The 54,112-nt window shown below is 64.8% G+C and carries 60 protein-coding genes (1 of these 60 cut by a window edge); 38 read left to right on the top strand and 22 right to left on the bottom strand.

The window, feature by feature from the left end:
- From atpA to AC2FNY_RS17895, 5 genes are all read left to right on the top strand, one after another.
- Positions 1-77 carry the end of a F0F1 ATP synthase subunit alpha gene (gene atpA / locus AC2FNY_RS17915; RefSeq protein ID WP_234139805.1) on the top strand. It extends 1,462 nt beyond the left edge of the window, so only the last 77 of its 1,539 coding nucleotides appear in the window; the start codon falls outside the window, past its left edge; the stop codon is at positions 75-77.
- A gap of 15 nt (positions 78-92) precedes the next feature.
- Positions 93-968 carry a F0F1 ATP synthase subunit gamma gene (locus tag AC2FNY_RS17910; RefSeq protein WP_496803284.1) on the top strand — a complete coding sequence of 292 codons (876 nt, stop codon included), beginning with the start codon at positions 93-95 and terminating at the stop codon, positions 966-968.
- Between the two features lie 19 nt (positions 969-987).
- On the top strand, positions 988-2,412 hold the full coding sequence (gene atpD, locus AC2FNY_RS17905) for a F0F1 ATP synthase subunit beta (RefSeq protein ID WP_234139803.1): 1,425 nt from the start codon (positions 988-990) through the stop codon (positions 2,410-2,412).
- A gap of 12 nt (positions 2,413-2,424) precedes the next feature.
- Positions 2,425-2,835, top strand: a complete 411-nt coding sequence (locus AC2FNY_RS17900; protein ID WP_496803283.1) for a F0F1 ATP synthase subunit epsilon — start codon at positions 2,425-2,427, stop codon at positions 2,833-2,835.
- A gap of 126 nt (positions 2,836-2,961) precedes the next feature.
- Complete coding sequence (locus AC2FNY_RS17895) at positions 2,962-3,312, top strand: H-type lectin domain-containing protein (protein WP_234139801.1); 351 nt, start codon at positions 2,962-2,964, stop codon at positions 3,310-3,312.
- Positions 3,313-3,394: 82 nt separating this feature from the next.
- Here AC2FNY_RS17895 and AC2FNY_RS17890 read toward each other — a convergent pair whose 3' ends face one another.
- Positions 3,395-4,414 (bottom strand): ribose-phosphate pyrophosphokinase, encoded by a 1,020-nt coding sequence (locus AC2FNY_RS17890; RefSeq protein WP_496803282.1) that lies wholly within the window; start codon positions 4,412-4,414, stop codon positions 3,395-3,397.
- Positions 4,415-4,521: 107 nt separating this feature from the next.
- Between AC2FNY_RS17890 and AC2FNY_RS17885 the strand changes: the two genes are divergently transcribed.
- Both AC2FNY_RS17885 and AC2FNY_RS17880 read left to right on the top strand, forming a co-directional pair.
- Entirely contained in the window at positions 4,522-5,124 is a 603-nt protein-coding gene (locus AC2FNY_RS17885) for a 2-hydroxychromene-2-carboxylate isomerase (protein ID WP_496803281.1), read from the top strand.
- Positions 5,121-5,939 carry an alpha/beta fold hydrolase gene (locus AC2FNY_RS17880; RefSeq protein WP_496803280.1) on the top strand — a complete coding sequence of 273 codons (819 nt, stop codon included), beginning with the start codon at positions 5,121-5,123 and terminating at the stop codon, positions 5,937-5,939. Before AC2FNY_RS17885 ends, AC2FNY_RS17880 begins: the two co-directional genes overlap by 4 nt.
- Positions 5,940-6,028: 89 nt before the next feature.
- Here AC2FNY_RS17880 and AC2FNY_RS17875 read toward each other — a convergent pair whose 3' ends face one another.
- Genes AC2FNY_RS17875 through AC2FNY_RS17865 form a run of 3 tightly spaced genes read right to left on the bottom strand, consistent with a single transcriptional unit; the run spans position 6,029 to position 8,465 of the window.
- The gene (locus tag AC2FNY_RS17875) at positions 6,029-7,066 is read right to left on the bottom strand and encodes a threonine aldolase family protein (RefSeq protein WP_496803279.1); all 1,038 of its coding nucleotides are present in this window, start codon (positions 7,064-7,066) and stop codon (positions 6,029-6,031) included.
- The gene (locus AC2FNY_RS17870; RefSeq protein WP_234139796.1) at positions 7,066-7,536 is read right to left on the bottom strand and encodes a YcgN family cysteine cluster protein; all 471 of its coding nucleotides are present in this window, start codon (positions 7,534-7,536) and stop codon (positions 7,066-7,068) included. The genes AC2FNY_RS17875 and AC2FNY_RS17870 overlap by 1 nt, the downstream gene beginning before the upstream one ends.
- On the bottom strand, positions 7,533-8,465 hold the full coding sequence (locus AC2FNY_RS17865; RefSeq protein WP_496803278.1) for a bifunctional riboflavin kinase/FAD synthetase: 933 nt from the start codon (positions 8,463-8,465) through the stop codon (positions 7,533-7,535). The genes AC2FNY_RS17870 and AC2FNY_RS17865 overlap by 4 nt, the downstream gene beginning before the upstream one ends.
- A gap of 122 nt (positions 8,466-8,587) precedes the next feature.
- Between AC2FNY_RS17865 and AC2FNY_RS17860 the strand changes: the two genes are divergently transcribed.
- Positions 8,588-9,370 (top strand): bestrophin-like domain, encoded by a 783-nt coding sequence (locus AC2FNY_RS17860; protein WP_496803277.1) that lies wholly within the window; start codon positions 8,588-8,590, stop codon positions 9,368-9,370.
- A gap of 70 nt (positions 9,371-9,440) precedes the next feature.
- On the opposite strand, the gene AC2FNY_RS17855 is transcribed toward AC2FNY_RS17860, so the two are convergent.
- From AC2FNY_RS17855 to AC2FNY_RS17845, 3 genes are all read right to left on the bottom strand, one after another.
- Positions 9,441-9,884: a MaoC family dehydratase gene (locus AC2FNY_RS17855; RefSeq protein ID WP_044028673.1), complete on the bottom strand. Its 444-nt coding sequence runs from the start codon at positions 9,882-9,884 to the stop codon at positions 9,441-9,443.
- 102 nt (positions 9,885-9,986) lie between these two features.
- Entirely contained in the window at positions 9,987-10,862 is an 876-nt protein-coding gene (locus AC2FNY_RS17850; RefSeq protein WP_496803276.1) for a TIGR01459 family HAD-type hydrolase, read from the bottom strand.
- Positions 10,863-10,941: 79 nt separating this feature from the next.
- A complete protein-coding gene (locus tag AC2FNY_RS17845; RefSeq protein ID WP_496803275.1) occupies positions 10,942-11,859 on the bottom strand; it encodes a GlxA family transcriptional regulator in 918 nt (305 codons plus the stop codon).
- Between the two features lie 102 nt (positions 11,860-11,961).
- On the opposite strand from AC2FNY_RS17845, the gene AC2FNY_RS17840 reads away from it, so the two are divergent.
- Both AC2FNY_RS17840 and AC2FNY_RS17835 read left to right on the top strand, forming a co-directional pair.
- On the top strand, positions 11,962-12,369 hold the full coding sequence (locus AC2FNY_RS17840) for a GFA family protein (RefSeq protein WP_496803274.1): 408 nt from the start codon (positions 11,962-11,964) through the stop codon (positions 12,367-12,369).
- A gap of 119 nt (positions 12,370-12,488) precedes the next feature.
- Positions 12,489-13,184 carry a hypothetical protein gene (locus AC2FNY_RS17835; RefSeq protein WP_496803273.1) on the top strand — a complete coding sequence of 232 codons (696 nt, stop codon included), beginning with the start codon at positions 12,489-12,491 and terminating at the stop codon, positions 13,182-13,184.
- A 55-nt stretch (positions 13,185-13,239) separates the two neighbouring features.
- Here the strand turns inward: AC2FNY_RS17835 and AC2FNY_RS17830 are convergent, their stop codons facing one another.
- The 3 genes from AC2FNY_RS17830 to AC2FNY_RS17820 form a co-directional block, all read right to left on the bottom strand.
- A complete protein-coding gene (locus AC2FNY_RS17830; protein WP_234139789.1) occupies positions 13,240-14,160 on the bottom strand; it encodes a manganese-dependent inorganic pyrophosphatase in 921 nt (306 codons plus the stop codon).
- Positions 14,161-14,262: 102 nt separating this feature from the next.
- A complete protein-coding gene (locus AC2FNY_RS17825; protein ID WP_234176623.1) occupies positions 14,263-15,243 on the bottom strand; it encodes a TraB/GumN family protein in 981 nt (326 codons plus the stop codon).
- Positions 15,244-15,261: 18 nt separating this feature from the next.
- Positions 15,262-16,245, bottom strand: a complete 984-nt coding sequence (locus tag AC2FNY_RS17820) for a TraB/GumN family protein (protein WP_496803272.1) — start codon at positions 16,243-16,245, stop codon at positions 15,262-15,264.
- 115 nt (positions 16,246-16,360) lie between these two features.
- On the opposite strand from AC2FNY_RS17820, the gene AC2FNY_RS17815 reads away from it, so the two are divergent.
- Entirely contained in the window at positions 16,361-17,071 is a 711-nt protein-coding gene (locus AC2FNY_RS17815) for a DUF2161 domain-containing phosphodiesterase (protein WP_496803271.1), read from the top strand.
- Here AC2FNY_RS17815 and truA read toward each other — a convergent pair.
- On the bottom strand, positions 17,023-17,814 hold the full coding sequence (truA, locus tag AC2FNY_RS17810) for a tRNA pseudouridine(38-40) synthase TruA (protein ID WP_496803270.1): 792 nt from the start codon (positions 17,812-17,814) through the stop codon (positions 17,023-17,025). The two genes, AC2FNY_RS17815 and truA, sit on opposite strands and share 49 nt — an antisense overlap.
- A 497-nt stretch (positions 17,815-18,311) precedes the next feature.
- Between truA and AC2FNY_RS17805 the strand changes: the two genes are divergently transcribed.
- The 3 genes from AC2FNY_RS17805 to AC2FNY_RS17795 are packed head-to-tail and all read left to right on the top strand — an operon-like array spanning position 18,312 to position 21,159.
- Positions 18,312-19,727, top strand: coding sequence for a YcjX family GTP-binding protein (locus AC2FNY_RS17805; protein WP_496803269.1), 1,416 nt, complete (start codon positions 18,312-18,314; stop codon positions 19,725-19,727).
- On the top strand, positions 19,724-20,164 hold the full coding sequence (locus tag AC2FNY_RS17800) for a GNAT family N-acetyltransferase (RefSeq protein WP_234139783.1): 441 nt from the start codon (positions 19,724-19,726) through the stop codon (positions 20,162-20,164). Before AC2FNY_RS17805 ends, AC2FNY_RS17800 begins: the two co-directional genes overlap by 4 nt.
- Entirely contained in the window at positions 20,161-21,159 is a 999-nt protein-coding gene (locus AC2FNY_RS17795) for a YcjF family protein (RefSeq protein ID WP_496803268.1), read from the top strand. Before AC2FNY_RS17800 ends, AC2FNY_RS17795 begins: the two co-directional genes overlap by 4 nt.
- A 92-nt stretch (positions 21,160-21,251) precedes the next feature.
- Here the strand turns inward: AC2FNY_RS17795 and AC2FNY_RS17790 are convergent, their stop codons facing one another.
- Positions 21,252-21,659, bottom strand: coding sequence for a group III truncated hemoglobin (locus AC2FNY_RS17790; RefSeq protein WP_496803267.1), 408 nt, complete (start codon positions 21,657-21,659; stop codon positions 21,252-21,254).
- Between the two features lie 125 nt (positions 21,660-21,784).
- Here AC2FNY_RS17790 and AC2FNY_RS17785 point away from each other — a divergent pair, with 125 nt between their 5' ends.
- Positions 21,785-22,495 carry a VIT1/CCC1 transporter family protein gene (locus tag AC2FNY_RS17785; RefSeq protein WP_234165875.1) on the top strand — a complete coding sequence of 237 codons (711 nt, stop codon included), beginning with the start codon at positions 21,785-21,787 and terminating at the stop codon, positions 22,493-22,495.
- 17 nt (positions 22,496-22,512) lie between these two features.
- Here the strand turns inward: AC2FNY_RS17785 and AC2FNY_RS17780 are convergent, their stop codons facing one another.
- Positions 22,513-23,037 carry a hypothetical protein gene (locus AC2FNY_RS17780; protein WP_234165876.1) on the bottom strand — a complete coding sequence of 175 codons (525 nt, stop codon included), beginning with the start codon at positions 23,035-23,037 and terminating at the stop codon, positions 22,513-22,515.
- Between the two features lie 288 nt (positions 23,038-23,325).
- Between AC2FNY_RS17780 and ileS the strand changes: the two genes are divergently transcribed.
- From ileS to AC2FNY_RS17760, 4 genes are all read left to right on the top strand, one after another.
- The gene (gene ileS / locus AC2FNY_RS17775; protein WP_496803266.1) at positions 23,326-26,238 is read left to right on the top strand and encodes an isoleucine--tRNA ligase; all 2,913 of its coding nucleotides are present in this window, start codon (positions 23,326-23,328) and stop codon (positions 26,236-26,238) included.
- Between the two features lie 135 nt (positions 26,239-26,373).
- Positions 26,374-26,826: a methylated-DNA--[protein]-cysteine S-methyltransferase gene (locus AC2FNY_RS17770; RefSeq protein WP_234142988.1), complete on the top strand. Its 453-nt coding sequence runs from the start codon at positions 26,374-26,376 to the stop codon at positions 26,824-26,826.
- 67 nt (positions 26,827-26,893) lie between these two features.
- On the top strand, positions 26,894-27,352 hold the full coding sequence (locus AC2FNY_RS17765) for a hypothetical protein (RefSeq protein ID WP_496803265.1): 459 nt from the start codon (positions 26,894-26,896) through the stop codon (positions 27,350-27,352).
- Positions 27,349-27,972: a class I SAM-dependent methyltransferase gene (locus AC2FNY_RS17760; RefSeq protein WP_496803264.1), complete on the top strand. Its 624-nt coding sequence runs from the start codon at positions 27,349-27,351 to the stop codon at positions 27,970-27,972. The genes AC2FNY_RS17765 and AC2FNY_RS17760 overlap by 4 nt, the downstream gene beginning before the upstream one ends.
- On the opposite strand, the gene AC2FNY_RS17755 is transcribed toward AC2FNY_RS17760, so the two are convergent.
- The 4 genes from AC2FNY_RS17755 to fsa form a co-directional block, all read right to left on the bottom strand.
- Positions 27,938-28,645 (bottom strand): CDP-alcohol phosphatidyltransferase family protein, encoded by a 708-nt coding sequence (locus AC2FNY_RS17755; RefSeq protein WP_234139774.1) that lies wholly within the window; start codon positions 28,643-28,645, stop codon positions 27,938-27,940. The two genes, AC2FNY_RS17760 and AC2FNY_RS17755, sit on opposite strands and share 35 nt — an antisense overlap.
- A gap of 69 nt (positions 28,646-28,714) precedes the next feature.
- Positions 28,715-29,635, bottom strand: coding sequence for a tyrosine recombinase XerC (locus tag AC2FNY_RS17750; RefSeq protein WP_496803263.1), 921 nt, complete (start codon positions 29,633-29,635; stop codon positions 28,715-28,717).
- A complete protein-coding gene (locus tag AC2FNY_RS17745) occupies positions 29,632-30,339 on the bottom strand; it encodes a DUF484 family protein (protein ID WP_234139772.1) in 708 nt (235 codons plus the stop codon). The genes AC2FNY_RS17750 and AC2FNY_RS17745 overlap by 4 nt, the downstream gene beginning before the upstream one ends.
- Before the next feature lie 215 nt (positions 30,340-30,554).
- Positions 30,555-31,208, bottom strand: coding sequence for a fructose-6-phosphate aldolase (fsa, locus tag AC2FNY_RS17740; protein WP_234139771.1), 654 nt, complete (start codon positions 31,206-31,208; stop codon positions 30,555-30,557).
- A gap of 118 nt (positions 31,209-31,326) precedes the next feature.
- Here fsa and AC2FNY_RS17735 point away from each other — a divergent pair, with 118 nt between their 5' ends.
- Positions 31,327-33,537, top strand: coding sequence for a primosomal protein N' (locus AC2FNY_RS17735; protein ID WP_496803262.1), 2,211 nt, complete (start codon positions 31,327-31,329; stop codon positions 33,535-33,537).
- Between the two features lie 147 nt (positions 33,538-33,684).
- On the opposite strand, the gene AC2FNY_RS17730 is transcribed toward AC2FNY_RS17735, so the two are convergent.
- From AC2FNY_RS17730 to AC2FNY_RS17715, 4 genes are all read right to left on the bottom strand, one after another.
- Positions 33,685-34,440 carry an anti-sigma factor family protein gene (locus AC2FNY_RS17730; RefSeq protein WP_496803261.1) on the bottom strand — a complete coding sequence of 252 codons (756 nt, stop codon included), beginning with the start codon at positions 34,438-34,440 and terminating at the stop codon, positions 33,685-33,687.
- A complete protein-coding gene (locus tag AC2FNY_RS17725; RefSeq protein WP_496803260.1) occupies positions 34,437-34,955 on the bottom strand; it encodes a sigma-70 family RNA polymerase sigma factor in 519 nt (172 codons plus the stop codon). The genes AC2FNY_RS17730 and AC2FNY_RS17725 overlap by 4 nt, the downstream gene beginning before the upstream one ends.
- 15 nt (positions 34,956-34,970) lie before the next feature.
- The gene (locus AC2FNY_RS17720; RefSeq protein ID WP_496803259.1) at positions 34,971-35,351 is read right to left on the bottom strand and encodes a COG4315 family predicted lipoprotein; all 381 of its coding nucleotides are present in this window, start codon (positions 35,349-35,351) and stop codon (positions 34,971-34,973) included.
- A gap of 102 nt (positions 35,352-35,453) precedes the next feature.
- A complete protein-coding gene (locus AC2FNY_RS17715) occupies positions 35,454-36,518 on the bottom strand; it encodes a YeeE/YedE family protein (protein WP_234220548.1) in 1,065 nt (354 codons plus the stop codon).
- 169 nt (positions 36,519-36,687) lie between these two features.
- Between AC2FNY_RS17715 and AC2FNY_RS17710 the strand changes: the two genes are divergently transcribed.
- From AC2FNY_RS17710 to AC2FNY_RS17695, 4 genes are all read left to right on the top strand, one after another.
- Positions 36,688-37,923, top strand: coding sequence for an MFS transporter (locus AC2FNY_RS17710; RefSeq protein WP_234165882.1), 1,236 nt, complete (start codon positions 36,688-36,690; stop codon positions 37,921-37,923).
- A 4-nt stretch (positions 37,924-37,927) separates the two neighbouring features.
- The gene (locus tag AC2FNY_RS17705; protein WP_496803258.1) at positions 37,928-39,322 is read left to right on the top strand and encodes an MATE family efflux transporter; all 1,395 of its coding nucleotides are present in this window, start codon (positions 37,928-37,930) and stop codon (positions 39,320-39,322) included.
- Positions 39,322-40,200, top strand: a complete 879-nt coding sequence (locus AC2FNY_RS17700) for a 50S ribosomal protein L11 methyltransferase (protein WP_234139764.1) — start codon at positions 39,322-39,324, stop codon at positions 40,198-40,200. The genes AC2FNY_RS17705 and AC2FNY_RS17700 overlap by 1 nt, the downstream gene beginning before the upstream one ends.
- A 99-nt stretch (positions 40,201-40,299) precedes the next feature.
- Positions 40,300-40,644 carry a hypothetical protein gene (locus AC2FNY_RS17695; RefSeq protein WP_234162670.1) on the top strand — a complete coding sequence of 115 codons (345 nt, stop codon included), beginning with the start codon at positions 40,300-40,302 and terminating at the stop codon, positions 40,642-40,644.
- A gap of 81 nt (positions 40,645-40,725) precedes the next feature.
- Here the strand turns inward: AC2FNY_RS17695 and AC2FNY_RS17690 are convergent, their stop codons facing one another.
- Positions 40,726-40,944, bottom strand: a complete 219-nt coding sequence (locus AC2FNY_RS17690; protein ID WP_234139762.1) for a DUF1127 domain-containing protein — start codon at positions 40,942-40,944, stop codon at positions 40,726-40,728.
- A 331-nt stretch (positions 40,945-41,275) separates the two neighbouring features.
- On the opposite strand from AC2FNY_RS17690, the gene ruvC reads away from it, so the two are divergent.
- The 14 genes from ruvC to AC2FNY_RS17620 all read left to right on the top strand — a co-directional run bounded on the left by ruvC (position 41,276) and on the right by AC2FNY_RS17620 (position 53,837).
- Positions 41,276-41,773, top strand: a complete 498-nt coding sequence (gene ruvC / locus AC2FNY_RS17685) for a crossover junction endodeoxyribonuclease RuvC (RefSeq protein WP_496803257.1) — start codon at positions 41,276-41,278, stop codon at positions 41,771-41,773.
- Positions 41,770-42,444, top strand: a complete 675-nt coding sequence (gene ruvA, locus AC2FNY_RS17680; protein ID WP_234165884.1) for a Holliday junction branch migration protein RuvA — start codon at positions 41,770-41,772, stop codon at positions 42,442-42,444. Before ruvC ends, ruvA begins: the two co-directional genes overlap by 4 nt.
- A 46-nt stretch (positions 42,445-42,490) precedes the next feature.
- Entirely contained in the window at positions 42,491-43,516 is a 1,026-nt protein-coding gene (gene ruvB, locus AC2FNY_RS17675) for a Holliday junction branch migration DNA helicase RuvB (RefSeq protein ID WP_234139759.1), read from the top strand.
- 180 nt (positions 43,517-43,696) lie between these two features.
- A complete protein-coding gene (locus tag AC2FNY_RS17670) occupies positions 43,697-44,323 on the top strand; it encodes a hypothetical protein (RefSeq protein WP_496803256.1) in 627 nt (208 codons plus the stop codon).
- Positions 44,320-44,703: a tol-pal system-associated acyl-CoA thioesterase gene (gene ybgC / locus AC2FNY_RS17665; protein WP_234139757.1), complete on the top strand. Its 384-nt coding sequence runs from the start codon at positions 44,320-44,322 to the stop codon at positions 44,701-44,703. Before AC2FNY_RS17670 ends, ybgC begins: the two co-directional genes overlap by 4 nt.
- 107 nt (positions 44,704-44,810) lie before the next feature.
- The gene (tolQ, locus tag AC2FNY_RS17660) at positions 44,811-45,506 is read left to right on the top strand and encodes a protein TolQ (protein ID WP_234139756.1); all 696 of its coding nucleotides are present in this window, start codon (positions 44,811-44,813) and stop codon (positions 45,504-45,506) included.
- Between the two features lie 3 nt (positions 45,507-45,509).
- Positions 45,510-45,989, top strand: a complete 480-nt coding sequence (gene tolR / locus AC2FNY_RS17655) for a protein TolR (protein WP_234139755.1) — start codon at positions 45,510-45,512, stop codon at positions 45,987-45,989.
- A 9-nt stretch (positions 45,990-45,998) separates the two neighbouring features.
- Entirely contained in the window at positions 45,999-47,165 is a 1,167-nt protein-coding gene (gene tolA, locus AC2FNY_RS17650) for a cell envelope integrity protein TolA (protein ID WP_496803255.1), read from the top strand.
- Positions 47,162-48,481, top strand: coding sequence for a Tol-Pal system beta propeller repeat protein TolB (gene tolB / locus AC2FNY_RS17645; protein WP_234165887.1), 1,320 nt, complete (start codon positions 47,162-47,164; stop codon positions 48,479-48,481). Before tolA ends, tolB begins: the two co-directional genes overlap by 4 nt.
- 90 nt (positions 48,482-48,571) lie before the next feature.
- Complete coding sequence (gene pal, locus AC2FNY_RS17640; RefSeq protein ID WP_234139752.1) at positions 48,572-49,084, top strand: peptidoglycan-associated lipoprotein Pal; 513 nt, start codon at positions 48,572-48,574, stop codon at positions 49,082-49,084.
- Positions 49,085-49,088: 4 nt separating this feature from the next.
- Positions 49,089-49,904 carry a tol-pal system protein YbgF gene (ybgF, locus tag AC2FNY_RS17635; protein ID WP_234139751.1) on the top strand — a complete coding sequence of 272 codons (816 nt, stop codon included), beginning with the start codon at positions 49,089-49,091 and terminating at the stop codon, positions 49,902-49,904.
- The gene (gene tilS / locus AC2FNY_RS17630; protein WP_496803254.1) at positions 49,895-51,154 is read left to right on the top strand and encodes a tRNA lysidine(34) synthetase TilS; all 1,260 of its coding nucleotides are present in this window, start codon (positions 49,895-49,897) and stop codon (positions 51,152-51,154) included. The genes ybgF and tilS overlap by 10 nt, the downstream gene beginning before the upstream one ends.
- Positions 51,155-51,232: 78 nt before the next feature.
- Positions 51,233-53,146, top strand: coding sequence for an ATP-dependent zinc metalloprotease FtsH (ftsH, locus tag AC2FNY_RS17625; RefSeq protein ID WP_234139749.1), 1,914 nt, complete (start codon positions 51,233-51,235; stop codon positions 53,144-53,146).
- A gap of 115 nt (positions 53,147-53,261) precedes the next feature.
- On the top strand, positions 53,262-53,837 hold the full coding sequence (locus AC2FNY_RS17620; RefSeq protein WP_234143007.1) for an MOSC domain-containing protein: 576 nt from the start codon (positions 53,262-53,264) through the stop codon (positions 53,835-53,837).
- Positions 53,838-54,112 lie beyond the last annotated feature (275 nt).

Genomic DNA, 54,112 nt, shown 5'->3' with positions numbered 1-54,112 from the left:
AAGATCCCAAGATCAAGGGCGACGCCGAGGACAAACTCAAGGCAGCGATCGACGAATACGCCGCCACGTTCGCATAAGGAGAGAGTTGGGACATGCCTTCTCTCAAGGACCTTAAAAACAGGATCGAGTCGGTCAAATCGACCCGCAAGATCACCAAAGCCATGCAAATGGTCGCGGCGGCAAAGCTCCGCCGCGCCCAGGAATCCGCTGAAGCGGCCCGCCCCTATGCCGAACGGTTCAATGCCGTGATGGCGGGGCTGGCGGCCTCGGTCGGCGGCAGTGACAGTGCGCCGCTGCTGCTCCGTGGTACGGGCAGCGATCAGGTGCATCTGCTGGTCGTCATGACGGCCGAACGCGGTCTGTGCGGCGGGTTCAACTCGAACATCGCGAAACTGGCCCGCACCCGCGCAAACGAGCTGTTGGCCAAGGGCAAGACGGTCAAGATCCTGACCGTCGGCAAGAAGGGCCGCGACGCGCTCAAGCGTGACTTCGCCAAGCATTCGGTGGGTCATGTCGATCTCAGCGGTATCAAGAGCATCGGCTATGCCAATGCTCAGGATATCGCGCGTGATGTTCTGGCTCGGTTCGATGCCGGTGAATTCGACGTTGCCACGATCTTCTACGCGAAGTTCGAGAATGTCGTGACCCAGGTGCCGACCGCGCAACAGATCATCCCGGCGGCCTTCGAGACCGACGGCGAGGGCGACGAGGTTGCGCTGTTTGACTACGAGCCCAGCGAAGAGGCGATCCTGGCCGACCTGCTGCCGCGTGGTGTGGCGACGCAGATCTTCTCGGCGCTGCTTGAAAACGGGGCCTCGGAACAGGGTGCCCGGATGTCGGCGATGGACAACGCGACCCGCAACGCGGGCGAGATGATCGACAAGCTGACCATCGAATTCAACCGCTCGCGTCAGGCCGTCATCACCAACGAGCTGATCGAAATCATTTCCGGCGCCGAGGCGCTGTAAGAAAATCCGGAGACGAAACATGGCGAATGCAAAAGGCAAAGTCACGCAGATCATCGGGGCCGTCGTCGACGTCCAGTTCGATGACGCACTGCCTGAAATTCTGAACGCGCTGGAAACCGAGAACAACGGCAAGCGCCTCGTTCTCGAAGTGGCTCAGCACCTGGGCGAGAACACCGTCCGCACCATCGCGATGGACGCGACCGAAGGTCTGGTCCGTGGCGCTGTGGTGACCGACACCGGCGGCCCGATCTCGGTGCCGGTTGGCTCGGCCACCCTGGGCCGCATCCTGAACGTGATCGGCGAGCCGGTGGACGAAAAGGGCCCGGTCAACGCGACCGAGACCCGCGCCATCCACCAGCCTGCACCCGAGTTCGAAGAACAGTCGACCGCGACCGACATCCTGGTCACCGGCATCAAGGTCATCGACCTGCTGGCCCCTTACTCCAAGGGCGGCAAGATCGGCCTGTTCGGCGGCGCCGGCGTGGGCAAGACCGTTCTCATCATGGAACTGATCAACAACATCGCAAAAGTGCACTCGGGTTTCTCGGTGTTCGCGGGTGTGGGTGAACGGACCCGTGAGGGCAACGACCTCTACCACGAGATGATCGAATCCAACGTTATCAAACCGGATAACCTGGAAGAGTCGCAGGTGGCGCTGGTCTACGGCCAGATGAACGAGCCTCCGGGAGCCCGTGCGCGCGTCGCCCTGACCGGCCTGACCCTGGCCGAGCAGTTCCGCGACCAGTCCGGCACCGACGTTCTGTTCTTCGTCGACAACATCTTCCGCTTTACCCAGGCCGGTTCCGAAGTGTCCGCTCTGCTCGGCCGTATCCCCTCGGCCGTGGGTTACCAGCCGACGCTGGCCACCGACATGGGTGCGATGCAGGAACGCATCACCTCGACCAAGGCAGGCTCGATCACCTCGATCCAGGCCGTCTATGTTCCCGCGGACGACCTTACCGACCCGGCACCGGCAACCACCTTTGCGCACCTCGACGCAACCACCGTTCTGTCGCGTGCGATCTCGGAACTGGGTATCTACCCGGCCGTGGACCCGCTCGACTCGTCGTCGCGTATCCTCGACCCGCAGGTTGTCGGTGAAGAGCACTATCAGGTTGCCCGTGACGTTCAGGGTATCCTCCAGCGCTACAAGTCGCTTCAGGACATCATCGCCATTCTCGGCATGGACGAACTGAGCGAAGAGGACAAGCTGACCGTGGCCCGCGCCCGGAAAATCCAGCGTTTCCTCAGCCAGCCCTTCGACGTGGCAAAAGTGTTCACCGGTTCGGACGGTGTGCAGGTTCCGCTGGAAGACACCATCTCGTCGTTCAAGGCGGTTGTGGCCGGTGAATACGACCACCTGCCCGAGGGCGCCTTCTACATGGTTGGCGGCATCGACGAAGTGATCGCCAAAGCCGAGCGGATGGCCGCAGAAGCCGCCTAAGGAGTATCCCTGATGGCAAACACGATGCAATTCGACCTCGTCAGCCCGGAGCGCCGCCTCGCGTCGCTTCAGGTCAGCGCGGTCCAGATTCCCGGCGCGGACGGGGACATGACGGCGATGCCCGATCATGCCCCCACCATCACCACGCTGCGCCCCGGGGTGCTGAAGGTCGAAGGACCCGAAGGCACCAGCGAATACCTGGTCACGGGCGGCTTTGCCCAGATCGGCGCCGACACGCTGTCGGTGCTGGCCGAGAAAGCCATTCCGGTGACCGAGGTGACGCGGGCGCATCTGGACGAACTGATCGCCGAGGCGCGCAGCTCGCACGAGGCTGTCAAGGGGCAAGAGCATACCAGCGTCGTTGACGACGCAGCCAAGCTCTTGGCCGATATGGAGGCCTTGGGCACGCATATGGGGCTCTGAGCCTCGCGAGCGCAGTCCAGAACAGGGGCCAGCCGGGCAACGGGCTGGCCCTTTTTGCGTCATGTTTTGGCCGGACTGGTCTGATAGAGACGCAAGAAAAGTAGGAATTTGTGTGGGTTTTGAGCCATGAAGCTGTTTACTTCCCATCCAGTCGCCATTCAGCAGGGCGACGAGGCGATGTTCTCGGATTTCGAGAATGACGGCGACATGTGGACCGGTTCGGGCAGTCGTGAGAGGCGAAAGCCCGTCCTGTTTGAACAGCCGTTCCGCTCTACCCCGGTGGTGATGGTCACGATTTCGCTATGGGATGTGGATACCGGCGCAGCGGTGCGGGCCGAGGTCAAGGCCGAGAATGCAACGCCCGAAGGCTTCGATCTGGTGTTTCGCACTTGGGCGGATACCCGCGTCGCCCGCCTGCGGCTCGGCTGGACCGCGATCGGCGACATGCGCAACGAAGATGATTGGGACGTGATCTGATCACTTGCGGTGGCCCCAGTAAATTCGTCGAATGTTTTGGGGCGCTCGCCGCTTGCCGGTTCAGTTGAACCGGCAAGCGGCATTAGTCCATGTGATAGAGAGATTCGTAGATAGGCCGCAGGGTCTTGTCCTCGAACAGGGACGAGACCGACGTTCCGTTCCAGATATTTAGGATCGCCTGGGTAAAGATCGGTGCGGTCGGTACCACGCGGATATTCGGGGTGGCCAGGATCTCGGGTGTCGGCTGTATGGAATCAGTGATCACCAGCGACTTCATCACCGAATTGCTGACCCGTTCGACAGCCGGCCCGCTCATCACCCCGTGCGAGATATAGGAGTGGACCTCGCGCGCGCCATTGTCGAGCAGCACCTGCGCTGCCTTGCACAGGGTTCCGGCTGTGTCACAAATGTCGTCGACGATCAGGCAGATCTTGTCGGTCACATCTCCGATCACCGTCATCTCGGCCACTTCGCCCGGCTTTTCCCGGCGCTTGTCCACGATCGACAGCGGCGCGTTGATCCGCTTGGCCAGCTCCCGCGCCCGGGCAACCCCGCCCACATCGGGCGAAACCACCATCAGGTCTGTCATCTGCTGTTTGAACTGGGTCTGTACATCCAGTGCAAAGATCGGCGAGGCATAGAGGTTATCGACCGGAATGTCGAAAAAGCCCTGAATCTGGGCCGCATGCAGATCCATGGTCAGGATCCGCTCGATCCCGGCGCCGGTCAGCATATTGGCGACCAGCTTGGCACTGATCGGGGTGCGCGCCTTGGTGCGACGATCCTGGCGAGCATAGCCGAAATAGGGGATCACAGCGGTAATCCGGCTGGCCGAGGACCGGCGCAGCGCATCGGCGATGATCAGCAGTTCCATCAAGTTGTCATTGGCCGGGTTCGAGGTCGGCTGGATGATGAACATGTCCTCGCCGCGGACATTCTCGAACACTTCGACGAATATCTCGCCGTCGTTGAACCGCTCGACCCGGGCATCGACCAGCCCTTGGTCGACCCCGCGATAGAGGCTCATCCGGCGGGCAATGGAGCGGGCAAGCGGAAGATTGGCGTTCCCAGCGATCAGCTTGGGCTCGGTGAGTGACGGCATGACGATTATCCCCAGGCAGCACTGTCTGTTGTGACAGATTCGTGATGTTGACACCGCTTAGCATGGGCGTACGGTCCCGCAAAGCGCAGGCAGCGGAGAAAACGAATATGGCTGATATCGACTACTTTTTTGCGACACTTTCCCCCTTCTCCTATCTCGCCGGGCAGCGTCTGGAGGAAATCGCCGCCCGTCACGGGGCGAAAATCGCCTACAAGCCAATCGACATCATGGCGCTGTTCGCCCGCACCGGTGGCGTGCCGCCCAAGGATCGGCATCCCTCGCGCATCGAATACCGGGCACAGGAGTTGCAGCGCCAGATGCGCAAGACCGGATTGCCCCTGAACATGAAGCCGGCTTTCTGGCCAACCAATGCTGCCCCGTCTTCCTATGCGATCATCGCGGCTGGCAGGGCAGGTGGTGGCGATCTGGGGGCGCTCTGCCATGGCATCCTGCGCGCCTGCTGGGCAGAGGAGCGCGATATCGCTCAGGATGAAGTGATCCGTGACTGCCTGTCCAGCGCCGGGTTCGATCCGGGACTGGCCGACAGCGGCCTGCTGGCGGGCGCTGAAACCTATGCCGCCAATCTGGAGGAGGCGGTCGAGCGTGGTGTCTTTGGTGCGCCTTTCTACATCACCGCCGACGGGCAGCGGTTCTGGGGACAGGACAGGCTTGACGATCTCGACGCCCATCTGGCGGAGATCAAGGGGTGAGGGCGGCGCAGACCCTGCCGCAAGCCGCCCATGTCAGTCATTTCGGCCATGGTCCACGCCCGGTGCTGGCTCTGCATTGTACCATCGCCCATTCCGGCGCCTGGAAGGGGCTGACACGCCTGCTGGGGGAAGAGGCGTGCTTTACTGCCCCCGACATGCTCAGCCACGGGCGCAGCCCGGACTGGGACGGGCAGGGCTGTTTCCAGGACCGTATCCTGGGCATTGCCGAGACCTGCCTGACCGAGGCACCGATGGATGTGATCGGCCACTCCTTTGGCGCCACGGTGGCGCTGCGCCTGGCGGTGGAACACCCCGAGCGGGTGCGCAGCCTGACCCTGATTGAACCGGTCTTCTTTGCCGTGGCCGGCCAGGACGCGCCCGAGTTGATCGACAGCCACGCGAGCGACGCGCAGCCCTATCTCGATGCGCTATCGGCCGGAGACCGTGCGCTTGCCGCGCGGCTTTTCAACCGGATGTGGAGCACCGCCTCAAGCCCGCGCTGGCCCGATCTGCCCGAAGCGACCCGCGCTGCCATGATCCGGGGCATCCATGTGGTGCCGACGATGGATGCCGCGCTGTTCGACGATACCGCCGGGTTACTGGCGCCGGGGCGGCTCGACCGCGCGGCCATGCCGGTTCTGCTGCTGCGGGGCGCCTTGACACATCCGGTGATGGAAGCGATCTCGAAGGGCCTCCAGCGCCGTTTGCCCGATGCTCGCGAAGAGAGGATCGAGGGCGCCGGTCACATGCTGCCGATCACCCATCCAGAAGAGACGGCGACCCATATCCGCGCGCTGTGGTCGCGGGCAGGCTGAGCACGCCTCTTCATTTCGCCAATAATACTCCGGGGGAGGTGACAAAATTCTCCGAATTTTGCACCGGGGGCAGCGCCCCCTGCACCCCTTCAGAGCAAGGAAAGGAACTGGTCGATCTGATCCGTTCCGATAGACCAGTCGCAGACCATGCGACAGGCCAGCATCTCGCTCTCGTCCGCGCCCTCCAGTTCCGCACCCCACAGGTGATAGGACGCGCCCGCACCCATCAGGCGCCGATGGGTCGCGCGTGGGAAACTGGCAAAGACGATATTGGCCTGCGGCTCGTGCAGGAACGTTGCCCCCGACGCCCGCAGCCCCTCGACCAGGCGGGCGCAATTGTCATTGGCCCGCCGCGCCGAGCGCAGCCAGAGATCGTTGGTCAGATAGGCCTCCATCTGTGCCGACAGATAGCGGTGTTTCGAAAAGAGATGCGCGCCGCGCTTGCGGCGCAGCTCGAATTCCCAGGCATGTTTCGGGTCGAAGAAGATCACCGCCTCGACCCCCATGCAGCCATTCTTGGTGCCGCCAAAGCTGACCGCGTCCACGCCTGCTTTCCAGGTCATCTCGGCGGGCGAGGCGTTGAGGGCGACCAGCGCATTGGCAAAGCGGGCACCATCCAGATGCACCGGCAGGCCGTACTCCTTGGCGACCGCGCAAAGCGCCTGCAACTCGGCGATGGAATAGACGCCGCCGCGCTCGGTCACCTGGGTGATCGAGACCGGGCCGCGCTGCGGCCCGTGCACGCCACGGGTCTCCTCGCCCGTGATAGAGGCGCGCAGCGCTTCGGGCGTCATCCGGTCGCCGCCGGGCACCAGGGTCAGCTTGGCGCCGCCCGAATAGAATTCAGGCGCGTTGCACTCGTCCTCGTGGATATGGGCCACGGGCGAGCAGAAGATCGTCTGCCAGGGCTGTGACAGGGTGGCGAGTGCCAGCGAGTTGGCCGCCGTCCCGGTTGCCACCAGATAGACCGCCGCGTCTGGGGCCTCGAAAATTCGACGAATTTTCTCCTGCACCGCCTGCATCTGCGCATCTGCTCCATAGGCCATGGCATAGCCCTGGTTGGCCTCGGTCAGGGCCGCCAGGATCTCGGGGTGGACAGGGCCGGAATTGTCAGAGGCAAAGAACATCAGATCGGCTCCTCGATGATATGGTCTTCCCAGTCTTCTTCTGGTGTTTCAAACTCGGATACGGTGATGCCGCGCACCGATACGCCCGCGCGATGCACGCTCTCGGGATCGCCCGAGATCAGCGGGTGCCAGTCGTAAAGCGGCTTGCCCTCCCACAGCAACCGATAGGCGCAGGTGCGGGGCATCCAATAGGCGTGGCTGTCCAGATTGTCGGGAGTCAGCACGATGCAATCGGGTACGAACTGGTGACGGATCGGGTATTGCGTGCAATGGCAGCTCTCGTCATCCAGCAGCCGGCAGGCGACCCGGGTCAGCTCGACCTCGCCGGTATCCTCGTCCTCAAGCTTGTTGAGGCAGCATTTGCCGCAACCGTCGCACAGCGCCTCCCATTCGGTTTTGTTCAGCCGCGCCAGCGGCTTGCGCTCCCAGAAACGCGGGCGCAGCCCGTTGCGGTCGATCGGATCCTTCATAGGGCGGCCAGGATGTCGCGGGCGCGGCCGCAATCGGCGTCCATCTGCGCGATAAGGGCGTCGAGCCCGTCAAAGGTCATTTCGGGGCGCAGGTAGTCGACCAGCCCAACGCTCAGGGTGGCGCCATAAAGATCGCCGGAGAAGTCGAACAGGAAAGTTTCGATATTGGGGCGCTCGCCGTTGAACATCGGCCGTACCCCGACCGAAGCAGCACCGCGATAGCTGCCCTTGTGCGGTCCGTCCAGCACGTCGACCAGCACCGCATAGACGCCGAACCGGGGCGGATGCAGGCCGTCGATGGACATGTTTGCGGTGGGAAAGCCCAACTCGCGACCGCGCTGCTCGCCACCGATCACTTCGCCCTCGATCCGGTGCCAATGGCCCAGCATGGCAGCGGCGTCGCGCGGGCGGCCCTCGCTCAGGGCGGTGCGGATCGCGGTCGACGAAATCACGCGCTCGGTCTGTTCCAGGAGCGGCGCGACGGTGACGCCGAAGCCCATTTCCTGACCAAACCGGACCATGTCGGCGGCGTTGCCGCTGCGGGCCTTGCCGAAACAGAAATCGGCACCGATCACGACATGAGCCAGGCCCAGCCCGTCGCAGATGACGCTGCGCGCGAACTCTTCGGGTGTCAGCCCGGCCAGCGCGGCGTTGAAAGGCAACTCGTACAACCGTTCGACACCCAGTTTTTGCAGCCGATGCGCGCGTGCCGGGCCACGCATCAGGCGAAAGGGCGGACTGTCGGGGGCGAAATACTCGCGCGGATGTGGCTCGAAGGTCATCACGCCAAGCGGTACGTCGGGCGCGGCCTGCCGCGCCAGCTCGATCACCGAGCGATGCCCGATATGCACACCATCGAAATTGCCGATGGCGACACTGGCGCCCCGGTCGGCAGGTTCGACGAATTTGTAATCCCGAATGATCCGCATGGCAGCAGGCCTAGCGTCCCGCGACGGCGGGATCAAGCGCTGCTTGCCGGAACCGGTTCGGCAACGCATACTCCGGGACCGGCGGGGGTGTTTTCGACCCTCCCGACAGGAGTTACAATCGGATGCAAACACTGTTCCAACTGCCAGTTCTGGTTGCGGCGTTCGTGTTCGTTGCGGCAACGCTGGTGCTGGCATTCTCGGCCTATGGGCTGACCCGGGCGATACTGTGCCGCTCGGGTGAGGCAAAGTCCGACCTGGCCGGCCCGATCTTTACCCGTGTCGGGGCGTTGCATGCACTGATCCTGGCGCTGGTTTTCGCACAGGAACTGATCAATGTGCGCGACATCAGCACCGCCAGCGCGCGTGAGGCGGTTCTGGTGGGGGACGCGTTCTATGATCTCAAGCGCTATGATCCGGAGGAAACGCTGCCGATCCGCAAGGATCTGGCGGGTTATGTGCGTCTTGTCCTCGAGCAGGAATGGGACAGCCTTGCAGAGGCGGATATCCTCTCTCCCGAGGCCTGGGCGGCCTGGGAAAGGGCCTATGTCGGGGCCTTGGAACTGGAACCCGCGACGGATCGGCAGAACGTGCTGAAGGGTATCGTCGTCGACCACCTGCGCGAGGTGTCCGGTTTGCGGCGATTACGCGAGAACGCGGCGATCGCCAATGTACAGGACCTGTTCATGATGGCTGCGGTTGCCGGGCTGGTCCTGACATCTGCGGGCCTGTTCACCCATGCGCCGAACACGCACAACATCTTTCTGTTGTCGATCTTCGCGGCCTATACCGGCTTGATCGTGTTCTTTGTGGTCGCCTTTGCCAATCCCTATCACGCGCCGGGCATGGTGATGCCAACGGGATTTGAAAATCTGTTCATGGGAGAGCTGGCCGAGCTTGGCCGATGACGTGGCCGAGACGGACAAGTAAACACCGCAGCACCAGAGGTGCTGCGGTGTTGATCGACAGCAGTCGGGTTCAGTCGAACTTGCGCGAGGGGGCCAGCACCATCGCCTCGCCCACCAGCACCTTTTTGCCATCGACGGCGCAATGGCAGTCCAGCTTGACCCGGCGCTTGGCAAAGTCGATGTCGATCACCTTGACCTCGGCATAGACGGTGTCGCCGGGGCGCACGGGCGCGAGGAACTTCAGCGACTGGCCCATGTAGACCGTGCCATGTCCCGGCAATTGCTCACCGATCACCGCCGAGATCAGCCCGGCGGTCAGCATGCCATGGGCGATGCGCCCCTCAAAGATGGTGTCGCGGGCGTATTCGTCGTCCAGATGCACCGGATTGCGGTCGGTCGAGACCTGGGCGAACATCTCGATATCCTCGTCGGTGACCTGCTTGCGCAGGTACCGGGTCATGCCCATCTCGATATCTTCGATACAGATCGTTCCGCGCGGCAGATTGTCCAACATGTCACCCTCTCTATCCAGGTGGCGGAGCAACTTTGAACAAGCCTCCACCTGAGTTTGGCAACTTTATTACTTTGCAGGTGCAGAAAATCAAGTCCTTTCTGCTCAGCGCAGTTGTCCAATAGTATAGGTTGGGGTCCGGTTTTCCCTGTCCAGATAGGCTGTTAGCGCTTCGGGGTCGGGGCTGTGGCCAGTTTTGGTTTCCGATGCGGCCAGGCCGCCCGAGATGAAGAGGGAATCAATCCCTTCGCCCATCGCCCCGGCGACATCGGTCTGGATGCCATCACCGATGGCCAGGATCTCGCCATCGCCCACATCCTGGCCCAGCGCGGTCAGCCGACGGCGGGCCAGATCATAGATCGGCGGGTGCGGTTTGCCGAAATAGAGGCTCTCGCCCCCCATCTCGGTGTAAAGCCGCGCCAGCGCCCCGGCGCACCATTCGCGGATTTCGCCGCGGTCGACCACGATATCGGGATTGGCGCAAAGCAGCTTCATCCCCTTGGTCTTGGCATAGAGGAAATCGGGTCGGTTCACCTCGGGGTCGGCCATCGGATCGAAGGGGCCGCAACAGACGATGCCCTCGGCCTCTTGCAGGGGCACGCGGGTGATCTCGACCGGGTTGTCGAGCAGCTTGAGCGGCTCAAAGAACCCTGCATCGCGGTCCCATTCGCCCATGAAATAGACCTTTTGCCCAACCGCGCCCCGGAACATGGCGGACCGGGCACTGTCGCCGCTGGTGGCGATGGTGTCATAGGCGTCCTGAGGCACGCCAAACTGGGTCAGCTGCGTCGCCACGCCCGCGCGGGGTTTGGGCGAGTTGGTGACCAGCACCACGATGCCGCCCGCCGCGCGATAGGTCTGCAACGCGGCGACCGCCTCGGGATAGGCAGTCACCCCGTTATGGACACAGCCCCACAGATCGACGAACAGCGCGCGATATCGGTCGGAGATGTCGGAGAGGGCGTTGATGATCTGGGTCATGTCGAGGTCCGGCTTTGTAACTGTCGCAGGCCGTGTATGCCGCATGTGCCGGACGATGACCATGGGCAAGCGCTGAGCATCAGGTGCGAAAGCTTTCCAGCCGCCGCCCGGTGCGGCGCGTCATCACACGGCGGAGCGCGGTGGCATCGCCATACCCGACCCGATGCGCGACCTGTTCCAGGCTCAGCCCGCCCGCACGATATAGGCGGATCGCTTCGGTCACCCGCAGGGTCTGGGCAAACTCGCTCGGGGTCATGCCCGCGACTCGCGACAGGCGGCGGGCAAAGGTGCGCGCGCCCAGCCCGGCGGCCTCGGCCAGTTCGGCCAGCGGCACCTGCCGGGCGATATGGCGGCGCAGGTACAACTCGACCCGTTGCAGCGCCGGATCACCCGCCACCAGCGTCGCCACCGACAGATAGGGCATTTGGCTGGGGCGGCTGTCGGCCAGCAGAAAGCGGCGGCAATCCTCGGCCAGGGCATAGCCCGCCTGGGTCTCGATCAGATGCAGCATCAGGTCGATCTGGGCAAAGGAGGCCCCGGCCGTCACCAGCGTCCCATCGCTGCACAGCACCTCGCCCATCTCGACCCGGGTCTTGGGGAACCAGGCGTGCAACAGCGGCGCCAGCCACCAGGTGGTGGTGGCGCGGCGCCCGTCAAGCAGCCCCGCCGCCGCCAGGGCAAACACGCCGGAACAGGCGCTGGCGATGCGGGTGCCGGGCTGGGCGAGGGCGCGCAGCGCCGCGTTCAGCGCCGCAAAGGCAGGGCTGTCCATCGCAGCCCGCAACTCGTGAGCCGAGGCAAGCCCCAGCCCCGGCAGGACCACCAGATCCGGCGCCGGTGTATCCGGGCCGACCGCCTCGGGGCGCAGGGTGCGCCAGCGAAACGGCGCCGCCTCGCCGCGCAGCGCGGCCACGCGGTTGGCGCTGTCCAGCATGTCCTCGGCGATAGCCAGGCTCGACCGCTGGCAAGGGGTTGGATGCAGCAGAAGGACGTCCATGGCGAGTTGTCCATTTTGGCCTGAATAATGTCATTTGTGACACTAGCGACCCGTGAGCCCCGCGTCCATCCTGTGCCGTGACACCGAAACAAGGAGACCAGAATGACACTTACAGGCGGATGTTACTGCGGCGCGCTGCGCTACGAGGCCGAGGGCGAGCCGATGCTCAAGGCGCAATGCCACTGCCGGACCTGCCAGACCTATTCAGGCGGCGCGCCGAACCTGTTCATGGTGATGCCCGCCGCTGGCTTTCGCTATGTCAAGGGCACACCCAAGAGTTTTCGGCTGGAGGATCGCCCAGACCGCGTGACCCGCGATTTCTGTGCCACCTGCGGCACCGGGGTCGCCTCGCACCGGCCCGGACTGCCGGCGGTGATCCTGAAGATCGGCACATTGGATGATCCGGCCCTGTTCAAGGGGCCCAAAGCGGCGGTGTTTGCCGCCGAGAAACAGGCCTTTCACATCATCCCCGAGGGCGTACACGCCTTTGACGGGCTGCCACCGACCTGAACCGGGATGCTGCCCGGTGGTCGTGAAGCTGCCGGGCAACTCTGCCCAAGGGACTCGATTGCAGCATACCGGTTCATACGTCATGTTCGGGACATAAAACCCGACAGGCCCGGCCATTCATGCAGATACTCGAAAGTTCCATCATTGGCCTGAGATCGGCGCGCTATGTTCTCTCTTCTCCGGATCATCACCACACCATCACCTTGTTCCCGATGGTTCATGTGGGCGATGAGAGCTTTTACGAGACCGTCTATCACGATGCGCTCGCGCATGATTTCCTGTTGGCTGAGGGCGTCGATTCTCCTGTCGTCAAGCAGCTGACCAGAAGCTATCGCTGGATAGCGTTCGACCGGCTGGGCCTTGTTCTGCAACCCAGCATAAAGAGGAGATCGGGCCGGGCGCAGATCATCCATGCAGACCTGTCCGCGCGGGAATTCGAGGAAGCCTGGGCCAGGCTTCCGCTATGGCTGAGGCTTGTAGCGCCTGCCCTTTCGACCGGCATCGGACTACATCGCTTCCTGACATTGTCCCGCGACAGGCTTGTTGAAGACAGTGGGATGGACGAGCTGTCCAGCCGCGACGATCTGCTGGGCTGGTCCCCGGACCAAGAGGCGCTGATGCGGGTCATTCTGGATATTCGTGACGAAAGGCTCTGCTCTGTTCTGCTTGGGCTTCTCGAGGCGAAGCGGGATCAGGCCGGAACAATCGCGATCGTCTATGGCGCCCGACATATGCGCGCTGTGCTGCGTCTGTTGGTGCAACAAGGCTCTTTCCGTGTTCGCGAGGCCGATTGGATACCGGTCGTCTCGCTTTAGGCCGCAACGCAAAAGGCGCCCGCAAGGGGCGCCTTTTTAATCAGTCGGGACCGGATCAGACCTTGAGGTTCGGGATGATCTGCTTCTTGCGGCTCATGATGCCGGGCAGGACAACCGTGTCGCCCGAGACCGAGGCGCCAAAGCTCTTTTCGGCAACCGTCTTGACTAGATCGTTGGGCACCAGCAGCGTGGCTTCCTCGTTCAGGATGTCGATCACGAACAGCAGCACCTGGTCGGCGCCGTCTTCCTTGGCCACGTCGATCATCGAGGCCATCAGGCTGTCCTTGCGGTCCAGCAGAACCTTGGGCGCGGTGGTCTCCAGAACCGAGACCCGGAATTCCTTGCCGTCGACGTTGTATTCTTTCGAGTCCATCCGCAGCAGCTCGGCATCCGAGAAGGACGACACGTCCGACTTGGCCGCGAACATCTCGGCGGCATATGAGGGGATGTCGATACCCAGATCGGCGGCCAGCTTCTCGGCCACGGCGCGGTCGTGCTCGGTGGTGGTGGGCGAGCGGAACTCCAGCGTGTCGCTGAGGATACAGGTCAGCGCCGCGCCCTTGATTGCCTCGGGCATGCGGGCGGCATCGTCGCCCATCAGGTCGACCATGATGGTGGCGGTGCAGGCCAGCGGGCGCAGCGTGATGTCGATCGGGCCCTTGGTCTTCAGCCCGCCGATCAGCGCGTGATGGTCGATGATCTGGCGGATATCGGCGTCGTTGACGCTGGCCGGCAGTTCGGCGGGGTTGTTGGTGTCAACGATCACCACCGGGGCACCTGCGTCCACGTCCGAGATGATCTCGGGCTTGTCGAAGCCCCAGCGGCTCAGCATGAAGGCCGCTTCGGTGTTGGGTTCGCCCAGCAGCACCGGTTTGGCGGCCTGGCCCTTCACCTCGGTCAGATACCAGGCCCAGACGATGGGCGAGCCGGTGGAATCGGTGTCGGGGGATTTGTGGCCGAATACCTGAATGGTCATGTCTCTATCCTGCGCATGGTCGAATTTGCGCGCCTTATAGGGGCGCGGGCCGGGCTTGTCACGGGGCGCTGTGCGGCCTGCGACCCTTGGTCTATCCCCGTATCAGAACGCCACCCGGTTCAGGCTGTAACCCGCCTCGGCCAACAGGTTCAGCAGACCCTGTTGTCCATGCAGATGCGCGGCCCCCACCGCGATCACGGCGGTCTGGTCGCGGATGTCCAGAACATGACGCATCCAGTTGCGGTTGCGCCCCTCGACCAGTTCCAGCATGAAACTGTCCCAGAGCGGGGCGAATTCCTCGGGCGTCAAACCGCTGCGCGCCATCGCATCGCGTCGCGAGAACTCCATGAACTCGGCATGGCGCTCTTCGAAATAGATCGCGCTCAGTGTTGCCAGTTGGTCGGCATCGGCGCCCAGCATGGCCGAGAACATGTCCAGTTCGCGGGCCTGCTGTTCGATCGGGGTGGCGGTGAACAGCGCCAATAGCTCGGCACCGGTCTCCAGCGAGTGCTGCGGCAGGCCATGGCTGTCGGCCAGGGCCGCAAGCCGGCGATCCATGCCTTGCCGCGCTTCGGGGTCGCGCAGCAGGCAGGGCGGCAGCGAAAGAATCGAGCCCAGCACCCAGGGTTGCATCTTGGCCCCCATCCAGCCGGGCACATTCCGTTCGGCGAGGGCGCGGGAGATCCGGTTCCATCCCTCCTCGCTCATCAACTCGATCAGGGTGGGGCCTTCGGTGATCAGCGCCACCTTGGGGTTGCCCATCACCTCGCGCTCGAACGCGGCCAGATCGGAGCTGTTCAGTTCGAACCAGGCCGCATCGGCGCCTGCAATCACCGGTTTCAGCCTTTCGATGGCAGGCCCCATGCGCGGGTCGTTGACATGCAGGGTGCCGATCAGGTGCAGCACGGTATCGCCCCGGGTCGCGACCCAATGATTGCCCTCGGGATAGGGGATCGCGGCTGCGGCCTGCTCCATCTCGGCGCGGATCTCGCCCGGCAGATCGTCACGCAGATCGTGGCCATCGCAAGCGGCCTGCGCTGCCAATGGCATCAGGAGAAGCAGCAGCACAGAGAGAAAACGCATCCCAAGCCCCCGCAAAGGTCAGAAATCGGCCCGGCTAAGGCTGTAGCCCTGTCGTTTCAACAGGTTCAGAATACCGGTCTTGCCCGGCAGATGGGCAGCCCCCACCGCGACCACCAGAACCGGAACGTCCGCGCGCAGGATCACGGGCATCCAGGCCCGGTTGCGTCGGTCCAGGATATGGGCGTCGAACTGGCGCAGCAGACGCGCGACCTCGCTGCGCGACACCTTGAGGTCGCGGTAGAGTGTCCAGCTTTCGATCAGCATAGCCTCGGCCAGGCGCTGTTCGAAATAGGCATTGGCCATGGTGACGACCTGGTCGTCGTAGTTCAACTCGCTCTTGAGATCGAGCAGCAGCAGCTGGATCTGGTCGCGGATCGGGATCGCCGACAGTGCCCGCATTCCGTCGCCCACATTCTCGAGAGGACCGATCGGCACCTTGGCCCGGATCGCGGTCTTTTCGATGCGGTCATCCAGGCCCTGATATGCGAACAACCCGCGCCCGCCGCAGCCCGAAGTAGACAGGCTCATCGAGATGAACCAGGGCTGCATCCGCGCCAGCACCCGCTCGTCGACCCCATGCATGGCCATCTTGACGCTGAGCAGGCGCCAGTCCTCGGCGCGCATCATCTCGTTCAGGCCGGGACCCTTGGGAATGGTGAGAAGACCCGGCGTGCTGCGCAACACGCTGTCAAGCGTGGCCAGCTTTTGCTGTGTCACCTCAAGCAACACAGCATCAGCCGACCGGATTACTGGTGTCAGGCTGCGCATCGCCGCCCGCATCCGGCTGTCCCCTGTGTGCTGAGTGCCGATGACATGGATGCGGCGGTTGCCTTTGGTTGCGACCCAATGATTGCCGTAGGCAAAGGGAACCTGCTTGATCTCGCGCGCCAGCCGTGCCTCTGCCTCGGGCGTCAGCCTGTCGCGCATGTCAGTGCCGGTGCAGCGGGCTGCTGCCCCACCTGCGGCCAACAGGCAGAGGCAGATCAAAAACACGCGAAACATGACAATGCTCCTGCAATTTCCGGCTGTCTCCACAGCTAGGCCGCCCGGGTCGGGGGGACAACCCCGGGGCAGGGGGGCGATTGTATTGCCGCTGCGATGTGCCTAGCGTGCAACCATGCAACGCGAACAAGATCTCTATCCTCCGCTCAAGGCGGTGTTCGAGCGGCAGGGATATGTCGTCAAGGGCGAGGTGGGCGCGGCCGACCTGGTCGCGCGCCGGGGGGACGAACCGCCGGTTATTGTCGAGATGAAGCTGCGGTTCTCGCTGTCGCTGTTTCATCAGGCTGTCTCACGGCTCGCGCTCAGCGACAGTGTCTATGTCGCCGTGCCGCGCCCGACCGGGCGCACGGCCCGGCGGGCATTGCGGGACAATCTGGCGCTGTGCCGGCGGCTGGGTCTTGGCCTGATCACCCTGCGTGCAGATGGCCGGGTCGAGGTGCATTGCGATCCCGGTCCCTATCGCCCGCGCAAGTCGAAGGCGCGCGAGGGACGGCTGCTGCGCGAGTTCGAAAGGCTGGAGGGAGACCCGAACGCGGGCGGCGCCACCCGCCACGGCATTGTCACCGCCTATCGCCAGGACGCGCTGCGTTGCGCGGCATGGCTGGCGGAACAGGGCGCGTCACGCGGCGCCGATGTGGCGCGCGCAACCGGTGTTTCCGCCGCGACGCGGCTGATGCGGGACAATCACTATGGCTGGTTCGCGCGGCTCGAAAAGGGGGTCTATGCCCTGACCGAGGCCGGCCGCGCCGGGCTGGTCCACTGGGCCTATAGCTGGGATCAGGAGAACGCGGCGGGCATGTCCGAGGCAAAGACCGGCTCGGGATAACCCACCCGCGCCAGATAAAGGCCCTGCGGCGGGCAGACCGGCCCACAGGCGGCGCGATCGCGCGCCTCCAGCGCGCGGCGCACATCCTCGGGCGCCCAGGCCCCGGCGCCCACGCGCTCCAGCGTGCCCACGAAACTGCGCACCTGGTTGTGCAGGAACGAGCGCGCGCGCACGTGGAACCGGATCTCGGGGCCGGAGAAACTCTCCACCTCCTCGACACGCAATTCGTCCAGCGTCTTGACCGGGCTGGCGGCCTGGCAGATCGACGAGCGGAAGGTGGTGAAATCGTGCCGCCCCAGCAACAGGTCGGCGGCGGCCTGCATGGCGCGCGCGTCCAGCCGGTGCCCGATCTGCCAGACCAGCCCGGCATCATGGGTCGCCGGCGCCCGCCGCATCAGCAGGCGGAACAGATATTGCCGCTCGGTGGCCGAGAAACGGGCATGCCAGTCTTCGGCGACCCGCGCGGCGGCGGTGATCGCCACCGGCTGGGGTTTCAGGTGCCAGTTCAGCGCCTCGGACAGGCGAAAGGGATCCCAGTCGCGGGTCAGGTCACAATGGGCCACCTGGCCCAACCCGTGCACGCCGGCATCGGTGCGCCCGGCGGCAGCGATGGTATGGGGGCCGGGTTCGAGCCGCGCCAGTGCCGCCTCGATGGCGCCCTGCACCGAGGGCAGGTCCTTTTGCCGCTGCCAGCCGGCAAACGGGGTGCCCAGATATTCGACTTTCAATGCATAGCGTGGCATGGCCGCGCTGGTACCCCGCGCCCGCCGTCCTGTCCAGTGGGGGCGCTGCCCCTGTCGCCGCAAGCGGCGACTCTCCCGGAGTATTTCGGGCGGAATGAAGCAAGGGGTATTTGGGCTTCTTTCTGGTCGGAAATACTCCGGAGCGCGAGGCGGAGCCTCGCAAAAAACATCGCGACCCTAGGCTCAGGACCCATCAATCCTGCACCACTGGTTTGACAGATTTGCTGTCTGACGACGTACAATGCTGCAGGAATAGTGGTTCTATTTCAAGGCATTGAAAGGAGGTCAGGCGGCAAATCCGCCAAATCCGAAGGACGCCAAATCCACTTCATCTCAGCGGCTTGGCGCGCTTGGGAATAGTGCCACTATGCCCGACGCGCGCCAAACCCCTGATATTTCGCGGATTTGGCGCCAGTGGCGCAGGATTAATGGTTTCTGAGCCTAGCAACCGGGCGGCGCGCTCTTTATCTTGGCGGGGAAACAGGCAGGGGCAGAACTTGGTCATCACCTCCTTCGCAGACCGCGTGATGCGCGGCGTCGAGACCGTTTCGGATACGCTGAGCGAGGCGCTGTTCGAGCCGGTGATCCGGCTGGGCGTGACCGGACTTGCGCGCTCGGGCAAGACCGTGTTCATCACCTCGCTGGTCGCCAATCTGCTCGACCGGGGCCGCATGCCGGGCCTTGTCGCGGCGCAGGAGGGACGGATCGAGGCCGCGTTCCTGCAACCTCAGCCCGACGATACCGTGCCGCGTTTCGACTACGAGGCGCATCTGGCGGCCTTGACCGGCCCCGCGCCGCACTGGCCCGACAGCACCCGCGCGGTGAGCGAGCTGCGCTTGTCGCTCAGGGTGCGGCCCGGAGGTTTGCTGGGCGGCTTGCAGGGGCCGCGAACCGTGCATCTGGATATCGTCGACTATCCCGGCGAATGGCTGCTCGACCTGGGTCTGATGGACAAGAGCTATGAAGACTGGTCGACCGACGTGCTGGCGCGGATCGGGAGCCGGTCCCAGGCAAAGGCCTATCTGGCGGCGCTGGGTCCCGTGGACCCGACCGCGCGCCATGACGAGCCCCTGGCGCAGGAGCTCGCACGGAGCTTTACTGCCTATCTGGAGGCGGCACGCGGCGCGGGGTTTTCCGACTGCACGCCGGGGCGCTTCCTGTTGCCGGGCGATCTGGCCGGCTCGCCGGTGCTGACCTTTGCGCCGTTGCCGGTGACGGGCGCCGCGCCGCGCCGGTCGCTGCACCGGGAAATGGCGCGCCGGTTCGAGGCCTACAAGGCGCAGGTGGTGCGCCCGTTCTTTCGCGATCATTTCGCTCGTATCGACCGGCAGGTGGTGCTGGTCGATGCGCTGGGCGCCATTCACAAGGGTCCGCAGGCGGTCGAGGACATGCGCCTTGCGATGGCCGATATCCTGGGTGCCTTCCGGCCTGGCCGCAATGCCTGGCTGAACCGGCTGCTGCTGGGGCGCCGGGTCGACCGGATCCTGTTTGCCGCCACCAAGGCGGATCACCTGCACCACAGGCAGCACCCGCAGCTGACCGCGATCATCGAGGCGCTGACCCGCGAGGCGCGCGATCGGGCGCAGTTCGCCGGAGCCGAGACCGCCGCACTGGCGCTTGCTTCTTTGCGCGTCACCACCGAGGAGATGCGCGCGCATGACGGGCGCGACTTGCCTTGCGTGCGGGGCACCCTGCTGGAGGATGGAAGGCAGGCCGCTTTCTATCCCGGTGCCTTGCCCGAGGATCCGGGCCAGTTGCTGACCCCGGCCCGTACCGGGGCCGAGGCTTGGTTGGGCGCGGGGTTTCAGGCAATGAGCTTTGCCCCCGCGCCGCTGCAACTGAAACCGGGCGACGGGCCGCCGCATATCCGGCTGGACCGGGCGGCGCAGTTCCTGTTCGGGGACCGGCTATGAACGCGGTGCTGCGCCCGGCCCGGCCCGGCGATGCTGAGGCTGCGGGCGAGATCCTCTATCGGTTCGCGCAGGACACGCCCTGGATGCCCAAGCTCTATGAGAGGGCCGAGACGGTGGGTTTCTGCGGTATCATGATCGCGCGCGGCTGGGTTACGGTTGTGGTTCTCGGCGGGCAGGTCGCCGGGTTCATCGCCCGTGACGGGCAGGAGATCTGTTCGCTCTACCTTGCAAAAGCGGCGCAGGGACAGGGGCTGGGCGCGGCCCTGTTGGGTGATGCTATGGGGCAAAGCGACCGGCTGGAACTCTGGACCTTTCAGCACAACACCGGGGCGCAGCGTTTCTATGCGCGGCACGGCTTTGTCGAGGCCGCCCGTACCGATGGCGCGGGCAACGAAGAGCGCCTGCCCGATATCCGTTATGAATGGAGGCGGTCATGACCCAGGGTCCGGTCCTGTTCGACCTGAAGGACGAGAAAACGCCGCCGCCCCCGGTGGCCGAGGCGCTGCCGGTGCCCGACACGGATCGCCCGCAGGGCGCGGCCATGTTGGCCGCCGCGCGCGTGGCGGCGCGGCGTCCTTCGCGGCTGGCGCGTTGGTTCTGGGGTCTGGCCGCTGCGCTTCTGGGGGCGGTGATCTCGGTCGCGGCCTGGGATTTCGTTACCGGGCTGATGGACCGTGTCCCGGTTCTGGGTTGGGCGATGACCGCGCTGCTGGCGGGTTTTGTGCTGGTGGCGTTGCTGATCGCGCTGCGGGAGCTGGCGGCGATCGGACGGCTGGGCCGGGTCGACGGGCTGCGCCGCGCCGCCGATGCGGCGCTGGCCGAGAACGATCTGGCGCAGGCGCGCGCGGTCTGTCAGCGGCTGGATCGGTTCTATCGCGGGCGTGAAGAGACCCGTTGGGGCCGCGAACGGTTGGCCGAACGCGCGGAGGAGCAGTTCGAGGCGCGTGACCTGCTGGCGCTGGCCGAGGACAGCCTGCTGGCCCCGCTGGACGCCGAGGCGCAACGCGAGGTCGAGGTGGCGGCGCGCCGGGTGGCCACCGTCACCGCACTGGTGCCGCTGGCGCTGGCCGATGTGGTTGCCGCGCTGGCCTCTTCGCTCAGGATGATCCGGCGGGTGGCCGAGATTTATGGAGGTCGGTCCGGCGTGCTGGGCAGCTGGCGACTGACCCGCGCTGTGATGGCGCATCTGGTGGCAACCGGTGCGGTTGCGGTTGGCGATGACCTGTTGGAACCGGTGCTGGGCGGTTCGGTCCTGAGTAAACTGTCGCGCCGGTTCGGCGAGGGTCTGGTGAACGGAGCGCTCACCGCGCGGGTGGGCGTCGCGGCGATGGAGGTTTGCCGACCCCTGCCGTTTTCGGCGCGGCGCCGGCCTTCGGTCCGGGGCGTGGTGCGCCGCGCCCTGACGGGAATTGTCAGCAAGGCCAATGGCTGACTTCAGGTGGTAAGGGGGCGCTGCCCCCGCCTACAAAATTCGTCGAATTTTGTAGGCCCCCCCGGAGTATTTGGTGCGAAATGAAAAGATGCTCAGAGGAGCGAGGGCACGTCGTCCGGTTTCTGGCGCATCGAGGTCAGGCCCATTTTCAGCCCGTGGCCGATCCGGTCGGCCAGCGCCCCCCAGCGGGTGGCGGTGTCGGCGGCAAGCTCTTGGGTCAGAACCTCGTGAAAGAGTGAAAGCCAGAGCGGGAAATGATCGGGCCGGATATCGGGGCGCGCGACATGCACCCGCATCGGGTTGCCGTCATAGCAGCGCTCTTTCAGGATGGCATTGCGCCAGAAGGCGGCGATGCGCGTCTCGTGCGCGGGCCAGTCGCGCACATGGGCGGCGAAGACCGGGCCCAGTTCGCCATGAGCGCGGATACGGGCATAGAAGACCCTCACGACGCGGTCGATCTGGGGGGCGGTGATCTGGAACAGGGGCAGGGGGCTGGGCATTGGCGTCTCTTTTCTGACTGTTAACGTCGGATATAGAGTTCCAATCCGCAAACGCCATACTGTAACAGGCGGGGGCTTGATCTGGGACAAGGACAGCCCACCGGGCAACCGGGAAGGCTGCCGGAATGAAAGAACATGGACATAGCCCCAACGAAGTCTCGCAGCGGATTGGAGCGCCACCCGGGCGCGGCGTGTTGCGCGACGTTGTGTATGGCGGCATCGACGGGTCGGTGACCACCTTCGCCATCGTGGCGGGCGTGGCGGGGGCGGGCCTTTCGCCCTTTGTCATCGTGGCGCTGGGGCTGGCCAATGTTCTGGCCGACGGGTTTTCCATGGCGGCGGGCAACTACTCGGGCACAAAGGCCGATCTGGACAACGTCCGGCGCCTGCGCGTGGTCGAGGAGCGCCATATCGCCCGCTACCCCGAGGGCGAACGGCTGGAGGTGCGCGAGATCCTGGCGCAGAAGGGGCTGTCGGGCGAGGTTCTGGAACAGGCCACAGATGCCATCACCGCCGATCGTGACAACTGGGTCGCGCTGATGATCGACGGTGAATACGGCCTTGGCAGTGTCGATCCCCACCCGATGCGGGCGGCGCTGGCAACATTCGCGGCCTTTCTGCTGGCGGGCATGATCCCGCTTTTGCCGTTCCTGTTCGGGGTGGACGGCGCGTTCACCGTTTCAGCCTGGATGACTGCTGCGGTATTCTTTGCCATCGGCGCGTTGAAAAGCCGCTGGTCGCTGGCACCCTGGTGGCGGTCGGGGCTCGAGACGCTGGCCATAGGCGGGGCCGCGGCGGCCATCGCCTATGGGGTGGGAACGCTGTTTCACGCCTGAAACTCGGGTCAGGCGCGTTATTGCAGTTCGATCTTCAGCGGATAGCCATAGACATCCTGCGACTTGTCACGCTGGCTGGACTGGCTGGCGGTGACAGCGGCGCCGATCAGACCTGCGCCAAAAAGGACATGTGCTGCGGCCGCTGCCGAATAGGCCTGCTGCGTCAGGTTCACGGGCTTGACCGTATCGTCGAATTCAAACTGCTCCGAGGTGCAGCGCACCCGCATCGGCGGTGTCTTGGTGCCATAAGAGGGCAGATTGACCTCGCCCGGAATTTTCACCTCGGCGGTGAAATGGCTGCTGGAAAGCTGGCAGGTCTTGGGCTGAAAGGCTGGCGGAACAGCAGAATAAGACCGGCTGTCGGGAAAGGTGATCCGCACCGGGGTGATCTTTTCCGGGGCGATCGCCTTGCCGGCAGCGCTCAGTTGCACGCTGTTGGACAGTGCCAGTGCGGCTTGCGCACCGGGAGAGGCCGGTTCGGTACAGCCTGCAAGCGTGCTTGTCAGTGCAAGGGCGAAAAGGGGCAGGAGGGGTTTGTTCATTTTGGTCTTTGTCGTGGATTGCTGTTCGCCCTTGGAATGCGCAACCGGGCACACGTTTGCAAACCCATTTGACGCCAATGCGCGTAAGGCAACCCGGCTGTGTCATAACGGCGCTTTCCCCCCGCGCGCGAATTGCCTATAAGGCGCCCATGACCCACCGTGCGGCCATCATTATTCGAATTACCTCCCCGGCGCTCTGACCAGATCGAGACGCCGGGCAAAGGTGCTTGAGCCATCGCACCGAACCGAATATCCCCCAACCGACATGATTGCCAGAGGACGCCCGAGATGTGCGCCGACACGACCGCTGAAACGCCCGAATACAAAGACACGCTGAACCTGCCGAAAACCGATTTCCCGATGCGCGCCGGACTGCCCGCGCGCGAGCCGCAATGGCTGGAGCGCTGGGAGAAGATCGGCGTCTATGACCGCCTGCGCGAAAAAACGGGCCGCGCGCCCTTCACCCTGCATGACGGCCCCCCTTACGCCAACGGCCACCTGCATATCGGCCACGCGCTGAACAAGACGATCAAGGACATGATCGTGCGCAGCCACCAGATGATGGGGTTCGACGCGCGCTATGTGCCCGGCTGGGACTGTCACGGCCTGCCGATCGAATGGAAGATCGAGGAACAGTACCGCAAGAAGGGCAAGAGCAAGGATGACGTCAACGTTGTCGAGTTCCGCCAGGAATGCCGCCGCTTTGCCGAGGGCTGGATCGACATCCAGCGCGAGGAGTTCAAGCGCCTGGGCATCACCGGCAACTGGGCCGATCCTTATGTCACCATGGACTATCACGCCGAGGCGGTGATCGCCGACGAGTTCATGAAGTTCCTGATGAACGGCACTTTGTATCAGGGCTCCAAACCCGTGATGTGGTCGCCCATCGAACAGACGGCGCTGGCCGAGGCCGAGGTCGAGTATCACGACAAGGAAAGCTTCACCATCTGGGTGAAATTCCGGGTGGTGAACAGTGGCGATCTGGACGGCGCGCAGGTGGTGATCTGGACCACCACGCCCTGGACCATCCCGTCGAACAAGGCGGTGGTGTTTGGCAAGGATATTGCCTACGGCCTCTACGAGGTCACCGGCACCCCGGACGAGTGCTGGGCGTCGGTGGGTGACAGGTACATCCTTGCCGACAAGCTGGCCGATGACGTGATGCGCCGCGCCCGTCTGGACCCGGACATGTATCGCCGCGTGGGCGACGTGGACCCGTCGCAGATTTGCGGCCTGACACACCCGCTGCACGGCGCCGAGGGCTCGGGTGGCGAATGGGACGACATCCGCGATTTCCGCGCCGCCGAGTTCGTGACCGATACCGAGGGCACCGGCTTTGTCCATTGTGCCCCCTCCCACGGGATGGAGGAATTCGAACTTTACCGCGATCTGGGGATGCTCGAGCAGGTCATCACCTATAACGTGATGGACGATGGCTCGTTCCGGGCCGACCTGCCGTTTTTCGGCGGCAAGTACATCCTGTCCCGCAAGGGCGGCGAGGGTGATGCCAACAAGACGGTGATCGACAAGCTGGTCGAGGTCGGCGGGCTGCTCGCACGTGGCAAGATCAAGCACAGCTATCCGCATAGCTGGCGGTCCAAGGCGCCGATCATCTATCGTAACACGCCGCAATGGTTCGCCAGCGTCGACCGGCCCGTCAATGACGGGCAGGATACCTATGGCAAGACCATCCGCGAACGCGCGCTGACCTCGATCGACCAGCTGGTGAAGTTCACCCCGCAAACCGGGCGCAACCGGCTCTATTCGATGATCGAGGCGCGGCCCGACTGGGTGCTGTCGCGCCAGCGTGCCTGGGGCGTGCCGCTGACCTGTTTCACCCGCAAGGGCGCGCTGCCGACCGACCCGGACTTCCTGCTGCGCGATCCGGCCGTCAACGCCCGCATCTTTGCCGCGTTCGAGGCCGAGGGCGCTGATTGCTGGTATGCGGAAGGGGCCAAGGAGCGCTTCCTCGGCAATGACTACAAGGCCGACGAATGGGATCAGGTGTTCGACGTGCTCGACGTCTGGTTCGACAGCGGCTCGACCCATGCCTTTGTGCTGCGCGACCGCGAAGACGGCACCGCGGACGGCATCGCCGATGTCTATATGGAGGGCACCGACCAGCATCGCGGCTGGTTCCACTCCTCGCTGTTGCAGGCCTGCGGCACGCTGGGCCGCGCGCCATATCGCAACGTGGTCACCCATGGCTTCACCCTCGACGAGAAGGGCATGAAGATGTCCAAGTCGCTGGGCAACACCATCGTGCCCGACGAGGTGGTCAAGCAATACGGCGCCGATATCCTGCGGCTCTGGGTGGCGCAGACCGACTATACTGCCGACCAGCGCATCGGGCCCGAGATCCTGAAAGGCGTGGCCGACAGCTATCGCCGGCTGCGCAACACGATGCGTTTCATGCTGGGCTCGCTCTCGGATTTCACCGAGGCCGACCGGATCGAGGATGCCGCCGAGATGCCGCCGCTGGAACGCTGGGTGCTGAGCCGCATGGCGGAACTGGATGAGCAGGTGCGCAAGGGCTATGCCGCCTTCGACTTCCAGGGCGTCTATAGCGCGGTGTTCAACTTTGCCACCGTGGACCTTTCGGCCTTCTACTTCGATATCCGCAAGGACGTGCTTTATTGCGACGGCGACACGACGCGGCGCCGGGCGGCGCGCACCGTGCTCGACCTGCTGTTCCACCGCCTGACCACGTGGCTGGCACCGGTGCTGGTGTTCACCATGGAAGAGGTCTGGCTGGAGCGTTATCCGGGCGAGGACAGCTCGGTCCACCTGGTCGATTTCCCTGATACACCCGCCAGCTGGCGCGACGCCGAGTTGGAGGCGCGCGTTGCCCGCATCCGCCGGGTGCGCCGGGTGGTGACCTCGGCGCTGGAAATCCAGCGTCGCGACAAGGTGATCGGGTCGAGCCTTGAGGCGGCGCCGGTGGTGCATGTCGAAGACGCGGGCCTGCGCGAATTGCTTGCCGGCATCGACATGGACGATCTCTGCATCACCTCGGGCCTGACGGTGACCGGTGATCCGGCACCCTCTGAGGCCTTCCGCCTGCCCGAGGTCGAAGGAGTCGGCGTGGTGTTCGAAACCGCCGAGGGCGAGAAATGCCAGCGCTGCTGGAAGATCCTGCCCGATGTCGGTCGCCATGCCCATGCGGGCGTCTGCGGCCGCTGCGACGCGGCGCTGGGCTGAGGGGATCGCTGCCGGGCGGCAGCGACCGGGCGAGGGGCGCTGCCCCTCGCGCTCCCCGGAGTATTTGTAGCGAAATGAAGTTGGAACAGGGCGCGACATCTTGTGCATGATCCGCTGCGGCGCCATGGTCGGGGCATGCCGAGCCTGACCGTTGATACGCCGACCGGCACCTTTGTCCTGACCGAGGAGGATGGTGCGATCATCCGCGCCACCTGGGGACTTGGCGGATCGGACCACACGCCTCTGCTGGAACGGGCGGCGGCGCAGGTCAGGGCCTATTTCAGGGGCGAGCTGGAACAGTTCGAACTGCCCTTGAAGGTGCGCGGGTCGGCCTTGCAACGCGCCGTCTGCGATGCGATCGCCGCGATCCCTTATGGCTATACCCGCACCTATGGCGAGATCGCGCGCGATCTCGGCTCCTCGGCCCAGGCAGTGGGCCAGTGCTGTGGCGGCAATCCGATCCCGGTGATCATCCCCTGTCACCGGGTGATGGGCGCCCGTGGCCTGACCGGGTTTTCCGGAGAGGGTGGCGTGGAGACCAAGGTGGCTCTTTTGCGACTGGAAGGGGCTGCGGGCTTGCTCATCTGACCCAGATCAAGGCAAGCTGGGCGTCAACCCATTCAGATATCGTCTGGAACATGGACAGGAGACGCAGATGACCGACCGTGCCGCTCAGAAACAGGCCGTGCATGACAAGCTGATGTCGCTGGAGGCGGCCGAACTGGCCGCGGCCAAGGCGCATTACGAAGCCTTCCTGAAGGAGGCGCAACTGGGCGACCGTGAGGTGCATGACAAGGACGATCTGGTCGCCGCGCGCGAGAACCGCGATCTGGCCGCCGCCTTTGATGCCCCGGTTCAGGCGCATCACGCCAAGATCGATGTCATCGAGAATACCGATTTCGCGCTGACCGAAACGGTTGGGCCGGGCGCGGTGGTGTCCTTTGGTGGGCGCAACTTCGTGGTCTGTGTCTCGACCACCCGGTTCGACGTGGATGGCAAAACCTATATGGGCATCTCGACGCAAAGTCCGATCTATCTGGCGATGAAGGACCTGCGAGCGGGAGAGAGCTTTGCCCATAACGGCCAGGACTTCGAGATCGAAGATATCATGTGAGCGGCTTGCGTGGCCGACCGGTGCGATGTGGCTATGCGGCCGAGGCCGAAGCGCTGATTGCCGCTTTCGAGGCGCTGGACAGTGCAGATGTGCTGGCTCCGGTCATTGATGATCTGCCTGAAAACCCCGGTCTTTGTCTGGATCTCGGGGCCGGCAGTGGGCGGGATGCGGCTTGGCTGGCAGCGCGCGGACATCGGGTCTGGGCGGTAGAGCCGGTGGCCGCCTTTCGCGCCGCGGGGCGGCAGCGTCATCGCGGCCACCCGATCACCTGGGTCGATGACCGATTGCCCAACCTGACCCGGCTTCGCGGGGTGGGACTGCGCTTTGACCTGATCCTGACGATCGGGGTGTTTCATCACCTGTCGCCGCAAGCGCAGCAAGAGGGGTTGACCACCGCTTTGGCACGGTTGTCGCCGCGGGGCCGGATGATCCTGTCATTGCGCCATGGGCCAGCCCCGGCAGCGCGACCGGGTCATCCGGTCGATACCGACGCATTGGTCGCGAGCGCCACTGCGCAGGGGATGCGGATCCGGCGCCTGATCCGGGGAGCGCCCTCGATTCAGCCCGGCAACCGGGCGGTTAGGGTCAGAAGGGACTGGCTATGTCTTTCTCGGGAATGACCATCTGGGCGATCCCCGCGAAAATCAGGTAGAGGCTGGTCACCACCAGGCCCCAATGCGCCCAGCTCTCGGGGTGAAACCCGACCCAGGCGGCCCAGCCCGCGAAGAAGGTCCAGGCCAGCGCCATCGGCAGGGTTACCGCGCGCCAGCGTTGCGTTCTGACCGGATGAACGAATTTGAGCGGCAGGAACATCGACACCGCCAGCACGGTGACCAGCACCAGGCTGACCCAGAAATTTGGCTCGAGCGCGAATATCACCAGCACCACCATGTTCCAGCAACCCGGAAAGCCCGAGAACGAATTGTCCTTGGTCTTCATCCTTGTGTCGGCGAAATACATGGCGCTGGCAAAGGTGATGATGATGATCGCAAACCAGCCGGTCCAGCCATCCATCAACCCCGATTTGAACAGGGCGAATGCGGGGATGAACACATAGGTCAGATAGTCGATGATCAGGTCCAGCAGCACCCCGTCGAATTCGGGGGCATAGGTCTTGACGTGGTAGCGGCGCGCCATCGGCCCGTCGAGCCCGTCGACAAAGAAGGCCACAACCAGCCACAGGAACATCAGGTCCCATTTGGCATCTACCGCCGCCAGCATCGCCAGCATGGCAAAGACAGCGCCGGTGGCGGTAAAGAGATGGACGAAGAGAGCGCGGAACTGAGGTGTCATCCGCCCCTCATGACGGAAAAATGACAGGGTTGCAATTCGTCTGCTGCAATCGGTTCCGGGGCGCGGGCGTCAGGCCTTGGGGTGGCTGCGGTTGTAGACTTCCATCAGGTGGGCGGTGTCGACGGCGGTATAGGCCTGTGTGGTCGACAAAGAGGCATGGCCCAGCAGTTCCTGTATCGCGCGCAGGTCGCCGCCGGCTTCGAGCAGGTGGGTGGCAAAGCTGTGGCGCATCGCATGTGGGGTGGCGGTGGCGGGCAGGCCCAATTGCATCCGTGCCCTGGCCATCACCGCCTGAATGCTGCGGGCGTTGAGTGGACCACCCCGGGCACCGCGAAACAGCGGTGCGTCAGGCTCCAGCGGCCAGGGGCAGAGCCGCAGATAGGCATTGACCGCCGTGCGGGTGGCGGGGATCACCGGCACCAGGCGTTCCTTGCCGCCCTTGCCGCGAATGCGCAGCGTGGCGGGCAGCGGCGCCGCGCGCCCGGTCAGCGACAGCGCCTCGGAGATGCGCAGCCCGCAGCCATAAAGCAGGGTCACCACCGCCATGTCGCGGGCGGCGATCCAGGGTTTGGTCGATTGCAGCTCGACCGTGTCGATCATCGCGCGTGCCGCATCCTCGGCCAGTGGGCGGGGCAGTTTCCTCTGGAACTTGGGCGCCCGGGTCGACAGCACGGCTGTCGGCTCGAACCCCTCGCGTTCGGCCAGCCAGCGATAGAAGTTCTTGACCGCCGAAAGCTTGCGCGCCAGCGAGCGGGGTCCGATCCCGTCGGCGCGCATCTGGGCCATCCAGGCCCGCATGTCGGGAACCCCGATACGGGCCAGCGGTGCCAGCCCTTGCGTCGCACCAAAATGCACGGTCATGAAGGACATGAACTCGACCACATCGGTGCGATAGGCGGTGATGGTGTTGTCCGCCCGACCGGCCAGTGCCCGCTGCGTGTCCAGCCAATGCTGCAATGCATCGCGGCAGGCCGGCGAGATCAGGCTCACGACAGCCAGCGGCGCATCGTGCGTTCGAACACGCCGGCAAAGAAAGAAAGCAGGTCGGTACCCAATTGCGGGGTGAACTGATGCGGGTCCTCGGCTCCCATTGCCAGCATGCCGGGCAGGCGACCGGGGCCCAAGTCGAGTTTCAGGCAAGCCTCGGACCGGATCCAGTCGGCGCGGCGGCCATAGACCTGCGGGGTGGCCTGTTGAAGTTGGCGCAGCGTGACCTGACGCGCCACCGCGTTGCGCCCGGCGGTCAGGTAACTGTCGACAAATCCGGGCTGTGCTACGGTCAGAACATCGTCGAGCCGTTCCAGCGAGGCACCGCGCTCGGCCTGGCTGCTTTCCAGCACCAGCCGGATCGCATCGACGCGCAAAACCTCGGCCACTTCGGTGCCGAGATCGCGCAGGAAGGTTTCGAAATCCACCGGGTCGAGCAGCCGCAGGACCGCACGCTGCACCTGATTGGTGCCGGCAAGGTTCTCATAAGCGGCCGCGATGACCGAGCGATGGGTGTCCTCGAGCCGGTCCAGCCGGGCCTCGAGCCGCTCCATCGCGATGCCACGCAGATCGACGACATTGCCGCCCATCGCCCGCTCGTTCGCGGCGACAAGCGCATGCATGATGTCCTTGTCATCCAATACCACCTGCGGTTTGGCGATGATCGCCTCGCGCAAGGTTTCGTCCAGCTTCGGGCTGCTGCTCATTCACGCCTCGTTTTATGTTGCGACGTTTTATAACACGGGAATGCGATTTTTCTGCCGAAAAATCAACACTCGGGCGGAATTCTACCACCGGATGTGCTGCGACACGGTTTGGGCAAGAACGCTGCCGGTGCGGGGCGCCCAAGAAAATTCGTCGAATTTTCTTGGGCTTTTCCCCGGTTGTTCGCGGTGCGTGAGCGCGCCGCGAGGGCGATGCCTCAGAGGATCTTGATCCCGGCGGCCTTGATATCGGACAGGAACGCATCGAGCCCCTTGTCGGTCAGCGGGTGGTTCACCATCGCCTTGATCACCGCAGGCGGGGCGGTGATCACGTCGGCGCCGATCCGCGCGCTGTCGAGGATATGGTTCACAGAGCGGATCGAGGCCGCCAGGATCTGCGTTTCGAACCCGTAGTTGTCATAGATGGTGCGGATGTCCTGGATCAGGTCCATGCCATCCAGGTTGATATCGTCGAGCCGACCGATGAAGGGCGAGATGAAGGTCGCGCCCGCCTTGGCCGCCAGAAGCGCCTGGTTGGCCGAGAAGCACAGCGTCACGTTCACCATGTGACCATCGTCCGACAGCACCTTGCAGGCCTTCAGCCCGTCCCAGGTCAGCGGCACCTTGACCGCGATATTGCCGGCGATCTCGACCAGCTTGCGGCCTTCGGCGATCATGGTCTCGGCATCGGTGGCGGTCACCTCGGCGGACACTGGCCCGTCGACCATGGCGCAGATCTCACGGGTGACCTCGATGATGTCGCGGCCCGATTTCTTGATCAGCGAGGGGTTGGTGGTGACGCCGTCCACCATGCCCAGGTCGTTCAACTCGGCGATGGCGTCGATCTCGGCGGTATCAACGAAGAATTTCATGGGGCAGTCCTTTGATGGGTTGGCCTCGGTCTGGCTTGCCTTTACCTCATGAGACAGGCGGCGCAAACCCCGAATGCCGGGCTGTGCCGGCACATGAGGTTTGACGGGAGCCATCAGCTTGGACACGGGCGGCTTGGACAGCGGCGGGTTTTTCGAAGAGGGGGCGCTTGTCTCGGTCCTGACCACGCAGCCGCTCGACCGGACGCTCGACTACAAGGCGCCCGAAGGGGGCTGCTTTTCAGGTGCCTTTGTCGAGGTGCCGTTGGGCCCGCGCAAGGTGCTGGGCGTGGTCTGGGGACCGGGGAGGGGTGACTTTGACCGGTCCAAGGTACGCTCGGTGCTAAGGGTGCTCGACGTGGCGCCAATGCGCGAGGAAATGCGCGCCTTTCTGGGCCGGACCGCCGATTATACGCTGACCCCGATGCCCGCGATGCTGCGCCTGGCCACCCGCGCGCCGGGTCTGGGTGACCCGCCTTCTATGCGCAAGATCTATCGGCTGGGCGCGGGGGACCCCGACCGCATGACCGATGCGCGCGCCCGTGTTCTTGAGGTGTTGCGCGACTATGGTGGGCTCGCCTTCACCCTCAAGGAACTGGCCGAAATGGCGGGGGTGACCGCGTCGGTGGTCAAGGGGCTGGTCAAACAGGGGGCCGTGCGGGAAGAGGACAGCCCGCGCGATCTGCCTTATCCGCATCTCGATCCCGACCTGCCCGGCAAGGCGCTGACCGAGGATCAGTCCCGCGCCGCCGACAGCCTGCGGGCCGGGCTGCGCAGCGGGCGCTACGGCACCACGCTGCTCAAGGGGGTGACCGGTGCCGGCAAGACCGAGGTCTATCTGGAGGCGGTGGCCGAGGCGCTGCGCATGGGGCGACAGGCGCTGGTGCTGCTGCCGGAGATTGCGCTCACGGCCGAGTTCCTGACCCGGGTCGAGGCGCGGTTCGGCGCGCGGCCCGCCGAATGGCATTCGGGTGCCACAATGACCGAACGCCGCCGCGTCTGGCGCATGGTGGGGCAGGGCGAGGCACAACTGGTTGTGGGCGCGCGCTCGGCGCTGTTCCTGCCGTTTCGGGATCTTGGCCTGATCATCGTCGATGAGGAACACGACACCTCTTACAAGCAGGAGGATGGCGTCCTCTATAATGCGCGTGACATGGCGGTGCTGCGGGCGGCGATCTGCGGCGCGCGGGTGGTGCTTGCCAGTGCCACGCCCTCGCTGGAAAGCTGGGCCAATGCGGATGCGGGTAAATACGAGCGGCTGGAGCTGACTTCGCGTTTCGGTGCGGCGGTGCTGCCGCAGATGCAGGCCATCGACATGCGGGCCGAGACGATGCAGCCTTCCAGTTGGATTTCGCCCAGCTTGCGTCGCGCGGTGATTGACCGATTGGGCAAAGGCGAACAATCGCTGCTTTTCCTCAACCGGCGCGGCTATGCCCCGGTCACGCTCTGCCGGGCCTGCGGGCAACAGATCGGCTGTGACCATTGCGATGCGCGCATGGTCGAACACCGGTTCCTGAAACGGCTGATGTGCCATCAATGCGGCGAGACCAAACCGATCCCCGACACCTGCCCCCATTGCGCCGCCGAAGGGCGGCTCGCCCCGGTGGGACCTGGCATCGAGCGGCTGGCCGAAGAGGCCGCCGCCAGCTTTCCCGAGGCGCGGCTGGCGGTGCTCAGTTCGGACATGTTCGGCACCGCCCGCGCGTTGAAACAGCGGATCGAGGCGATCGCGGCAGGCGAGGCGGACATCGTCATCGGCACTCAACTCGTGGCCAAGGGGCACAATTTTCCCTTGCTGACGCTGGTGGGGGTGATCGATGCGGATCTCGGTTTGCAGGGCTCGGACCTGCGCGCCGCCGAGCGCACCTTTCAGCTGATGCGGCAGGTGGCGGGCCGGGCGGGGCGGGCCGAGAAGCCGGGACAGGCGCTGTTGCAGACCTATCAGCCGGAACACCCGGTGATCCGCGCCATTCTTGCCGGCGACGAGGAACGGTTCTGGCGGGCCGAGGCGGCAGAGCGTCAAGCCGCCGGAGTGCCACCCTATGGGAGGATGGCCGGGATTATCCTGTCGGGCCCCGAGCCCGGACCGGTCTTCGATCTGGGGACCGCCATGGCGCGCAACGACGCGCCCCTGCGCCAGATCGGGGCGCAGGTCTTCGGCCCCGCGCCCGCGCCCATCGCCCGCATCCGGGGCCGTCACCGGGTGCGGCTCCTGGTCAAGGCGCCCAAGGGCGCACCGCTGCAAGAGGCCATCGCCCGCTGGATCGCGCCGCTGCGGCTTAAGGGCGACCTGCGCCTCACCGTCGATATCGACCCGCAGAGCTTTCTTTGAGTTTTTTGCGAGGCTCCGCCTCGCGCTCCGGAGTATTTTGAACCAGAAAGAAGCAGCAGCCCGGTCCGGCTTCTTTCTGGTCGGCAATACTCCGGGGGTGAGGCCGAAGGCCGAGGGGGCAGCGCCCCCTGACCAGCCTCTCCGCTGCTACAGCAGCTGCTCATAGGCGCTGGTGGCCATCTGGCGCAGAGCGTCACGGGGCAGGGCGCCGGTCAGGACAAATCCCAGCCCGCCCTCGGCCCAGTGCAGGCTTTCGGTCTGCCGGTCTCCACCAAAGCGAAAGGCGCTGTCGCCTGCCTCTTGTTGCGCCACATAGAGAGTGATCCGCTGCCCTTGGGCATTTTCATACATGTAAAGCCCGGCGGCGCGCTCGCCCGCGGGCAGGATGCGCCCGCCCATCAGGGCAAAGCCCGAGGCCGACAGGTCCGGCGGGCTGACCGGCGCGCCGATGCGCTTGGACATCCAGCTGTCCATATGGTCGCGCTGGCTGGCGGGCACCTCGACCGGATGCACAACCTCGACCACATAGGTGTTATGCGCGGTCAGCGCCGCAGCGGCCAGGGCCGGAGCGGGTGAGGGGTCGCCCAGTCGGGCGTGCCCGGCCCAGCCTCCAACCAGACCCAGCGCCAACAGGGCCATGGCCGCCAGCGCCTGCCGCAACAGCGGCGGGCGCGGCGCCGGGGGCGGGCGCAGGGCCTCGCGCAGCCGCGCGGGCACCGGTTCGGCATCGGACTCGCCATAAAGCGCGCGGATCTTGGCATTCTGCCGCGCCCAGTCCTCCAGCAGCGCCTGCGCGCGCGGATCCTGCGCCAGCCGCGCCTCCAGCGCGGCGCGTTCGTCCACCGGCAGCGCATCCTCGAAATAGGCGATCAGCTCTTCGTCGTTCAGCGGGTCCTGGGTCATACGCCTTTACCCCTTTGGGCCGGGCCGGCGGAGGGCTCCCCGCGCCCGGTCATGGTTCTCAGATTGGTCCGCGCGCGCGCCAGCCGCGACATCAGCGTGCCCTTGGGGATGTCGAGCGCCGCCGCTGCCTCGTCGAAACTGGCCCCTTCCAGCGCCACGAGCAAGAGCGCGCGGCGCTGATCCTCGGGCAGGCGGGCAATCGCGGCCTCGGTTTCGCGCAGCGCCATATGGCTGTCTTGGCCTGCGGGATGGGCCGGTTCCACCACCAGATCCTCGACCGCCACCAGATGGCCCGCGCGCGCCGCGCGGCGGCGCAGGTCGCGATGGCGATTGATCAGGATGCGAAACAGCCAGGCCCGGAGGGAGCCGTCGGGGCGGCGGCCAGCAAGGCCTGCCACCGCCCGTTCCAGGCAATCCTGAACCAGGTCGTCGCCCGCCTCGCGGTCCCGCATCAGCGCATAGGCATAGCGGCGCAAGTCGGGGATCAGGGCTTCGATCTGGTCGAGGACCGCCATTCAACCGCTCCGCCGTCAGGGACGTGCCAGGTGCCAGACGCCCTTGACCCCGTCACCAGTGATGTCACCGGCCTTGCTGTCCTTGACCCAAGTGTAGAGCGGCATGCCCTTGTGGGTCCACTGGCGCGAGCCGTCGGCGCGCAGCACGATCCCGAACGCGCCCTGTGGGCGGGCGGTATTGGCGGCCTCGAGCGGCGGCCATTTCGCCGCGCAATCGTCATAGCAGGTCGACACGGCGGGTGTGTCCTTGTCAAAGGTATAAAGCGACAGGCCATTTCTATCGGTCAGCACCGCGCCCTTGGCGGTGTCGCCGGTCTGGATCGCGGCGCCCGCCAGGGCGGATGTGGCAATGGCCAGCGACAGGGCGGCCAGGGCAAGGCTGGGTTTCAGGGTCATGTCGGGTGTCCTTCTGATCTCACTCAACCGGTGCCTCATGCAACCGGCAGAATAAAGGACGCCACCGCGCCGCAAATAATCCCTAGCCTCGCGTTTTCGTGATCAGGCGGCCCGGGCGCTTGCGGTGCGCTGGTCGATCAGGAAATCGGTGGCCATGGCCCCCACCCACATGAAGAACAGCGCCGCCCAGGCGGTGCCGACAAAGATCGAGCCGCCGGTCACGCCCGCACCGATGGCGCAGCCGCCCGCCAGCATGCCGCCGAACCCCATCAGCGCCGCGCCGATCATTGCCTTGCGCATGGTGACCGGTCCGTCAAAGGCCTGGATCTTCATCTCGCCCGCCAGCGCCGCGGCGATCATCGCGCCGATGAACACGCCCGGTACCAGTCCGACGTCGAATTCCAGAACCGCGTTGCGGTCGAGAAAGAACATGAGCGTATGCGCCGAGGGCCCGGTAAAGGTGGCGCTTTCGATCTGCACCGGCTCAAAGGCCACCTGACTCAGCGCATAGGTCAGCACCCAGCCCAGCGCGACGGCAAAGCCCACGCCCGAGGCAAAGACCAGCCGCGCCGCGCCGATCCGGTGGCGCCGCGCCAGCACCAGCGCGAAAACGGCGCAGATCAGGCCCAGCACCAACCCGCCGTATTCCGGCAGGCCAAAGGTGGTAAGCAGGTTCATGTTGCGTCCGCCTTCGGTAATCCACAGCGCCGCCAGCTTGTCGCGCAGCGGTGACAAGAGGCCCGAAAGGCTCATCTGTGCGACAACTGCAAAGATCAGCCCGGATACCACCGAGCGCAGGTTGCCGGTGGCCGCCAGCACCAGCAAGCGCCCGGAACATCCGCGCGCCAGAACCATGCCCGCGCCGAACATCAGCCCGCCGATGATCGCCCCCGACCAGCTGCCGGGCACCGCCATCATACGGGCATCGGCACCGTTCATCAGCCCCATCAACTGCGCCGCCTGCACCCAGACCAGCGCCGTGGAAAAGGTCAGCAGCCAGACCGCCACCTTGTCCTCCATCCGGCCACGGGCAAATTCGACCGTGGCCGCGCGCAGGCAGAATCGCGACCGCTGTGCCGCGACACCAAAGGTGATGCCGGTGATCAACCCGAACAGGGCGGCGGTGGGGGCTTCGCCGATGCGTTCGACAAGGCTTACAAGATCCATGACGCTCTCCGGGCTGCAAAAGTTGCGCCGTTATAGCGACACATTCCGATATGTGATTTGATTTAGGTCATGCGGCGACGCCGGACCGGGCTGCGCGCTGATGCAGAGCGATTGTGCAGTGCGGGCTTTGCTCTCGCCAAGGCGAGGGAATGGGCGTAAGGCATTTGCCATGTTCCGACCTGTTCCCCTGTCTCAGGCCACCGGCCTGCCGTTCTGGCGCCGTCCCGTCACGCTGTTGTTCGCGATGGCCATTGCCATGCCCATCGCCTTCAACGCGTGGAGCGCGCTGCTCAACAACTTTGTCATCGAGGTGGCGAATTTCGACGGTGCCGATATAGGTCTGCTGCACACGGTGCGCGAGATACCCGGTTTTCTGGCGGTCGGCGTGATCGCGGTGATCCTGGTGATGCGCGAGCAGGTGCTGGGGTTGATCTCGCTGATGTTGCTCGGGGTGGCCACGGCGGTCACCGCCTGGTTTCCCAGCTTGGGCGGCCTCTTGATGGTCACTCTCTTCAGCTCGATCGGGTTTCACTATTACGAGACGGTGAATCAGTCGCTGCAACTGCAATGGCTGTCAAAGGACCGCGCGCCGCAGATGCTGGGCTGGCTGGTGGCCACCGGGTCGGCCTCGACCCTGGTGATCTATGGTCTGATCGTGCTGACCTGGGACCGGTTCGAGCTGAGCTATAACACGGTGTTCATGGCGGCGGGCGGGTTGACCGTGGTGATCGCCCTCTTTTGCCTGCTGGCCTATCCGCAGTTCGATGCGCCGACGCCGCAGACCAAGAAACTGATCCTGCGCCGGCGCTACTGGCTTTACTACGCGCTGCAATTCATGGCGGGCGCAAGGCGGCAGATCTTTGTGGTCTTCGCAGGCTTCATGATGGTCGAGAAGTTCGGGTTCGACGTGCACGAGTTGACCGGTCTCTATCTGATCAACCTGGTGATCAATATGGGGGTCGCACCGCTTTTGGGACGGGCGGTGGCCCGGTTCGGGGAACGGCGCACATTGATATTCGAGTATGCCGGCCTGGCGATGGTCTTTGCCGCCTATGGTGGCATCTACTGGTTCGGCTGGGGCGTAATGCTGGCGGCGATCCTTTACGTGATCGACCATATCCTGTTCGCCTTGGCGCTGGCGCTGAAGACCTATTTCCAGAAGATCGCCGACCCGGCCGATATCGCGCCGACCGCTGCCGTTGCCTTTACCATCAATCATATCGCGGCGGTGTTCCTGCCGGTTTTGCTGGGTCTGCTCTGGGTGGTGTCTCCTGCGGCGGTGTTCGGGCTGGCGGCCTGCATGGCGCTGATCTCGCTTGGCCTGTCGCTGCTCATCCCGCGTCACCCCGAACCGGGCAACGAGACGGTGCTGTCGAAATACATGCCCGCCGCCCCGGCGGAATAGCTGGATGGAGCGGCGCGGGCGGTTCCTGAGCGGCTCGACCATGGGGCATGTGATCCGCATGACCCTGACCGGCGCGATGGGGATCACCTTTGTCTTTCTGGTCGATGCGGCCAATCTCTACTGGATTTCCCGGCTGGGGGATCCGCGCCTGATGGCGGCGATCGGCTTTTCCTTTGCCATCCAGTTCCTGTCGGTCAGCGTCGGTATCGGGCTGATGATCGGCGCGGTGGCGCTCATTTCTCGCGGGATCGGGCAGGGGCGGCGCGGGCTGGCACGGCGGCATGCCACGGCGGCGATGCTGCTGGCCTTTGCCATCCAGAGCCTTGTCGGCCTCGTCATCTTTGTTTTCCGTCATCAGATCGTTCAGCTATCGGGCGCCAGTGGCGAAACGGCGGAACTGGCGGCGCGCTATCTGGCGCTGTCGGTGCCCTCGCTGGGGGTAATGGCGGCGGGTATGGTTGCCAATGGCGCGCTCAGGGCCGAGGGCGACGGGGTGCGCTCGATGTCGGTCACCCTGACCTCGGGCGGGGTCGCGATGGTGATCGACCCTTTCCTGATCTATGGCCTTGGCATGGGGTTGGACGGGGCCGCGTTGGGCGTGGTGCTGTCGCGGTTCGTCATGCTGGCCATGGCGCTGCATTTCGCGACCGGGCCGCATGATCTGCTGGCCCGGCCCCGGCGACGCGACCTGCTGGCAACCTGGCGCCCGTTCATGGTGATCGCGGTGCCCGCCATCCTGACCCAGCTGGCCGCCCCGGTCGGCAATTACATCCTGACCTCGGTCATGGCGCAGTTCGGCGATCAGGCGATGGCGGGTTGGGCCGTTGTGGGGCGGCTGACGGTGGTGGCCTTTGGCGGCATCTTCTCGTTGGCGGGGGCCATCGGCGGGATCTTCGGCCAGAACTTCGGCGCCGGAGAGCACGCCCGCCTGCGCAGCACCTATCGAGACGCGGTGCTGTTCGGCCTTGGCTATACGCTGGTGATGTGGGCGGTGCTGAGCCTTGCTGCCCCCGGTATCGGCTCGGTGTTCGACCTGCAAGGCCCCGCGCTCGAGGTGCTGCGCGCCTTTACCCATGTGGGCGCGGGCGGATTTGTCTTTGCCGCGCTGCTCTTTGTCTCGAACGCCGCCTTCAACGCGCTGGGCAAGGCGCGGCGGGCGACGCTGACCAACTGGCTGCGCGACGGGGCGCTGACGCTGCCCGCTGCGCTCTGGCTTGCGGGGGTTTATGGGGCAACCGGCGTGATCTATGCGCAGGCACTGTGCAGTCTGGTGGTGGGGCTGGGGGCCGCGTTCTGGGGCTGGCGGTTCGTCGTTGGCCTGGGCCGCCGTCACCTGCCACGGCTTGACCTCGCGCCGCCACAGCCCTACGCGCATCCTGACAGATACAGGAGACGCTGATGCCCACCTTTACCGCGCTGACCACCCTGACCGGCAAATCCCAGGCCGAGGCGCTGGGCGAGGCGATGGAGAGCCTGACCCCCGAACCCACCGGTATCGGCGTGTTCGAGCTGGAGGACGGCTCGGGCCTGTGGGAGGTCGGCGGCTATTTCACCGAGACCCCCGACGATACCGCGCTGGCGCTGTTGGCGGCGGTGCATGGCGCCCAGCCCTTCGTGGTGTCGGAACTGCCCGAAACCGATTGGGTCGCTCATGTCCGGCGCGAGTTGTCGCCGGTCGAGGCGGGGCGCTTCTTTGTCTATGGCAGCCACGATGCCGACAAGGTGCCAGCGGATCGCATCCCGCTGCTGATCGAGGCGTCGATGGCTTTTGGCACCGGCCACCACGGCACCACACTGGGCTGTCTGCGCGCGCTGGACGGGCTGATCGAGCAGGGGTTCACTGCCGCCAAGGTGGCCGATATCGGCTGCGGCACCGCGGTGCTGGCGATGGCGGCGGCGCGGGTCTGGCAGGGCGATTTTCTGGCATCGGATATCGACGCGGTCGCGGTTGAGGTGGCCGAAGCCAACCTGAAAGCCAACGGCATGGAGGGCGCGGTCACCTGTCTGGAGGCAGCGGGCTTTGACCATCCCGATCTGACAGCACAGGCGCCCTATGATTTGATCTTCGCCAATATCCTGAAAGGACCTCTGGTGGCGTTAGCCCCCGACGTCGCATCGCATCTGCGACCCGGCGGCTATGCGATTCTGTCCGGTATTCTCAACGAACAGGCCGATGATGTGATCGCGGTTTATGCGCAGGCTGGAACCAATCTTGTCGATCGCGGGGTGATTGGTGACTGGACTACGCTGCTGCTTCGCAAAATCGACGCAATTTAGGCCAGTTTTACAGGCATTTTATACATCCGCCTTGGTTTCGCCCAATTTCGACCGTAGCATAGTTCCAACGCTGGTGGGGGCCGGTGTATGGAGGTTGCCATGGTCGATAATAATGTCGACTTCGACCAACGCATTCGTCGATTGAATAAGAAGCACGAGGCTCTGTCGCGCGGCTATACCGCTCGCATGCGCAAAGATGGGCTGATCGAATTGAAGCCCCGCCGCGCGAGCGTGCAAATGCCGTTTCGGGCGCTGCTTCTACTGTGCTTGGCGATCCTCGCTTTCAAGGCATTTTTGTTGGCCAGTCTCGGCCCTGACAGCTATGACGCCCGCCTGTCGAGCTTGGCTGAGGGCACGCCGGTCGAACAAGCCGGAGCCTGGGTGATGCAGGTCGATCCGGCAAGCCTGTTCCTTGCCGAACAGATCGGGCCCATTCTGCGCTGATTTTCCCTCGGCGAAGAAAAAACGCCGCATGCTATTTCTTGCATGCGGCGTTTGCTGTTGTCCCGAGGGAGCGGGATGAACTTAGTAAACGGTCTTGCCTGCGGCGACGGTGTCGATGTCGGCGCGGCTCAGGCCGATATCTTCCAGCTCGCGGTCGCTCAGCGCGGTCAGCGCATTGCGGGTTGCGCGGGCGTCGTTCCAGGCGGCAAACGCGTTTGCGATGGTGGTGCCAAGAGCAGCGAAACGGCCAACGAGGCCGAAGGAGCCTTGAGCGAAGCGGGTGGTGTCCAGTGCGGCCATATCCGTGCGTCCTCTATAGGGTTGTGAGTAGTGGTTGTTGTTTCAGCCGGGCATCTAGTCGCCGAAAATCGACAAAGCAAGCGCGCAAATTGCATGTTGGGCATGCGCTGATTGCATAGGTCAAATTCGTCGAAACCCTTATGAAATATTGGGTAAATCGACTGTGAAAACCTGTCGCTTTCTGCGTCGCAGCATGTCGGTTTTGTGCAGGAAGTCGAAAACGGGATCCGAGGCGTCGGAATCATGCGTGAGCGTAAAGCGCTTGGAAAATGTTCCCCTTTCGTGCTAATTCGTGAAAAAAGTTACAACAACGGGCGGGCAGGGCGGACACATGCGTATACTTGGCATTGATCCAGGCTTGAGAACGCTGGGCTGGGGCGTGATCGAGTCGCGGGGCAGTCGGCTGTCGCATGTGGCGAACGGGTTGTGTCATTCCGATGGCGACGATCTGGGCGAGCGGTTGTTGTCGCTGTACAATCAGATCGTCGAGGTGATCGCCGCGCACCGGCCTGATCAGGCGGCGATCGAACAGACTTTCGTCAACAAGGACGGGGCGGGCACGCTGAAACTGGGTCAGGCCCGCGGTGTGGCGCTGCTGACGCTGGCGCAGGCCGGCTTGCCTGTTGGCGAATACGCTCCGAACCGGGTCAAGAAGACGGTGGTGGGTGTCGGCCACGCAGAAAAGGAACAGGTCATTCACATGGTCAAGCTGCAATTGCCCGGCTGCCTTCCCAAGGGGGCGGATGCGGCGGATGCGCTGGCCATCGCCATCTGCCACGCCTATTACGGAGGCGCGAAGGCGCTGAGCCAGAGAGAGGTGCGGGCATGATCGGCAAGCTGACAGGGCGGCTCGATTATCGCGCGACCGACCATGTACTGATCGACGTGCGCGGGGTCGGCTATATCGTCTATTGCTCGGATCGGACGCTGGCGGCGCTGCCGGGTGTGGGCGAGGCGGTGGCGCTGTACACCGATATGGTGGTGCGCGAGGATCTGATGCAGCTTTATGGCTTCATGTCGCTGGCCGAGAAGGAATGGCACCGGCTGTTGTGTTCGGTCCAGGGGGTCGGGGCCAAGGTGTCGCTTGCCATTCTGGGCGCATTGGGGCCGGACGGGGTCAGCCGGGCGATTGCGCTGGGCGACTGGGCCTCGGTCAAGTCGGCCAAGGGCGTGGGGCCGAAAACTGCGCAACGCATCGTGCTCGACCTCAAGGACAAGGCGCCGGGGGTTATGGCGATGGGCGGCACGGTGGCCCAGGCAATGGAGGGCGCGGCAGAGGTGGTCGAGGTGATCGAACCCACCGCGCCGGCGCCGCGCAAGACCGCGCCGCCCAGCGGCGCCGGTGCCGCGACCGCAGGTGCCCTGTCGGCACTCTCGAATCTGGGTTATGGCCCCTCGGACGCTGCCGCCGCCGTGGCACAGGCCGCCGCCGAAGCGCCCGAGGCGGGAGAGGCAGAGCTGATCCGCGCGGCGCTGCGCCTGCTCGCGCCCAAGACATGAGGTGCGCTCGATCCGCCCTGGCGGGCGTCCTTGCGGGAGATGACAGATGACCGACGCCGATCCGACCCTGCGGCCAGACCCGTTGCCCGAGGACAATGACCGCGCCCTGCGTCCGCAGGCGCTGGACGAATTCATCGGTCAGGCCGAGGCGCGGGCCAATCTGCGCATCTTCGTGCAATCGGCCCGCCAGCGGGGTGAAGCGATGGATCACACGCTGTTCCACGGCCCGCCCGGCCTGGGCAAGACCACGCTGGCGCAGATCATGGCGCGCGAGCTGGGGGTGAATTTCCGGATGACCTCGGGGCCGGTTCTGGCCAAGGCGGGGGATCTGGCGGCGATCCTGACCAATCTCGAGGCGCGCGATGTGCTGTTCATCGACGAGATCCACCGGCTGAATCCGGCGGTCGAAGAGGTGCTCTATCCGGCGATGGAGGATTTCGAGCTGGACCTTGTGATCGGAGACGGGCCCGCCGCGCGGACCGTGCGGATCGAGTTGCAGCCCTTTACGCTGGTCGGGGCGACCACGCGGATGGGTCTGTTGACCACGCCGCTGCGCGACCGGTTCGGCATACCGACCCGGCTGCTGTTCTACACCGTTGACGAGTTGTTCGAAATCGTCAGCCGCAATGCGCGCAAGCTGGGCGCCCCTGCCGACGAGGCCGGTGCGCGCGAAATCGCGCGGCGTGCCCGCGGCACCCCGCGAATTGCCGGGCGCCTGCTGCGCCGGGTGGTCGATTTTGCCGTGGTCGAGGGCGACGGCCGCATCACCCGCGAACTGGCTGATCACGCGCTGACCCGGCTGGGGGTCGACCAGTTGGGCCTTGATGGCGCCGACCGCCGTTATCTGCGGCTCATCGCCGAAAACTACGGCGGCGGGCCGGTGGGGATCGAGACCCTGTCGGCGGCTTTGAGCGAGAGCCGGGACTCGCTGGAAGAGGTGATCGAGCCCTATCTTTTGCAGCAGGGATTGATCCAGCGCACCCCGCGCGGGCGCATGCTGGCGCAGAAGGCCTGGACGCATCTGGGCCTGGACGCGCCGCGCCCGCCGGGGCAGAGCGACCTGTTCGGCTAGGGATGGGGATGTGCAAGGGGGCGCTGCCCCCACCTACAAAATTCGCCGAATTTTGTAGGCTCCCCCGGAGTATTTTGGGCAAAGTGAAGGGGCGCGGGTTGCGATCTTGCAATGGCGGGGGTGGACCTTGGCCCGCGTTTCGACAAGAAACGGGGCGCCTTTTTGCGGAGCCGGTCCACCATGCTGACACCTGAGACAATCGAAGCCATGTTCACCCGCGACGACGGCAGCTTTCAGTTCGCCCGCTGGGGGCGACCTGTGGTGCCGATCGTGTTCGGGGTCGAGGATGAAACGCTGTCGGTGGTAAAGGGCGCGTTCGAGGCGGTGATGGCGCTGGCGGGTCACAAGATGGCCGAGACAGATCCCGAACTGGGGGCCAACTGCATGGTTTTCTTCTTTCGTGACTGGGAGGAACTTCTGGCAGTCCCAGACCTCGACAGGCTGATTCCGGATCTGGCGCCGCTGGTCGAACGGCTGACGGCAGCAGGTGCGAACCAGTATCGCGCCTTTCGCTTTGACGAAGGAGGGGCGATCCGCGCGGCATTCGTCTTTTTGCGGATGGATGCGCAGATGGCGGCACAGCCCGCCCAGACGCTGGCGCTGGCCCAGGTGGTGCAAGTCATGCTGTTGTGGTCCGAGGCCGCTTTCCGCGAACAATCGCCGCTTGGGCTGGCGGGTGACGCAACGATTCTGCGGCCCGAGATTGCCGGGTTGATCCGTGCGGCCTATGATCCGATCCTGCCGGGGGCGGCGCGGGACGCCTCTCATGCGCTCAGACTTTTTGCCCGCATGGAGCTCCCGCAATGACGCATGTCTTTCCCGTTCGGGTCTATTACGAAGACACCGACATGGGCGGCATCGTCTATCATGCCAACTATTTGCGGTACATCGAGCGGGCGCGCTCGGACTGGGTGCGCAACCTGGGCAACGACCAGAACGCGATGCGCGAGGCCGGGCTGGTCTGGGTGGTGCGCAAGATCGAGGCCGAATACCTGGCGCCCGCGCGGTTCGAGGACGACTTGACGGTGCTGACCGAGGTGGTCGCGCTGTCAGGGGTGCGATTGACCATGGCGCAGAGCGTCCGGCGCGGCGAGACCGAGATCTTTCGGGCCACCGTCACCGCCGTCTGCATGAACGGCGAGGGACGGCCGGTGCGTCTCCCGGCGGAGATTCGCGCATTGCTGTAACAATTTTCGGCGCCTCTGCTGTTCTGTTGGAAATCGCCGGGAATCTGCTATAGCGTCGTGCGAAACAAGGCCGGAAAACCGGTCATAGGGCAATAAAGAGCAGGTTCATGGAAACAGAAGCCCTGGCATTGGCGCAGGAAATCGATTTCTCGATGTGGGGGCTTTTTGCCCGCGCGACGCTGACGGTCAAACTGGTCATGCTGTTGCTGCTTCTGGCATCGTTCTGGGCCTGGGCCATTATCATTCAGAAACACATCCTGTATCGCGCGACCCGGCGCGAGGCGGACCGGTTTGATCGGTCTTTCTGGTCGGGCGAGCCGCTGGACGAGTTGTTTGAACAGATCGGGACGGACCCGGAGGGCAGTTCCGAGAAGATTTTCGCCGCCGGCATGATCGAATGGCGTCGCTCGCATCGCAACGACGGCGGCCTGATCGCCGGGGCGCAGGCGCGCATTGACCGGTCGATGGACGTGGCCATCGCCAAGGAGGCCGAGGGGCTGCAACGCGGCCTGCCGGTGCTGGCGACGGTCGGGTCGACCGCACCCTTCGTGGGTCTTTTCGGCACCGTCTGGGGCATCATGACCGCCTTCATCGAGATTGCCGAGCAGCAGAACACCAACCTGGCCGTTGTGGCGCCGGGCATCGCCGAGGCGCTGCTGGCCACCGGTCTGGGCCTCTTGGCCGCGATCCCGGCGGTCATTTTCTACAACAAGCTCAGCGCCGACAGCGACCGGATCGTTGCGGGCTACGAGGCGTTTGCCGACGAGTTCGCCACCATCCTCTCGCGTCAGCTGGACAGCTGAGCCATGGGGGCCGCGGTTCAGCAATCCGAAGGCGGGTCAGGCGGGCGTCGGCGCGGGCGCCGTCGCGGACGCGCCCGGCCGATGTCCGAGATCAACGTCACCCCGTTTGTGGACGTGATGCTGGTGCTGCTCATCATCTTCATGGTGGCGGCGCCGTTGATGACGGTTGGCGTGCCGGTCGAACTGCCCAAGACCGCCGCCGGCGCGCTGCCCTCGGATGACGAGGAACCGCTGACCGTGACCATCACGGCAGAGGGTGAGGTGCAGATCCAGACAACCGCCGTGCCGCGTGACGAACTGGTCGCGCGCCTGCGCGCCATTGCCGCCGAACGCAGCAGCGACCGCGTCTATCTGCGCGCTGATGGCGGCATTCCCTATGCCCAGGTGATGCAGGTGATGGGGGCGCTGAACGCGGGCGGATTTTCCAATGTCGGGTTGGTCACCGATACCGGCGGACCACGGCTCGACAGTGGCGGAGAGTGAGGCAGCGGTTTGCAGACCGGCACCAAGATTTCCGCGCTCGCCCATGTCACGTTGGTTGCATGGGCCTTTCTGGGCGGTGCCTTCCGCTCGGATCCTTTGCCTTTCGAGGTGCAGGAGGTTTCGGTCATTTCGGCCGAGGAGTTCGCGGCGCTGAGCGCGCCGCGCGAGGCGCCCGAGATCAATCCTCAGCCCGTCGAACCGGAACAGCCTACCGCGCCCATCGAACAGCCGGCGCCGGTGGAACCAGCGCCCGAGCCCGAGCCGGAACCGGTGCGCCCCGAGCCGCAGCCGGTGGCCCGGCCCGAACCCGAGCCCGAACCTGCGCCGCAACCGGTCGAGCCCACTCCGGAACCGCAGGTGCCCAGCGAGGTGCCCAGCCTGGAACGGCCAGAGCCTGAAACGGTGCTGTTGCCGGAACCGCCGGGAAAGCGCCCCAAACCGCGCCCGGTTGAGCGCGTCGCCCCGGAACCGGTGGCAGCACCGCCGCCCGATGCGCGCCCGGATCCAGTCGAAACCCCGCCCGTGAGTGCCGAGCAAGGGGCCGAGACGCCGCAGCCCGAGCAGCCCGCCACCGCACCCGAGGAGGCGACCGACCGGATTGAACCCGAGGCCGATCCGACGGCCGAGGTGGCGCCGTCGCGCTCGCCCCGCCCGAAGACGCGCCCGCAGCAGCCCACGCAGACAGCCGAGACCAAGCCCGCGGCCACACCCGAGGCAAAACCCGCAGCAAAACCCGAGGCGAATCCGGCACCTGCCAGCCAGGCCGCCGAGACCCGCAGCGCGGTGAACGATGCCCTAGCCGAAGCGCTGGCCGCGACCGAGGAACCGGCCGCCGCACCAGCTCCCACCGGCCCGCCGTTGACCAGCGGCGAGAAGGACGCACTGCGCGTGGCGGTGTCGCAATGCTGGAACGTGGGCTCGCTTTCCAGCGAGGCGCTGAGGACGACAGTGGTGGTTTCGGTACGGATGAATGCCGACGGCACGCCCGATACCGGCTCGATCCGCATGATCGAAAGCTCTGGCGGATCGTCGGGGGCCGCGAAACAGGCCTACGAGGCCGCGCGCCGTGCTATCATCCGTTGCGGGGCCAAGGGCTATAAACTTCCCAGTGAAAAATATGATCACTGGCGTGATATCGAAATGACATTCAATCCCGAGAGGATGCGGATCAAATGATGAGATTTCTGACCAGCCTTGTTCTGGGTGCAGCGCTGCTGGCCGGAGCGGCCCAGGCGCAGAACCAGCCGCTCAGGATCACCATCGATGAGGGGATCATCGAACCCTTGCCCTATGCGGCGCCGAATTTCGTGCCCGACAGTCCCGCCGCTGCCGAATACGCGGCCGAGATCGCGCGCGTTCTGGCCGACGATTTGACCGGCAGCGGTCTGTTCCGTGAAATCCCGTCGACCGCCTATATCAGTCAGGTCACCTCGTTCGACGCGCCGGTGCAATTCGCCGACTGGAAGGCGATCAACGCGCAGGCACTGATCACCGGCGCGGTCAGCGTGTCGGGCAACCGGCTGACGGTGCGGTTCCGCCTGTGGGACGTGTTCGCCGGGGCCGAACTGGGCAGCGGCCTGCAATTTGCAGGCACGACCGACGGCTGGCGCCGCATGGCGCACAAGGTGGCCGATGCGGTCTATAGCCGGATCACCGGCGAAGGCGGCTATTTTGACAGTCGCGTCGCCTTCGTTTCGGAAAGCGGACCCAAGGACCAGCGCCGCAAGCGTTTGGCGATCATGGATTACGATGGCGCCAACGTGCAGTATCTGACCGACAGCTCGTCGATCGTGCTGGCGCCACGTTTCTCTCCCTCGGGCGACCGCGTGCTTTATACCAGCTATCAGGGTGGCTTTCCGCGCATCCACATCCTGGACGTCGGCCAGGTGCAACAGCGCGTCTTGCAAAGCCAGGACGGCACCATGAGCTTTGCGCCGCGCTTTTCGCCCGATGGTCAGACGGTGCTGTTCTCGCTGGCGCAGGGCGGCAATACCGACCTCTATGCGATGAATATCGCCTCAGGGCAAAGCACCCGGCTGACGAGCGCCCCCTCGATCGAGACCGCGCCCAGCTATTCCCCGGATGGCAGCCGTATCGTGTTCGAAAGCGACCGATCCGGCACGCCGCAGCTCTATGTCATGTCCGCCTCGGGCGGCGAGGCGACCCGGATCAGTTTCGGTCAGGGCCGTTATGGCACGCCGGTCTGGTCGCCGCGTGGCGACCTGATCGCATTCACCAAGCAGAGCAAGGGCCGGTTTCATATCGGCGTGATGCGCACCGATGGCAGCGAGGAACGTCTCTTGACCGCCTCGTTCCTGGACGAGGGGCCGACCTGGTCGCCCAATGGGCGCGTCATCATGTTCACCCGCGAGACGCAGGGCGCCAGCGGGCGCGCCGCGCTCTATTCCGTCGACATCTCGGGCCGCAATCTGCGCCCGGTCCGCACCCCCGATGGCGGCAGCGATCCTTCGTGGTCGCCGTTGCAAAAGTAAACCGCGGATTCCCCCACTTCGGCGCGCGTTCACATGGACGAGTCGATGTGATATCAAAGAGACAAGAAAATCTTAGGTGAGGCACCTGGAATGAACGTATTGAGCAAGCTAACAGTAATCGGCGTGTTGCTCGCGCTGACAGCCTGTACAAATCCCGCGGATCTGGGCGATGGCAATGCTGTCGATCTGAACGGAGCTGGCGCGGGCGCTGGCAGTGGCTTGGTGAGTGATCCCACCTCGCCGGCCTATTTCAACCAGGCGATCGGCGACCGCGTTCTGTTCTCGGTAGACCAGTCAACGCTCAGCGCCGAGGCGCAGGCGACCCTCGGGGCGCAGGCACAGTGGTTGCTAACCAACACTGACTACAACGCGACTATCGAGGGTCACGCAGACGAGCAGGGCACCCGCGAATACAACCTCGCGCTGGGCGCGCGCCGCGCCAATGCTGCGCGCGAGTATCTGATCTCGCGTGGGGTGGCCGGCAGCCGGCTCAAGACTGTCAGCTATGGCAAGGAACGCCCGATCGAGATTTGCAGTGACGAGGCCTGCTATTCCAAGAACCGCCGTGCGGTGACGGTTCTGACGACGGATCTGACGGGGTAAGCGGATGAGAGTTGCTGGCGCGGTTTTTGCCGTTTCTCTGGCATTTGCGGGGCAGGCACCGGCTCAGGATCAGCAAACGCTCGCCGACATCAGGCAGGAGTTGACGGTTCTGCATGTCGAGGTGCAGCGGCTCAAGCGCGAATTCTCGACCACTGGCTCGCCTTCGCCTTCGGTGGCAGGGGGCACAGTTCTTGAGCGGGTTGATGCGATTGAGGCAGAATTGCAGCGGTTGACGCGGCTGACAGAGCAGCTCAATGCTAGAATCGACCGCGTGGTTGCCGATGGCAGCAACCGGGTGGGCGATCTGGAGTTCCGCCTGTGCGAGTTGGAGGCGGATTGCGATATCGCGAAACTGTCCCAAGGTACCACCCTGGGCGGAGACGTGCAGGTAACGCCCGCGGCCTCGCCCCAGCCCAGCCAGTCGCAGACTGAACTGGCGGTGGGCGAACAGGCCGAATTCGACAGCGCCAGCGAGGCACTCGCGGCGGGCGACTATGCCAAGGCTGCCGACCTCTTTGCCCAGTTCGAGGCCTCCTATCCCGGCAGTCCGCTGGCCGCCGAGGCGCATCTGAAACGCGGTAAGGCACTGGATGGAACGGGCGACACCCGCGAGGCGGCCCGCGCCTATCTGGCCAGTTTTACCGGTGACAGCACCGGGCCGCTTGCCGCCGAGGCGCTTTTCCAACTGGGGGCAGCGCTGGGCCGGTTGGGACAGACTAGCCAGGCCTGCGTTACGCTGGGCGAAGTATCTGTCCGGTTCCCGTCGGCGGCTGCCGTTGCCGACGCAAATCGGGAAATGTCCTCGCTGGGGTGCTCTTGACGGCTGGCGGCCAGAACCTCGTCGATCATCTCAGGGCGCAGTTTTCCGCCCAGCCGCCTCGGCGGCTGGGCGTTGCCGTTTCCGGGGGTGGGGACTCGGTTGCGCTGATGCATCTCCTTGCACGCTGTTTCCCGGGTCGTGACGTCACGCTGCTGGTCGCGACAGTCGACCATGGCTTGCGGCCCGAGGCAGCCTCCGAGGCGGCGCTGGTCGCCCGCCAGGCCGCTGGCCTGGGCTTGTCACATGAAACCCTGCGCTGGACCGGCTGGACCGGCGAGGGCAATCTTCAGGACCAGGCCCGCCGCGCCCGCTATACGCTGCTGACCGAATGGGCGCTGCGCAACCGTGTGACCACGCTGGCGCTGGCTCACACCGCCGACGATCAGGCGGAAACGCTGCTGATGCGGCTGAGCCGGTCCGCCGGTGTATCCGGGCTTGCCGCCATGGCGCCGCGACGCATGCAGAATGGGGTGGTGCTGCTGCGGCCCCTGTTGGGTATCACCCGCGACACGCTGCGCAACTTTTTGCTTAGCGAAGACATCGGTTGGGCCGACGACCCGTCGAACGAGGATGCCCGTTATGACCGCATCAAGGCGCGCCGGGCGCTGGCGGATCTGGCGCCCTTGGGCATCGACGCGCAGGGTCTGGCAGAGGTGGCCGCCAACATGGCCCGCGCGCGCGAGGCACTGGATTGGTACACCTTTCTGGCGGCGCGCGACCTGACCCGGATCGACGGCGGCGATGTCCTGCTGGAGCCGCGCGGTTTTCGAACCCTGCCCGATGAGATCGCGCGACGGATGCTGTTGCATATCGTCGGCTGGATCGGAGGCGGCGAATATCCGCCGCGCCGCGCCGCGGTGGCAGAGGCGCTGGCCGCGCTGCGCCACGAGCGTTCGGGCCAGTTGGGGGGGTGCCTGATCCTGGGGCAGGGGCGCCGTATCCGGTTTTGTCGTGAACACAAGGCGGTCGAAACCCTCACCACCCCGCAGGGCGAACTGTGGGATGGGCGCTGGGTGCTGCGCGGCCCGGTGGTCAAGAACGGAGAGCTGCGCGCTCTGGGCGCGGCGGGGCTGAAACTCTGTCCGGACTGGCGCCTGACCGGGCGCCCCCATGCGGCACTGATTGCCAGCCCGTCGGTCTGGAGCGGGGACACTCTGATCGCCGCGCCGCTGGCCGGATTGCCCAATGGTTGGACCGCCGAATTGGAAAGCGGCGAAGAAGACTTCTACGCGTCCCTTTTATCGCATTGAACCTCGCTCGATCCTCTCTATTTTAAGAAACAAGCTAGCTTCGGAGTTCCGCGGCCGGAAAGTATTGGGAGAATGTCCTTGGGCAACGCACGTAACATCGCCTTCTGGGTCGTCCTTTTCCTGTTGATTCTCGCTCTGTTCAACCTGTTCAGCGGGTCGGGCGGAACCTTGCAGAGCCAGGAAAAGACCTATTCCGAGTTTGTCAGTGCCGTCGATGAAGGCAATGTGACAAAGGTGATCCTAGACGGTGAGCAGATCCGCTACCGCACCACTGACGGTCGCGATTTCGTCACGATCAAGCCTGGCGATGCCGAGGTGACGACCCTCTTGATCGACAAGAACATCCCGGTACGCGCCGAAAAGCAGCAGCAATCGGGGTTCCAGTCCTTCCTCATCACGCTGTTGCCGTTCCTGCTGCTGATCGGGGTCTGGGTCTATTTCATGAACCGGATGCAGGGCGGTGGGCGCGGTGGTGCCATGGGCTTTGGCAAGTCCAAGGCCAAGATGCTGACCGAGAAGCATGGCCGCGTCACCTTTGACGATGTCGCGGGTATCGACGAGGCCAAGGAAGAGCTGGAAGAGATCGTCGAATTCCTGCGCAACCCGCAGAAATTCAGCCGTCTTGGCGGCAAGATTCCCAAGGGCGCGCTGCTGGTGGGCCCTCCGGGCACCGGTAAGACGCTGTTGGCGCGCGCCATCGCGGGCGAGGCGGGCGTGCCCTTCTTCACCATTTCCGGCTCGGACTTCGTGGAAATGTTCGTGGGTGTCGGTGCCAGCCGCGTGCGCGACATGTTCGAGCAAGCCAAGAAAAACGCGCCCTGCATCGTCTTCATCGACGAGATCGACGCCGTGGGCCGTCATCGTGGCGCCGGTTATGGCGGCGGCAATGACGAGCGCGAACAGACGCTGAACCAGCTGCTGGTGGAAATGGACGGGTTCGAGGCCAACGAAGGCGTCATCATCCTGGCCGCCACCAACCGCAAGGACGTGCTGGACCCCGCGCTGCTGCGTCCGGGCCGGTTCGACCGTCAGGTCACCGTCGGCAACCCCGACATCAAGGGCCGCGAGAAAATCCTGGGCGTACACGCGCGCAAGACCCCGCTGGGCCCCGATGTCGATTTGCGCATCATCGCGCGCGGCACGCCCGGCTTCTCGGGCGCCGATCTGGCCAACCTCGTGAACGAAGCGGCGCTGATGGCCGCCCGCGTGGGCCGGCGTTTCGTGACCATGGAGGATTTCGAGAACGCCAAGGACAAGGTCATGATGGGGGCAGAGCGCCGCTCGATGGTGCTGACCCAGGACCAGAAGGAAAAGACTGCCTATCACGAGGCGGGCCACGCGGTGGTGGGGCTTGCCTTGCCGATGTGCGACCCGGTCTACAAGGCCACGATCATCCCGCGCGGCGGCGCGCTGGGCATGGTGGTCAGCCTGCCGGAAATGGACCGGCTGAACTGGCATCGTGACGAATGCCAGCAGAAACTGGCGATGACCATGGCGGGCAAGGCTGCCGAGATTCTCAAATACGGAGAGGATCACGTGTCCAACGGCCCGGCGGGCGACATCCAGCAGGCCAGCCAACTGGCCCGTGCGATGGTGATGCGCTGGGGCATGTCCGACAAGGTCGGCAATATCGACTATGCCGAGGCGCATGAGGGCTATTCCGGCAATACCGCCGGTTTCTCGGTCTCGGCCCATACCAAGGAGCTGATCGAGGAAGAGGTCAAACGCTTCATCCAGCAAGGCTATGATCAGGCCCATGCCATCCTGACCGAACGCCGCGACGACTGGGAACGTCTGGCCCAGGGTCTGTTGGAGTACGAGACCCTGACCGGCGACGAGATCAAGCGGGTCATGAACGGCGAACCTCCGCATGAAAGCGATGACGAGGATCCGGGCAAGGATCAGGGCAACGCCGCCAGCGTGACCGCGATTCCCAAGACCAAGCCCAAGGCGCCACCGGCAGGCGGGATGGAGCCCGAACCCACCGCTTGATTTCGAACAGAGCAACATCAAAAGGCCCGGCATGCGCCCGGGCCTTTTTGTTTTGGCTGGCCTCTGACGGAGAGGCGGCTAAGGTTGCGGCCGTCACCAATGGGAGAGTGTACGAATGCCGGTTCTTGAGAAAAGCGGTTATGTGGGCCGGGTCGAATGGCTGGGCTGGGTGCCTGCGGGCGGGGTGCTGCGGGCAGAACCAGTCGATATGCTGGAGCTGAGCTTTTCCGGGGTCACAGGCGAGCGGCACGAGGGCGCCACGCGTCCCTCCTGTGTACGGGTGCGCAACCTCTATGACCGCGATACCGAGATCCGCAATGTGCGCCAGCTGACCATTCTGTCGACCGAGGAACTGGCTGCCATCGCCACTGAAATGGGGTTGGACCGTCTCGACCCGGCCTGGCTCGGCGCCTCGATCGTGGTCAGCGGCATTCCCGATTTCACCCATGTACCGCCCTCCTCGCGCTTGCAGAACGGGGACGGAACCACGCTTACCATCGACATGGAAAACCGCCCCTGTGTCCTGCCGGGACGCGAAGTCGAGGCCGACAAGCCCGGTCATGGCGCTGCCTTCAAGCCCGCGGCACAGGACCGGCGCGGCGTCACCGCCTGGGTCGAACGCCCCGGTACTCTGCGGCTGGGCGATGAGCTGACGCTGTTCATCCCCGATCAGCGTCCATGGATGCCATAAGCGGCACAGGTTTCCGAAACGTCACCCGCGAAATCGGGCCGCGACGTTTCGCGTCGCGAATATGTCGGAATCCACATCCTGCCGGTGCAAATGCGACGTTACTGCTGTCACCAGCCCGGCGCGTGTGCGCCGGTATACCAGGACATCAAGCGGGGGATCGCACCCATGGCGTATAAGAGTGACATTGAGATAGCGCGCGAGGCGCGGAAGTTGCCGATCTTGGAGATTGGTGCGAAGCTGGGGATCGGGTCTGAGGATCTGCTGCCTTATGGCCA

It is taken from the genome of Ruegeria sp. BHSC223, assembly GCF_059613025.1.
This window is presented reverse-complemented; position numbering and strand designations above follow the sequence as displayed.

What these genes read in the sequence shown, in the direction of transcription:
- AC2FNY_RS17900 (WP_496803283.1), top strand. Translation starts at nt 2,425, where the DNA reads ATGGCAAACACGATGCAATTCGACCTCGTCAGCCCGGAGCGCCGCCTC.
- AC2FNY_RS17890 (WP_496803282.1), bottom strand. Translation starts at nt 4,414, where the DNA reads ATGCCGTCACTCACCGAGCCCAAGCTGATCGCTGGGAACGCCAATCTT.
- AC2FNY_RS17620 (WP_234143007.1), top strand. Translation starts at nt 53,262, where the DNA reads ATGCCGGTTCTTGAGAAAAGCGGTTATGTGGGCCGGGTCGAATGGCTG.
- AC2FNY_RS17710 (WP_234165882.1), top strand. Translation starts at nt 36,688, where the DNA reads ATGTTCCGACCTGTTCCCCTGTCTCAGGCCACCGGCCTGCCGTTCTGG.
- AC2FNY_RS17795 (WP_496803268.1), top strand. Translation starts at nt 20,161, where the DNA reads ATGACCCAGGGTCCGGTCCTGTTCGACCTGAAGGACGAGAAAACGCCG.
- tolQ (WP_234139756.1), top strand. Translation starts at nt 44,811, where the DNA reads ATGGAAACAGAAGCCCTGGCATTGGCGCAGGAAATCGATTTCTCGATG.
- AC2FNY_RS17870 (WP_234139796.1), bottom strand. Translation starts at nt 7,536, where the DNA reads ATGAAGGATCCGATCGACCGCAACGGGCTGCGCCCGCGTTTCTGGGAG.
- AC2FNY_RS17790 (WP_496803267.1), bottom strand. Translation starts at nt 21,659, where the DNA reads ATGCCCAGCCCCCTGCCCCTGTTCCAGATCACCGCCCCCCAGATCGAC.
- pal (WP_234139752.1), top strand. Translation starts at nt 48,572, where the DNA reads ATGAACGTATTGAGCAAGCTAACAGTAATCGGCGTGTTGCTCGCGCTG.
- ruvA (WP_234165884.1), top strand. Translation starts at nt 41,770, where the DNA reads ATGATCGGCAAGCTGACAGGGCGGCTCGATTATCGCGCGACCGACCAT.
- AC2FNY_RS17860 (WP_496803277.1), top strand. Translation starts at nt 8,588, where the DNA reads ATGCAAACACTGTTCCAACTGCCAGTTCTGGTTGCGGCGTTCGTGTTC.
- ruvC (WP_496803257.1), top strand. Translation starts at nt 41,276, where the DNA reads ATGCGTATACTTGGCATTGATCCAGGCTTGAGAACGCTGGGCTGGGGC.
- AC2FNY_RS17720 (WP_496803259.1), bottom strand. Translation starts at nt 35,351, where the DNA reads ATGACCCTGAAACCCAGCCTTGCCCTGGCCGCCCTGTCGCTGGCCATT.
- AC2FNY_RS17725 (WP_496803260.1), bottom strand. Translation starts at nt 34,955, where the DNA reads ATGGCGGTCCTCGACCAGATCGAAGCCCTGATCCCCGACTTGCGCCGC.
- ybgC (WP_234139757.1), top strand. Translation starts at nt 44,320, where the DNA reads ATGACGCATGTCTTTCCCGTTCGGGTCTATTACGAAGACACCGACATG.
- AC2FNY_RS17800 (WP_234139783.1), top strand. Translation starts at nt 19,724, where the DNA reads ATGAACGCGGTGCTGCGCCCGGCCCGGCCCGGCGATGCTGAGGCTGCG.
- truA (WP_496803270.1), bottom strand. Translation starts at nt 17,814, where the DNA reads ATGCCACGCTATGCATTGAAAGTCGAATATCTGGGCACCCCGTTTGCC.
- AC2FNY_RS17830 (WP_234139789.1), bottom strand. Translation starts at nt 14,160, where the DNA reads ATGACCATTCAGGTATTCGGCCACAAATCCCCCGACACCGATTCCACC.
- AC2FNY_RS17755 (WP_234139774.1), bottom strand. Translation starts at nt 28,645, where the DNA reads ATGACACCTCAGTTCCGCGCTCTCTTCGTCCATCTCTTTACCGCCACC.
- AC2FNY_RS17765 (WP_496803265.1), top strand. Translation starts at nt 26,894, where the DNA reads ATGACCGACCGTGCCGCTCAGAAACAGGCCGTGCATGACAAGCTGATG.
- atpD (WP_234139803.1), top strand. Translation starts at nt 988, where the DNA reads ATGGCGAATGCAAAAGGCAAAGTCACGCAGATCATCGGGGCCGTCGTC.
- AC2FNY_RS17895 (WP_234139801.1), top strand. Translation starts at nt 2,962, where the DNA reads ATGAAGCTGTTTACTTCCCATCCAGTCGCCATTCAGCAGGGCGACGAG.
- AC2FNY_RS17730 (WP_496803261.1), bottom strand. Translation starts at nt 34,440, where the DNA reads ATGACCCAGGACCCGCTGAACGACGAAGAGCTGATCGCCTATTTCGAG.
- AC2FNY_RS17885 (WP_496803281.1), top strand. Translation starts at nt 4,522, where the DNA reads ATGGCTGATATCGACTACTTTTTTGCGACACTTTCCCCCTTCTCCTAT.
- AC2FNY_RS17695 (WP_234162670.1), top strand. Translation starts at nt 40,300, where the DNA reads ATGGTCGATAATAATGTCGACTTCGACCAACGCATTCGTCGATTGAAT.
- AC2FNY_RS17815 (WP_496803271.1), top strand. Translation starts at nt 16,361, where the DNA reads ATGCAACGCGAACAAGATCTCTATCCTCCGCTCAAGGCGGTGTTCGAG.
- AC2FNY_RS17700 (WP_234139764.1), top strand. Translation starts at nt 39,322, where the DNA reads ATGCCCACCTTTACCGCGCTGACCACCCTGACCGGCAAATCCCAGGCC.
- AC2FNY_RS17865 (WP_496803278.1), bottom strand. Translation starts at nt 8,465, where the DNA reads ATGCGGATCATTCGGGATTACAAATTCGTCGAACCTGCCGACCGGGGC.
- AC2FNY_RS17835 (WP_496803273.1), top strand. Translation starts at nt 12,489, where the DNA reads ATGCAGATACTCGAAAGTTCCATCATTGGCCTGAGATCGGCGCGCTAT.
- AC2FNY_RS17785 (WP_234165875.1), top strand. Translation starts at nt 21,785, where the DNA reads ATGAAAGAACATGGACATAGCCCCAACGAAGTCTCGCAGCGGATTGGA.
- AC2FNY_RS17855 (WP_044028673.1), bottom strand. Translation starts at nt 9,884, where the DNA reads ATGTTGGACAATCTGCCGCGCGGAACGATCTGTATCGAAGATATCGAG.
- AC2FNY_RS17875 (WP_496803279.1), bottom strand. Translation starts at nt 7,066, where the DNA reads ATGTTCTTTGCCTCTGACAATTCCGGCCCTGTCCACCCCGAGATCCTG.
- AC2FNY_RS17705 (WP_496803258.1), top strand. Translation starts at nt 37,928, where the DNA reads ATGGAGCGGCGCGGGCGGTTCCTGAGCGGCTCGACCATGGGGCATGTG.
- AC2FNY_RS17780 (WP_234165876.1), bottom strand. Translation starts at nt 23,037, where the DNA reads ATGAACAAACCCCTCCTGCCCCTTTTCGCCCTTGCACTGACAAGCACG.
- AC2FNY_RS17690 (WP_234139762.1), bottom strand. Translation starts at nt 40,944, where the DNA reads ATGGCCGCACTGGACACCACCCGCTTCGCTCAAGGCTCCTTCGGCCTC.
- ybgF (WP_234139751.1), top strand. Translation starts at nt 49,089, where the DNA reads ATGAGAGTTGCTGGCGCGGTTTTTGCCGTTTCTCTGGCATTTGCGGGG.
- fsa (WP_234139771.1), bottom strand. Translation starts at nt 31,208, where the DNA reads ATGAAATTCTTCGTTGATACCGCCGAGATCGACGCCATCGCCGAGTTG.
- AC2FNY_RS17770 (WP_234142988.1), top strand. Translation starts at nt 26,374, where the DNA reads ATGCCGAGCCTGACCGTTGATACGCCGACCGGCACCTTTGTCCTGACC.
- tolR (WP_234139755.1), top strand. Translation starts at nt 45,510, where the DNA reads ATGGGGGCCGCGGTTCAGCAATCCGAAGGCGGGTCAGGCGGGCGTCGG.
- AC2FNY_RS17745 (WP_234139772.1), bottom strand. Translation starts at nt 30,339, where the DNA reads ATGAGCAGCAGCCCGAAGCTGGACGAAACCTTGCGCGAGGCGATCATC.
- AC2FNY_RS17715 (WP_234220548.1), bottom strand. Translation starts at nt 36,518, where the DNA reads ATGGATCTTGTAAGCCTTGTCGAACGCATCGGCGAAGCCCCCACCGCC.
- AC2FNY_RS17670 (WP_496803256.1), top strand. Translation starts at nt 43,697, where the DNA reads ATGCTGACACCTGAGACAATCGAAGCCATGTTCACCCGCGACGACGGC.
- tolB (WP_234165887.1), top strand. Translation starts at nt 47,162, where the DNA reads ATGATGAGATTTCTGACCAGCCTTGTTCTGGGTGCAGCGCTGCTGGCC.
- AC2FNY_RS17910 (WP_496803284.1), top strand. Translation starts at nt 93, where the DNA reads ATGCCTTCTCTCAAGGACCTTAAAAACAGGATCGAGTCGGTCAAATCG.
- ileS (WP_496803266.1), top strand. Translation starts at nt 23,326, where the DNA reads ATGTGCGCCGACACGACCGCTGAAACGCCCGAATACAAAGACACGCTG.
- AC2FNY_RS17845 (WP_496803275.1), bottom strand. Translation starts at nt 11,859, where the DNA reads ATGGACGTCCTTCTGCTGCATCCAACCCCTTGCCAGCGGTCGAGCCTG.
- AC2FNY_RS17850 (WP_496803276.1), bottom strand. Translation starts at nt 10,862, where the DNA reads ATGACCCAGATCATCAACGCCCTCTCCGACATCTCCGACCGATATCGC.
- ruvB (WP_234139759.1), top strand. Translation starts at nt 42,491, where the DNA reads ATGACCGACGCCGATCCGACCCTGCGGCCAGACCCGTTGCCCGAGGAC.
- AC2FNY_RS17820 (WP_496803272.1), bottom strand. Translation starts at nt 16,245, where the DNA reads ATGTTTCGCGTGTTTTTGATCTGCCTCTGCCTGTTGGCCGCAGGTGGG.
- AC2FNY_RS17825 (WP_234176623.1), bottom strand. Translation starts at nt 15,243, where the DNA reads ATGCGTTTTCTCTCTGTGCTGCTGCTTCTCCTGATGCCATTGGCAGCG.
- AC2FNY_RS17840 (WP_496803274.1), top strand. Translation starts at nt 11,962, where the DNA reads ATGACACTTACAGGCGGATGTTACTGCGGCGCGCTGCGCTACGAGGCC.